Source organism: Streptomyces bluensis (genome assembly GCF_014650715.1).
Lineage (GTDB): Bacteria > Actinomycetota > Actinomycetes > Streptomycetales > Streptomycetaceae > Streptomyces > Streptomyces bluensis.
Window position 1 is genome coordinate 230,687 of record NZ_BMVM01000003.1, and the last position, 54,552, is coordinate 285,238.

59 protein-coding genes (2 of these 59 only partly in view) are annotated in these 54,552 nt (G+C 70.2%); 35 read left to right on the forward strand and 24 right to left on the reverse strand.

The annotated features are described in order from the left end of the window. Positions 1–718, forward strand: partial view of a tetratricopeptide repeat protein gene (locus IE262_RS10995; RefSeq protein ID WP_189873181.1) — the end only. 2,489 nt of this gene lie to the left of the window's left edge; only the last 718 of its 3,207 coding nucleotides appear in the window; its start codon lies beyond the left edge, outside the window; it ends in the stop codon at positions 716–718. A gap of 61 nt (positions 719–779) precedes the next feature. On the opposite strand, the gene IE262_RS11000 is transcribed toward IE262_RS10995, so the two are convergent. Further along, a complete protein-coding gene (locus IE262_RS11000; protein ID WP_189873183.1) occupies positions 780–1,052 on the reverse strand; it encodes a hypothetical protein in 273 nt (90 codons plus the stop codon). 1 nt (position 1,053) lies between these two features. Next, on the reverse strand, positions 1,054–1,914 hold the full coding sequence (gene mca, locus IE262_RS11005; RefSeq protein ID WP_166681544.1) for a mycothiol conjugate amidase Mca: 861 nt from the start codon (positions 1,912–1,914) through the stop codon (positions 1,054–1,056). A 201-nt stretch (positions 1,915–2,115) separates the two neighbouring features. Here mca and IE262_RS11010 point away from each other — a divergent pair, with 201 nt between their 5' ends. Both IE262_RS11010 and greA read left to right on the forward strand, forming a co-directional pair. Beyond that, the gene (locus IE262_RS11010) at positions 2,116–2,514 is read left to right on the forward strand and encodes a DUF4307 domain-containing protein (RefSeq protein WP_189873185.1); all 399 of its coding nucleotides are present in this window, start codon (positions 2,116–2,118) and stop codon (positions 2,512–2,514) included. 165 nt (positions 2,515–2,679) lie between these two features. Beyond that, entirely contained in the window at positions 2,680–3,177 is a 498-nt protein-coding gene (gene greA, locus IE262_RS11015; protein ID WP_134029171.1) for a transcription elongation factor GreA, read from the forward strand. Positions 3,178–3,285: 108 nt separating this feature from the next. Here the strand turns inward: greA and ilvA are convergent, their stop codons facing one another. Continuing rightward, the gene (ilvA, locus tag IE262_RS11020; RefSeq protein WP_189873187.1) at positions 3,286–4,515 is read right to left on the reverse strand and encodes a threonine ammonia-lyase; all 1,230 of its coding nucleotides are present in this window, start codon (positions 4,513–4,515) and stop codon (positions 3,286–3,288) included. A gap of 164 nt (positions 4,516–4,679) precedes the next feature. Here ilvA and IE262_RS11025 point away from each other — a divergent pair, with 164 nt between their 5' ends. The 3 genes from IE262_RS11025 (at position 4,680) to IE262_RS11035 (ending at position 6,043) form a co-directional block, all read left to right on the forward strand. Then, entirely contained in the window at positions 4,680–5,186 is a 507-nt protein-coding gene (locus IE262_RS11025) for a MarR family winged helix-turn-helix transcriptional regulator (protein ID WP_189873570.1), read from the forward strand. A 99-nt stretch (positions 5,187–5,285) separates the two neighbouring features. Next, complete coding sequence (locus IE262_RS11030) at positions 5,286–5,798, forward strand: sigma factor-like helix-turn-helix DNA-binding protein (protein ID WP_134029167.1); 513 nt, start codon at positions 5,286–5,288, stop codon at positions 5,796–5,798. Continuing rightward, the gene (locus IE262_RS11035) at positions 5,795–6,043 is read left to right on the forward strand and encodes a hypothetical protein (protein ID WP_189873189.1); all 249 of its coding nucleotides are present in this window, start codon (positions 5,795–5,797) and stop codon (positions 6,041–6,043) included. The genes IE262_RS11030 and IE262_RS11035 overlap by 4 nt, the downstream gene beginning before the upstream one ends. Before the next feature lie 21 nt (positions 6,044–6,064). Here the strand turns inward: IE262_RS11035 and IE262_RS11040 are convergent, their stop codons facing one another. Further along, positions 6,065–7,219 carry a cystathionine gamma-synthase gene (locus IE262_RS11040; RefSeq protein WP_189873191.1) on the reverse strand — a complete coding sequence of 385 codons (1,155 nt, stop codon included), beginning with the start codon at positions 7,217–7,219 and terminating at the stop codon, positions 6,065–6,067. A gap of 193 nt (positions 7,220–7,412) precedes the next feature. Between IE262_RS11040 and IE262_RS11045 the strand changes: the two genes are divergently transcribed. The 4 genes from IE262_RS11045 (at position 7,413) to IE262_RS11060 (ending at position 11,302) form a co-directional block, all read left to right on the forward strand. Further along, the gene (locus IE262_RS11045) at positions 7,413–8,531 is read left to right on the forward strand and encodes a hypothetical protein (protein WP_189873193.1); all 1,119 of its coding nucleotides are present in this window, start codon (positions 7,413–7,415) and stop codon (positions 8,529–8,531) included. A gap of 189 nt (positions 8,532–8,720) precedes the next feature. After that, on the forward strand, positions 8,721–9,437 hold the full coding sequence (gene msrA / locus IE262_RS11050; RefSeq protein WP_189873195.1) for a peptide-methionine (S)-S-oxide reductase MsrA: 717 nt from the start codon (positions 8,721–8,723) through the stop codon (positions 9,435–9,437). Positions 9,438–9,522: 85 nt separating this feature from the next. Then, positions 9,523–10,626 carry a hypothetical protein gene (locus IE262_RS11055; RefSeq protein ID WP_189873197.1) on the forward strand — a complete coding sequence of 368 codons (1,104 nt, stop codon included), beginning with the start codon at positions 9,523–9,525 and terminating at the stop codon, positions 10,624–10,626. 82 nt (positions 10,627–10,708) lie between these two features. Beyond that, entirely contained in the window at positions 10,709–11,302 is a 594-nt protein-coding gene (locus tag IE262_RS11060) for a DUF4291 domain-containing protein (RefSeq protein ID WP_189873199.1), read from the forward strand. A gap of 70 nt (positions 11,303–11,372) precedes the next feature. Here the strand turns inward: IE262_RS11060 and IE262_RS11065 are convergent, their stop codons facing one another. Both IE262_RS11065 and IE262_RS11070 read right to left on the reverse strand, forming a co-directional pair. Further along, complete coding sequence (locus IE262_RS11065) at positions 11,373–12,359, reverse strand: phosphotransferase family protein (RefSeq protein ID WP_189873201.1); 987 nt, start codon at positions 12,357–12,359, stop codon at positions 11,373–11,375. A gap of 57 nt (positions 12,360–12,416) precedes the next feature. After that, positions 12,417–13,022 carry a TetR/AcrR family transcriptional regulator gene (locus IE262_RS11070; RefSeq protein ID WP_189873203.1) on the reverse strand — a complete coding sequence of 202 codons (606 nt, stop codon included), beginning with the start codon at positions 13,020–13,022 and terminating at the stop codon, positions 12,417–12,419. A 117-nt stretch (positions 13,023–13,139) separates the two neighbouring features. Here IE262_RS11070 and IE262_RS11075 point away from each other — a divergent pair, with 117 nt between their 5' ends. Both IE262_RS11075 and IE262_RS11080 read left to right on the forward strand, forming a co-directional pair. Beyond that, positions 13,140–14,057, forward strand: a complete 918-nt coding sequence (locus IE262_RS11075) for an alpha/beta fold hydrolase (RefSeq protein ID WP_229877207.1) — start codon at positions 13,140–13,142, stop codon at positions 14,055–14,057. A gap of 139 nt (positions 14,058–14,196) precedes the next feature. Next, positions 14,197–15,387 carry an alginate lyase family protein gene (locus tag IE262_RS11080; RefSeq protein WP_189873207.1) on the forward strand — a complete coding sequence of 397 codons (1,191 nt, stop codon included), beginning with the start codon at positions 14,197–14,199 and terminating at the stop codon, positions 15,385–15,387. 154 nt (positions 15,388–15,541) lie between these two features. Here IE262_RS11080 and IE262_RS11085 read toward each other — a convergent pair whose 3' ends face one another. Next, the gene (locus IE262_RS11085; protein WP_189873209.1) at positions 15,542–17,155 is read right to left on the reverse strand and encodes an MFS transporter; all 1,614 of its coding nucleotides are present in this window, start codon (positions 17,153–17,155) and stop codon (positions 15,542–15,544) included. 137 nt (positions 17,156–17,292) lie between these two features. Then, the gene (locus IE262_RS11090; protein ID WP_189873211.1) at positions 17,293–18,300 is read right to left on the reverse strand and encodes an NAD(P)/FAD-dependent oxidoreductase; all 1,008 of its coding nucleotides are present in this window, start codon (positions 18,298–18,300) and stop codon (positions 17,293–17,295) included. A gap of 82 nt (positions 18,301–18,382) precedes the next feature. Between IE262_RS11090 and IE262_RS11095 the strand changes: the two genes are divergently transcribed. From IE262_RS11095 to IE262_RS11135, 9 genes are all read left to right on the forward strand, one after another. Further along, positions 18,383–19,003 (forward strand): XRE family transcriptional regulator, encoded by a 621-nt coding sequence (locus tag IE262_RS11095; RefSeq protein WP_189873213.1) that lies wholly within the window; start codon positions 18,383–18,385, stop codon positions 19,001–19,003. Positions 19,004–19,134: 131 nt separating this feature from the next. Beyond that, positions 19,135–20,028 (forward strand): class I SAM-dependent methyltransferase, encoded by an 894-nt coding sequence (locus IE262_RS11100; protein WP_189873215.1) that lies wholly within the window; start codon positions 19,135–19,137, stop codon positions 20,026–20,028. A 180-nt stretch (positions 20,029–20,208) separates the two neighbouring features. Beyond that, positions 20,209–21,012, forward strand: a complete 804-nt coding sequence (locus IE262_RS11105) for a DUF1684 domain-containing protein (protein ID WP_189873217.1) — start codon at positions 20,209–20,211, stop codon at positions 21,010–21,012. 44 nt (positions 21,013–21,056) lie between these two features. Further along, on the forward strand, positions 21,057–21,449 hold the full coding sequence (locus tag IE262_RS11110) for a nuclear transport factor 2 family protein (protein WP_189873220.1): 393 nt from the start codon (positions 21,057–21,059) through the stop codon (positions 21,447–21,449). Between the two features lie 265 nt (positions 21,450–21,714). Next, positions 21,715–22,335 carry a peptide-methionine (S)-S-oxide reductase MsrA gene (gene msrA / locus IE262_RS11115; protein WP_229877208.1) on the forward strand — a complete coding sequence of 207 codons (621 nt, stop codon included), beginning with the start codon at positions 21,715–21,717 and terminating at the stop codon, positions 22,333–22,335. Between the two features lie 168 nt (positions 22,336–22,503). Beyond that, positions 22,504–22,857 carry a DUF6247 family protein gene (locus IE262_RS11120; protein WP_189873572.1) on the forward strand — a complete coding sequence of 118 codons (354 nt, stop codon included), beginning with the start codon at positions 22,504–22,506 and terminating at the stop codon, positions 22,855–22,857. Continuing rightward, positions 22,854–23,126: a hypothetical protein gene (locus IE262_RS11125; protein WP_189873224.1), complete on the forward strand. Its 273-nt coding sequence runs from the start codon at positions 22,854–22,856 to the stop codon at positions 23,124–23,126. The genes IE262_RS11120 and IE262_RS11125 overlap by 4 nt, the downstream gene beginning before the upstream one ends. Positions 23,127–23,221: 95 nt before the next feature. Continuing rightward, complete coding sequence (locus IE262_RS11130; protein WP_134029150.1) at positions 23,222–23,719, forward strand: DUF2975 domain-containing protein; 498 nt, start codon at positions 23,222–23,224, stop codon at positions 23,717–23,719. Further along, positions 23,719–23,946, forward strand: a complete 228-nt coding sequence (locus tag IE262_RS11135; protein ID WP_134029148.1) for a helix-turn-helix domain-containing protein — start codon at positions 23,719–23,721, stop codon at positions 23,944–23,946. Before IE262_RS11130 ends, IE262_RS11135 begins: the two co-directional genes overlap by 1 nt. A gap of 30 nt (positions 23,947–23,976) precedes the next feature. Here the strand turns inward: IE262_RS11135 and IE262_RS11140 are convergent, their stop codons facing one another. The 3 genes from IE262_RS11140 to IE262_RS11150 all read right to left on the reverse strand — a co-directional run bounded on the left by IE262_RS11140 (position 23,977) and on the right by IE262_RS11150 (position 26,336). After that, a complete protein-coding gene (locus IE262_RS11140) occupies positions 23,977–24,360 on the reverse strand; it encodes a VOC family protein (RefSeq protein WP_134029146.1) in 384 nt (127 codons plus the stop codon). 175 nt (positions 24,361–24,535) lie between these two features. Continuing rightward, positions 24,536–25,138, reverse strand: a complete 603-nt coding sequence (locus IE262_RS11145) for an RDD family protein (protein WP_229877209.1) — start codon at positions 25,136–25,138, stop codon at positions 24,536–24,538. Positions 25,139–25,292: 154 nt separating this feature from the next. After that, on the reverse strand, positions 25,293–26,336 hold the full coding sequence (locus tag IE262_RS11150) for an NAD(P)-dependent alcohol dehydrogenase (RefSeq protein WP_189873226.1): 1,044 nt from the start codon (positions 26,334–26,336) through the stop codon (positions 25,293–25,295). Between the two features lie 188 nt (positions 26,337–26,524). Here IE262_RS11150 and IE262_RS11155 point away from each other — a divergent pair, with 188 nt between their 5' ends. After that, entirely contained in the window at positions 26,525–27,487 is a 963-nt protein-coding gene (locus tag IE262_RS11155) for a helix-turn-helix domain-containing protein (protein ID WP_189873228.1), read from the forward strand. Positions 27,488–27,565: 78 nt separating this feature from the next. Here the strand turns inward: IE262_RS11155 and IE262_RS11160 are convergent, their stop codons facing one another. Both IE262_RS11160 and IE262_RS11165 read right to left on the reverse strand, forming a co-directional pair. Continuing rightward, positions 27,566–27,781: a DUF397 domain-containing protein gene (locus IE262_RS11160; protein ID WP_189873230.1), complete on the reverse strand. Its 216-nt coding sequence runs from the start codon at positions 27,779–27,781 to the stop codon at positions 27,566–27,568. Then, positions 27,753–28,613, reverse strand: a complete 861-nt coding sequence (locus IE262_RS11165; RefSeq protein WP_189873232.1) for a helix-turn-helix domain-containing protein — start codon at positions 28,611–28,613, stop codon at positions 27,753–27,755. Before IE262_RS11165 ends, IE262_RS11160 begins: the two co-directional genes overlap by 29 nt. Positions 28,614–28,789: 176 nt before the next feature. Here IE262_RS11165 and IE262_RS11170 point away from each other — a divergent pair, with 176 nt between their 5' ends. Then, entirely contained in the window at positions 28,790–29,191 is a 402-nt protein-coding gene (locus tag IE262_RS11170) for an ATP-binding protein (RefSeq protein WP_189873233.1), read from the forward strand. Positions 29,192–29,275: 84 nt separating this feature from the next. Here IE262_RS11170 and IE262_RS11175 read toward each other — a convergent pair whose 3' ends face one another. The 3 genes from IE262_RS11175 to IE262_RS11185 all read right to left on the reverse strand — a co-directional run bounded on the left by IE262_RS11175 (position 29,276) and on the right by IE262_RS11185 (position 34,756). Further along, the gene (locus IE262_RS11175) at positions 29,276–32,566 is read right to left on the reverse strand and encodes a S8 family peptidase (protein WP_373305037.1); all 3,291 of its coding nucleotides are present in this window, start codon (positions 32,564–32,566) and stop codon (positions 29,276–29,278) included. Between the two features lie 308 nt (positions 32,567–32,874). Further along, positions 32,875–34,143, reverse strand: coding sequence for a L,D-transpeptidase (locus tag IE262_RS11180; protein ID WP_189873237.1), 1,269 nt, complete (start codon positions 34,141–34,143; stop codon positions 32,875–32,877). A 268-nt stretch (positions 34,144–34,411) separates the two neighbouring features. Beyond that, positions 34,412–34,756, reverse strand: coding sequence for a hypothetical protein (locus IE262_RS11185; RefSeq protein ID WP_189873239.1), 345 nt, complete (start codon positions 34,754–34,756; stop codon positions 34,412–34,414). A gap of 109 nt (positions 34,757–34,865) precedes the next feature. On the opposite strand from IE262_RS11185, the gene IE262_RS11190 reads away from it, so the two are divergent. Further along, a complete protein-coding gene (locus IE262_RS11190) occupies positions 34,866–35,273 on the forward strand; it encodes a hypothetical protein (RefSeq protein WP_189873241.1) in 408 nt (135 codons plus the stop codon). Between the two features lie 97 nt (positions 35,274–35,370). Here IE262_RS11190 and hutH read toward each other — a convergent pair whose 3' ends face one another. The 3 genes from hutH to IE262_RS11205 form a co-directional block, all read right to left on the reverse strand. Further along, a complete protein-coding gene (gene hutH / locus IE262_RS11195; RefSeq protein ID WP_373305024.1) occupies positions 35,371–36,924 on the reverse strand; it encodes a histidine ammonia-lyase in 1,554 nt (517 codons plus the stop codon). 96 nt (positions 36,925–37,020) lie between these two features. Continuing rightward, the gene (locus IE262_RS11200) at positions 37,021–38,169 is read right to left on the reverse strand and encodes a GGDEF domain-containing protein (RefSeq protein ID WP_189873243.1); all 1,149 of its coding nucleotides are present in this window, start codon (positions 38,167–38,169) and stop codon (positions 37,021–37,023) included. A gap of 98 nt (positions 38,170–38,267) precedes the next feature. Continuing rightward, on the reverse strand, positions 38,268–39,098 hold the full coding sequence (locus tag IE262_RS11205) for an enoyl-CoA hydratase/isomerase family protein (RefSeq protein WP_189873245.1): 831 nt from the start codon (positions 39,096–39,098) through the stop codon (positions 38,268–38,270). A gap of 239 nt (positions 39,099–39,337) precedes the next feature. Here IE262_RS11205 and IE262_RS11210 point away from each other — a divergent pair, with 239 nt between their 5' ends. After that, positions 39,338–39,910, forward strand: a complete 573-nt coding sequence (locus IE262_RS11210) for a hypothetical protein (protein WP_189873247.1) — start codon at positions 39,338–39,340, stop codon at positions 39,908–39,910. 64 nt (positions 39,911–39,974) lie between these two features. On the opposite strand, the gene IE262_RS11215 is transcribed toward IE262_RS11210, so the two are convergent. Both IE262_RS11215 and IE262_RS11220 read right to left on the reverse strand, forming a co-directional pair. Beyond that, positions 39,975–41,177, reverse strand: a complete 1,203-nt coding sequence (locus IE262_RS11215) for an adenylate/guanylate cyclase domain-containing protein (protein ID WP_134029109.1) — start codon at positions 41,175–41,177, stop codon at positions 39,975–39,977. A 348-nt stretch (positions 41,178–41,525) separates the two neighbouring features. Beyond that, positions 41,526–42,431: a biotin--[acetyl-CoA-carboxylase] ligase gene (locus IE262_RS11220; protein WP_134029107.1), complete on the reverse strand. Its 906-nt coding sequence runs from the start codon at positions 42,429–42,431 to the stop codon at positions 41,526–41,528. 174 nt (positions 42,432–42,605) lie between these two features. Between IE262_RS11220 and IE262_RS11225 the strand changes: the two genes are divergently transcribed. The 4 genes from IE262_RS11225 (at position 42,606) to IE262_RS11235 (ending at position 45,380) form a co-directional block, all read left to right on the forward strand. Then, on the forward strand, positions 42,606–44,222 hold the full coding sequence (locus IE262_RS11225) for an acyl-CoA carboxylase subunit beta (RefSeq protein WP_134029105.1): 1,617 nt from the start codon (positions 42,606–42,608) through the stop codon (positions 44,220–44,222). Between the two features lie 49 nt (positions 44,223–44,271). Further along, entirely contained in the window at positions 44,272–44,487 is a 216-nt protein-coding gene (locus IE262_RS11230) for an acyl-CoA carboxylase subunit epsilon (RefSeq protein ID WP_134029103.1), read from the forward strand. A gap of 96 nt (positions 44,488–44,583) precedes the next feature. Further along, positions 44,584–44,712 carry a morphogenic membrane protein MmpB gene (mmpB, locus tag IE262_RS40175; protein ID WP_131570656.1) on the forward strand — a complete coding sequence of 43 codons (129 nt, stop codon included), beginning with the start codon at positions 44,584–44,586 and terminating at the stop codon, positions 44,710–44,712. Between the two features lie 47 nt (positions 44,713–44,759). After that, positions 44,760–45,380, forward strand: coding sequence for a Maf family protein (locus IE262_RS11235; RefSeq protein ID WP_134029101.1), 621 nt, complete (start codon positions 44,760–44,762; stop codon positions 45,378–45,380). Here the strand turns inward: IE262_RS11235 and IE262_RS11240 are convergent. Next, the gene (locus IE262_RS11240; RefSeq protein ID WP_229877235.1) at positions 45,349–45,768 is read right to left on the reverse strand and encodes a hypothetical protein; all 420 of its coding nucleotides are present in this window, start codon (positions 45,766–45,768) and stop codon (positions 45,349–45,351) included. The genes IE262_RS11235 and IE262_RS11240 overlap by 32 nt on opposite strands. 406 nt (positions 45,769–46,174) lie before the next feature. On the opposite strand from IE262_RS11240, the gene IE262_RS11245 reads away from it, so the two are divergent. Together IE262_RS11245 and IE262_RS11250 are read left to right on the forward strand one after the other, a co-directional pair. Beyond that, positions 46,175–47,950 carry an acetyl/propionyl/methylcrotonyl-CoA carboxylase subunit alpha gene (locus IE262_RS11245; RefSeq protein ID WP_189873251.1) on the forward strand — a complete coding sequence of 592 codons (1,776 nt, stop codon included), beginning with the start codon at positions 46,175–46,177 and terminating at the stop codon, positions 47,948–47,950. A gap of 317 nt (positions 47,951–48,267) precedes the next feature. Continuing rightward, the gene (locus IE262_RS11250) at positions 48,268–48,825 is read left to right on the forward strand and encodes a TetR/AcrR family transcriptional regulator (protein ID WP_189873576.1); all 558 of its coding nucleotides are present in this window, start codon (positions 48,268–48,270) and stop codon (positions 48,823–48,825) included. Between the two features lie 35 nt (positions 48,826–48,860). Here the strand turns inward: IE262_RS11250 and IE262_RS11255 are convergent, their stop codons facing one another. Together IE262_RS11255 and IE262_RS11260 are read right to left on the reverse strand one after the other, a co-directional pair. Next, entirely contained in the window at positions 48,861–49,826 is a 966-nt protein-coding gene (locus tag IE262_RS11255; RefSeq protein ID WP_189873253.1) for a DeoR/GlpR family DNA-binding transcription regulator, read from the reverse strand. Positions 49,827–49,995: 169 nt separating this feature from the next. Continuing rightward, entirely contained in the window at positions 49,996–51,444 is a 1,449-nt protein-coding gene (locus tag IE262_RS11260; protein ID WP_189873255.1) for an NAD(P)H-quinone dehydrogenase, read from the reverse strand. A gap of 94 nt (positions 51,445–51,538) precedes the next feature. On the opposite strand from IE262_RS11260, the gene IE262_RS11265 reads away from it, so the two are divergent. The 4 genes from IE262_RS11265 to IE262_RS11280 all read left to right on the forward strand — a co-directional run. Continuing rightward, a complete protein-coding gene (locus IE262_RS11265) occupies positions 51,539–51,976 on the forward strand; it encodes a gamma-glutamylcyclotransferase family protein (RefSeq protein ID WP_134039653.1) in 438 nt (145 codons plus the stop codon). A gap of 261 nt (positions 51,977–52,237) precedes the next feature. Next, positions 52,238–52,519 (forward strand): type II toxin-antitoxin system RelE family toxin, encoded by a 282-nt coding sequence (locus tag IE262_RS11270; RefSeq protein WP_134039652.1) that lies wholly within the window; start codon positions 52,238–52,240, stop codon positions 52,517–52,519. A gap of 133 nt (positions 52,520–52,652) precedes the next feature. Then, the gene (locus IE262_RS11275) at positions 52,653–53,477 is read left to right on the forward strand and encodes a purine-nucleoside phosphorylase (protein WP_134039651.1); all 825 of its coding nucleotides are present in this window, start codon (positions 52,653–52,655) and stop codon (positions 53,475–53,477) included. Between the two features lie 377 nt (positions 53,478–53,854). Beyond that, positions 53,855–54,552: the 5' portion of a phospho-sugar mutase gene (locus IE262_RS11280; protein WP_134039677.1), read on the forward strand. Its footprint extends 982 nt past the window's final position; 698 of the gene's 1,680 nt are visible here — the first part of the coding sequence; its start codon is at positions 53,855–53,857; its stop codon lies beyond the right edge, outside the window.

The window sequence follows — 54,552 nt, forward strand, 5'->3', positions numbered from 1 at the left end:
CGACGGCCTGCGTCAGGCGGCGGCCCGCCATCAGGACAACGAGGACGCCCGGGGTGTGGCCTGGTCGATGTACTACCTGGGCCAGGCCCTGGAGGAGACGGGCAACCTGAATCAGGCGGTACGGGAGCTGGAGCGGTCGCGGACGATGTTCTCGCGCATGCGGGACGTGTACGGGCTCGCCTGCGCCCGCCATCACTCGGCCCGTGTGACCCGCGACCAGCGGGCCGTACAGACGGGCTCGCTGCGCAATTCGGGTTTCGCCCGTCAGCTCCTGGTCGACGCCCGCGCCGACTTCCAGCGCATCGGCGTGGCCCACGGCGAGGCGTGGACCTGCCTGGAGCTGGCGGTGGTCGACGCCGGCAACGCCCGCACACAGCAGGCCCTGTCCCTGTGCGACGACGCGGTGTCGCTCTTCGCCTCGTACGGTGATCTCCGGGGCGAGGACTGGGCCAGGTTCCTGAGGTGCACGCTGCTGCCGTACGCGGCGCCGGGCGGCGTCGAGATCGGCACCGCGGTCGCCCAGGAGGAACTGAACCAGCTGTCCCGCGCCACGCACCCGCTGCGTGACAGCAAGCTCGACGGGTACGTGGACGCGTACCAGCTGCTTCTGGAGCGCGGGGTCGACCTGGACGCCGGGTGGCGGGCCTGGACCCTGGGGATGGTGCCGGACCGGCACGCCCGCGAGGTCATGGGGGTGCCGGTCGCGGCCCGGACGTGACGGCTGCCTCCGGGCCCTGGCCCGGCCTGTGACCGGCCGGGCCAGGGCCCGGAGGCCGAGCTCAGCCCTGCTGCGCCTTGGGCGTGCCCGAGGCCTGGCCCGCGCCCTTGCCCGCGGCCTCGGCGGCCGCCTTGCCGGAGGCGCCGGACCGGTCGTCCGGCGCCTCCTCGAAGTCGACCTTCCTCATGTGCTTGCTCATGGACTTCATCAGGCCCCACACCGCCAGGGCCATCACCGCGAACACGATGAAGCCGAGGACGCCGGGGGTGACCTTGTCCTCGTCCAGCTCCTTGGCGAGGGGGACGAGGTGTGTCAGTGCCAGGCTTGCGCTCATGTCAGGCATTGTCGCGGATGCCCGCGAAGAGGTCGTCCTCGGGGAGGGAGGTATCCACGAGTGACTTCGCCAGCTCGTACTCCTCCGTCGGCCAGACCTCCTTCTGGAGCTCCATGGGCACCCGGAACCAGCCGCCGTCGGGGTCGATCTGGGTGGCGTGTGCGATCAGCGCCTTGTCGCGGATCTCGAAGAAGTCGGCGCAGGGGACGTGGGTGGTGAGCGTGCGCTCGGTGCGCTCGATCTCGTTCCACCGCTTGAGCCAGTCCCCGTAGGGCGACTCCAGGCCGCGCTCCAGCAGCGCCTGGTGCAGCGCCTCGGTGCGCGGGCGGTTGAAGCCCTGGTTGTAGTAGAGCTTCTGCGGCTGGTAGGCGGGGCCGAACTCGCCCTCCGGGTACTTCTCGGTGTCGGCCGCCCCCTCGAACGCCACCATGGAGATCTTGTGGGTCATGATGTGGTCGGGGTGCGGGTACCCGCCGTTCTCGTCGTACGTCGTGATCACCTGCGGGCGGAACGAGCGGATCTGCCTCACCAGCTCGCCGGCCGCCTTGTCGACGTCCTCCAGGGCGAAGCAGCCCTCGGGCAGCGGCGGCAGCGGGTCGCCCTCGGGCAGCCCCGAGTCGACGAAGCCGAGCCACTCCTGCTTGACGCCGAGGATCTCGCGCGCCTCGTCCATCTCCTTCTTGCGTACCTCGTGGATGTGTTCCTCGATGTAGGTGTCGCCCTGGAGCTTCGGGTTGAGGATGGAGCCGCGCTCCCCGCCCGTGCAGGTCACCACCAGCACGTCCACCCCCTCGGACACGTACTTCGCCATGGTGGCCGCACCCTTGCTCGACTCGTCGTCGGGGTGCGCGTGCACGGCCATCAGTCGCAGCTGGTCAGTCAAGACTCATTCCCTCGTAAGTCGGCGCCCGCTCTGAACTCGGTGACTGTGTGACTCGCCCCGGCGTGACCCCGGGTGTCGGGCGACTTCTATAGTGACCGAATCGGGGGACGAAAAATTCCGGGGCCGGTCCCCGGGTCCCTTCCAGGACCTCGGTCCGGGCCCCTTTCCGAGAGGACGATCATGAGCACGGCGAGCACGCAGCTGCCCGAGGGCCGGTACGGCCGCTCCGCGGACGAGCGCGCCGACCGCAAGCTCAAGATCATCGGGGCGGTGCTGGGCGCCGGTCTGCTCGTCCTCATGGGCTGGTTCGCGTACCACTATGTCGTCGGCAACAAGATCAGCGCCGAGCTGATCGCCTTCAGGACCTCGGCCGACGAGGTCCAGGTGCACCTGGAGGTGCGCAAGGACGCGGGCGCGAGCGGCTACTGCACCGTGCGCTCCCAGGCCGAGGACGGCGCCGAGGTCGGCCGGGCGGACTTCCGCTTCGACGGGGACGCCACCCGTATCGACAAGGTCGTCACGCTCCGTACCACGACGCGTGGCACCACGGCCGAACTGCTCGGCTGCCACGCCGACTGAGCCGCCGACGTCTACGGCGCTGACCTGCGGTGACGTAAATCTGGTGGCTTATGTCCTCCCCCTTTCGTCGTTGAATTGTTAGGCTCGTGGTTTCGCCCACTCTTGAAGGAACATTCTTCTGGGTAGGGCGATGCTTTGTATTCCCAGCACCTACGAGGAGCACCTGTGACCCAGACCAGCGAGAACGTCACCTGGCTGACCCAGGAGGCGTACAACAAGCTCAAGGACGAGCTTGAGTACCTTACTGGTCCTGCGCGCACGGAGATCGCCGCCAAGATCGCGGCCGCGCGCGAGGAGGGGGACCTGCGCGAAAACGGCGGGTACCACGCGGCCAAGGAAGAGCAGGGCAAGCAGGAGCTCCGTGTGCGCCAGCTCACCCAGCTTCTGGAGACCGCCAAGGTCGGCGAGGCCCCGGCGGCGGACGGTGCGGTGGCACCGGGCATGGTCGTGACCATCGCCTTCGACGGTGACGAGGACGACACGCTGACGTTCCTGCTCGCCTCCCGCGAGTACGCGAGCTCCGACATCGAGACCTACTCGCCGCAGTCCCCGCTGGGCTCGGGCGTGATCGGCAAGAAGGTCGGCGACGACGCCGAGTACGAGCTGCCGAACGGCAAGCTGGCCTCGGTGAAGATCCTCAAGGCCGAGCCCTACCAGGGCTGACCGCACGGACCGGTTTCCGGCGAGCCCCCGATGCCCACGGCTTGAGCGCGGCACCGGGGGCTTCGTCATGCCCGGCGCGGACCGCCGTCAGTCCCTGGCGGACCGCCGTCAGTCCATGACCGTGTAGCCCGCCTCGCGCAGTGCCCGGCCGACCTCGGCGCAGTGCTCCGGGCCCTTCGTCTCCAGGTGCAGCTCGACCTCCGCCTCCGTGAGCCCGAGCCGTGGATCGGTCCGTACGTGACCCACGTCGAGGACGTTGGCGTCGACGTGGGACAACACCCCCAGGAGCGTCGCGAGGGCGCCGGGCCGGTCCGTCAGGCGCAGCCGGACGGCCAGATAGCGGCCCTGCGCGGCCATGCCGTGGCGCAGCACGCGCTCCATCAGCACCGGGTCGACGTTGCCGCCGGACAGCACCGCGACCACCGGCCCCTCGAACGCCCCCGGCTCGCTCAGCAGCGCCGCGACGGGGCTGGCCCCCGCCGGCTCGACGACCAGCTTGGCCCGCTCCAGGCAGAGCAGCAGCGCGGTCGACAGCGCGTCCTCGGAGACCGTACGGACCTCGTCCACCAGCTCGCGGATGATGCCGAACGGCACGTCACCCGGCAGCCCGACCTTGATCCCGTCCGCCATGGTCGCCGGGTTCTCGATCGCCACCGGGCGCCCGGCCGCCAGCGAGGGCGGGTACGCGGCCGCTGCCTCCGCCTGCACGCCCACGATCCGTACGTCCGGGCGCAGTGCCTTCACGGCGGCCGCGATGCCCGCGGCCAGCCCGCCCCCGCCGATCCCCACGACGATCGTGCGCACTTCCGGGCACTGCTCCAGGATCTCCAGGCCCACCGTGCCCTGGCCCGCGATGATGTCGGCGTGGTCGAAGGGGTGGATGAACACCGCGCCCGTCCGCGCCGCGTACTCCTGGGCGGCGGCCAGCGTCTCGTCGACGACCATGCCGTGCAGCCGCACGTCGGCGCCGTACTCGCGCGTCGCGCTGATCTTCGGCAGGGGCGCGCCCTTCGGCATGAAGACGGTGGCGTGGACTCCGAGAAGCGCGGAAGCCAGGGCGACGCCCTGCGCGTGGTTGCCCGCGCTCGCCGCGACGACACCGGCCGCGCGCTCCTCGGGCAGCAGCCCGGCGATGCGCACGTACGCGCCGCGCAGCTTGAACGAACCGGTCCGCTGGAGGTTCTCGCACTTGAAGTGCACCGGCGCGCCGACCAGCTGCGACAGATGCCTGCTGCCCTCCATCGCGGTGACCCGCGCGACGCCCGTGAGCATCTTCTGGGCCCCCCGCACGTCGTCGAGGGTCACTCGCGCCAGGGAGTCGGCCGTGCTGTAGCTCATGCCCACCAGTCTCGCAGTTCACAGCCGCACGACGCGGGAGTGACCAAGGGGCGAAACTGGTTTGCACAGGCCCCGTACGACGTGCCTGTCCGCCGCGTACTCTTTCCCCAACCCAGCCACCCTCGCAATGAAGTGAGCCCCCGGCCATGCCCACAACACCTGACATGTCGATGAACATGACGACCGTCGGTGACACCGGTCTTCTCGACGCGATGCAGCATGAGGTCGCGGTGTTCGCGCGCCGTGCCGAACAGACCCGGCTCGGCGGTGTCGGACAGGTGCGCAACTCCATGGACCGCGCCGCGTACCTGCTGCTCAACCGCCTCGACAAGGAGGGCCCGATGGGCGTCAAGGCGCTCGCCGCGAGCATGGGGATCGACTCGTCGACGGTGACCCGTCAGGTGGCGCCGCTCGTCGACACCGGACTCGTCAAGCGCACCTCGCACCCGGAGGACGGGCGCGCGGTGGTGCTCCAGCTCTCCCCGCGCGGGCTGTCCCGCCTGGAGGAAGTCCGGTCGTCGAGGCGCCGGCTGATGGCGGAGCTGACCCATGACTGGGCGCCGGAGGAGCGCGAGGCGTTCTGCGACCTCCTCACCCGCTTCAACACGGCCCTCTCCGCCCGCATGGCCGTCACGGGCGTCGGGGTGGGGGATTCGTCGCCCGCTTCCTGAGCGACGCCCGTCGCGTTCATGCTCTTGACCGCGGGGCTGCCCCCGGCTGATATGAGACGGGGCCGGTTTTCCGGCAGGGTGCCCTCAGCGGGAGGCGCGGTGCGAGATCGGCAGGCGTCCCAAGGCGCCCGCCGTGCCCGGGAGTTTGAGGCGTTCGTCGCGGGCGCGGCTGGGCGGCTCCTCCATGCGGCGACGCTGCTCACGGCGGAACCGCCGACCGGCAACCCCCGCGCGCGGCGCCTGCTGACCCTGGCCCTCGCCCACACGTACGCGTCCTGGGACCGGCTGCGCGGCGAGGACCCGTACGACCGGACCCGCCAGCAGCTGGCCGTGCGCTTCGCGCGCGGTGCGTGGCACCGGTACGGCCGGTTGCGCCAGTACGGCCGGTCCCGTGCCGTCCCGGTGGGGGTTCTGGCAGGGCTGAGCGCTCAGGAACGGCTGATCGTCGTCCTCAGGCTGTACGAGGGAGTCGCCGAGGAGCAGACGGCGGCGCTGCTGGGGCTGCCCGTCGAACGCGTGCGCACGATCTGCGCCCGTGCCATGGCGACGCTGCTCCATCCGCCGCGCAGGCCCGCGCCGACGGCGGTGGAGGCGGAGGTGGCGCCGTCATGAGCCTGCGCGAGCGGGAGGCGGCCGTGCGGCGGATGCTGGAGCGGACGCCGCCGCCGGTGCCGCCCGAGCTGTACGGGGACGCGCTGCGGCGCGGTGCGCGCATGCTGCGCCGCAGGACCGCGGCCCGCCGCCTCATGTGGTTGGTGCTGCTGGCCGCGGTGGTCGCGTTCGTCGTGTGGGCCTCGATGACGCGCCCCTGGGTGGAGCCGCCGTCGGACACGACTCCACCGCTGACCGGCTGGTGACCGCAGACCGGCGGGTGATGGCTAGCCGAGGGCCTGCTGCAGGTCCTCCAGGAGGTCGTCGACGTTCTCGATACCCACGGAGAGGCGTACGAGATCGGCGGGCACCTCAAGCGCCGAGCCGGCCGCGGACGCGTGCGTCATGCGCCCCGGGTGCTCGATCAGGGACTCGACGCCGCCCAGGGACTCGCCGAGCGTGAACACCTTGGCGCGGTCGCAGACCGCGACGGCGGCCTCCTCGCCGCCCGCCACCTGGAACGACACCATGCCGCCGAACGCCTTCATCTGCTTGGCGGCGACCTCGTGCCCCGGGTGCTCCGGGAGGCCCGGGTACAGCACGCGCGTCACGCTCGGGTGCCGGCTGAGCATGTCGGCGACCCTGGTGGCGTTGTCGCTGTGCCGGTCCATGCGCACGGCGAGCGTCTTCGTCCCGCGCAGCACCAGCCAGGAGTCGAAGGGCCCGGCGACCGCGCCCATCGCGTTCTGGTGGTACGCCAGCTCCTCGCCCAGCCCCTGGTCGCTGACGACGAGCGCGCCGCCGACCACGTCGGAATGGCCGCCCATGTACTTGGTCAGCGAGTGCACGACGACGTCCGCGCCGAGCGCGAGCGGCTGCTGGAGGTAGGGGGTGGCGAAGGTGTTGTCGACGACCAGCTTGGCACCGGCCTCCCGGGCGACCTGGGCGACGGCTGCGATGTCGGTGATGCCGAGGAGCGGGTTGGAGGGGGTCTCCACCCAGACGACCTTGGTCTTCGGGGTGAGGGCGGCCCGTACGGCGGCGGGATCGCTGGTGTCGGCGACCGACCATTCCACCCCCCACCGCGAGACGACCTTCGCGAACAGGCGGAACGTGCCGCCGTACGCGTCGTTCGGGATGACCACGTGGTCGCCGGGGCTGAGGAGCGTACGCAACAGGCAGTCCTCGGCGGCCAGCCCGGACGCGAACGCGAGACCGCGGCGGCCGCCCTCCAGGGCGGCGAGGTTCTCCTCCAGCGCGGTCCGGGTGGGGTTCGCGCTTCGGCTGTACTCGTAGCCGCCGCGCAGGCCGCCCACGCCGTCCTGCTTGTAGGTCGAGACCTGGTAGATCGGCGGGACGACCGCGCCGGTGAGGGGATCCGCGGTGTTGCCCGCGTGGATCGCGAGAGTCTCGAAGTGCTGACTGATGTGCCTGTCGCTCATGGGCACCGAGCGTAGTGTGCCCGGCGGGTGGACGCGGCGGACGACGCCCGGCGCCGGGTCCGGGTCCGGGTCCGGGTCCGGGTCCGGGTCACAGGAACCAGGGGACCAGGGGACCACGGGAACGAACCACGGGAACGAAGTCGTGACCCGGCCTGGTTGGCCAATTGTCAGAGCCGTCTGGTTCGCTTGAGCCATGGAGATTCTCTGGGTCCTGATCGCCCTGGTCATGATGAGCTTCGTCATCGGTCCGATGGTGATGCGCAGGCGTGCCGGAATCCAGCAGGTGGCGCCCGGCGACCCGGACGCCGCGGACCCGGCGAACTACGGCTTCGTCCAGCAGGAGGAGCTGGACATCCGCATGCCCGGCCCCGACCAGGACCTGCTGGACGTCCTGGACGTGGTGCAGGGCACGCAGAACTACCGTGCCGCGTCGCAGCTGCTCGCGGGCACCGAGGCGGAGGGCGAGCGGCGGTGGCAGCGGGTGCAGGCCTTCGCGGGCGCCGCCGCGCTGGAGCTGCAGCAGCGTCCGGGCGGGGTGAGTGATGCCCCGGGCGGGCAGTGGCTGCGTGTGTGGCGGGCCGAGGCGCCGAAGGACGCGGGCGGGGCGGCGGTGCACGCGGAGTTCCTGGTGCAGCAGGCCTGGCGGACGTCGACACCGGGCACGGACGACTTCCGGATCATCATGGAGGAGGCGAAGGCGGCCTGCGGCGATGCCGCGCTGCTGGCTCCGGGTGACCCGATCCCGTACATCATCGAGCTGTCTGTGGCACGCGGACTCGCCTATTCCCAGCCGGAGTTCGAGAAGCTCTGGCTGAAGATCCTGGACCGTGCGCCGACGCACATGGGCGCGCATCTGGCGGCGTTGCACTACTGGTGCGAGAAGTGGCACGGCTCGCGGGAGCTGGCGTACGCGTTCGCGGAGTCGGCCGCGGCCCGGGCGCCCCAGGGCTCGCTCCTCGCGGCCATGCCCCTGTTCGCGGTCTTCGAGCACCTGCCCGAGGTGAACCTGGTCAGCGGCTTCTACCAGAGCGAGGTCGTGACGAAGGCGATCCACGGCGCCCTGTTCGCGGTCCACGCGGCCCGCCCGGACGACCCGATGCTGGCCCATGTCCGCCACCTCCTGGTGTGGTTCCTGGTCCGCAGCGAGCGCTGGGCCGAGGCGATGAGCCAGCTCGTCCACGTCGACGGCCATGTGGGCGCCCTGCCGTGGACCCTCACGGCGGACCCGGCCGCGGACTACGCGATATTCCGGGCACTGGCGGTGGCGGGCTACGAGGCGAACGGCGGCAGCCCGGCGACGCTGCGGGCCTGACAGCGGGCCGGTGGCCGCCGGGCGACCCGCCGGAGGCCACCGGGCACCCCCGGCACCTGGCCGGGCAGCGCCTCCCGGAATGCCCGACCGCGCTCCTACGTTGATCCAGGTGACCCCGGAGCCGTATGCGCCGCCACGCCACGCAGCGCGCCCCGGAAACCGCCTCGGAACCCACCCCGCGGAGACCACATGTTCTCGTACAGCCGTACACCCCAGCTGCCGACCCCCGAGCAGGCTCTCCCCGGCCGCCCGGAGCCGGCCTTCACGGTGCCCGAGCGCCACACCGTCCTCGGCAACCCGCTGCTGGGTCCCTACCCCGAGGGCCTGGAGATCGCCGACTTCGCCCTGGGCTGCTTCTGGGGTGCCGAGCGGAAGTTCTGGCAGCTCCCGGCCGGCGTGTGGACGACACTGGTCGGCTACCAGGGCGGCCACACCGAGAACCCCACGTACGAGGAGGTCTGCTCGGGCCTGACGGGCCACACGGAGGTCGTGCGCGTGGTCTACGACCCGTCCGTCATCTCGTACAGCCGCCTCCTCCAGGTCTTCTGGGAGTCCCACGACCCCACCCAGGGCTTCCGCCAGGGCAACGACGTCGGCACGCAGTACCGCTCCGCCGTCCACACCCACACCCCCGCCCAGGCCGCGACCGCCGAGGCCTCCCGCGAGGCCTACCAGAAGGTCCTCACCGCCTCCGGCTACGGCACGATCACCACGGAGATCCTCCCGGCCGAGGGCCGCGACTTCTTCCCCGCGGAGGGCTACCACCAGCAGTACCTGGACAAGAATCCGGCGGGGTACTGCGGGCTGGGCGGCACGGGCGTCAAGCTGGACGCCCCCTTCGAGACGAACTGGGGGGCGTCCTGCCCGACGGGTGTCGCTCCCGCACCGGAAGCCACGGAGCGGTAGCCCGCACCGTTCGCGCCGGCCCTCAACAGGTAACGGATGAGGCACGACGACTCGCCACAGCAGCAAGATCCTTAATGTCTCTGGCATGGACGGAATCGATGTTGCGAACGGAGTGGTGGGCGCCCTGCTCGGCATGGTCTGCGCCGTGCTGTTCCAACAGCCGTTGCAGGACGCCTGGTACCGGCTGCGCAAGCGCTCCACGACCGCGATTCGCATCATGCGACGGCAGGAGGAATCGGGGCCCGCCTGGCAGACGTTCTCGCTCGGGCCGCTGCGGACTTCCGCGTTGATCGTCGAAGGCGACGGGTCGTCTCCGGTGTCTGCGGACGCCATCACCGTCCAGGTGCTCGACGAAGAGGTGGTTCTGCCACGGGACATGGCCGACTGGCGGGACGAAATCGCCGAAGAGGCCGAGCGATTGCAGGCGGAGGGACGCACGCCCCTGTGGAACGGTCCGCGCTACGCCGTCGAGTCCTTCGACATCTCCCGTAGCCCTCTCGACGAGAAGCCCGAGATCCACCTGAGGCTGCGCCCTACCGACTACTACACGTTCCTTGCCGCTCAGCAACTGGACCGCAGGCTCTCCGACGGCACCACGCCCCGGTCCCGCTATCTGAATCCCGATGACCCACTGGCGGCTCCGTCCTTTCTCCAGTGCAGTTTCGCCGTCAACGTCGCCGTGGTGACCGCCGACGACATGCTCGTCGTGAGCCAACGGAGCAACCGGGTACGCATGGCACCAGGCGTCTGGAACTCCTCCGTCAACGAGGGTCTTTCGAGGCACATCGATTCCTCGGGGAGGAGCGCACCGGACCTGCACGCGGTGGCCCGACGCGGGATGCGGGAGGAACTGTCCCTGGAGCCCCACGAATACTCTCTCGATCTCCTGGCGTTCGTCCTGGACATAGACAAGCGCCACTGGAGTGGTCACTTCTACGCCAGGCTGAAGGACGTCTCAAGCGCGGGTCTTCAAGAGCGCATGAGCCGGGGTGTCGCCGATCGCTGGGAACACCACACCCTCGACTACGTTCCCTTCCGGCCGACAACGGTGGTCAAGTACATGGTGCGGACCAACCGCATCCACCGCTGGGCACCATTGGCGCCGTCCCTCTTCCATCTCTCCCTCGTGCACGTATACGGCCGTACGCTTGTCGAGCGCGTGGAGGCACAGGTCCTGCGCCGCCTGTGAGAGCTGCGATGCATGAGCCGCACCGGGCTAGCAGTCGAAAATCGATGGTCCATGGGAGTCGTTCGGCCCCACCCTGTACGCCATGGAAGAACCACAACGCAGGATCCGCGCGCTCCACACGGAGTCCACGATCACCGTCTACCAGGCGTACGCGCCGGAGATCGGCATACCTGCGGTTGGCAGGGGCCGTTTCCCCGCCGCGTGGAAGCGGGACCGCATGACATGGATCAAGCCGTCGTTCCTGTGGATGATGTACCGCTGTGGCTGGGGCGCGAAGGCGGGGCAGGAGACCGTCCTCGCTGTGGAGATCCGTCGCGACGGCTTCGAGTGGGCGCTGCGCCACGCGTGTCTGTCGAGCTACGCCCGAGCGATACATCCCGACCGAGCCGCCTGGCAGCGGCAGTTGAAGCGTGCGCCCACTCGCGTCCAGTGGGACCCCGAACGGGACCTGCACCTGGAGCCCCTGCCGTACCGGTCCCTGCAACTCGGTCTCTCCGGTGAGGCCGCACGACGCTACGCGGACGAGTGGACGGTCGCCATCCGCGACGTGACCCCACTCGCCCACGAGATCCACGCCCTCGTCAGCGGTGGCGACTTGGACTCCGCCGCCCGGCTCCTGCCCCGGGAACGCCCCTATCCCGTTGGAGACGAACTCCTTGCCCACCTGCGGGGATGACGGGCACGTTCGTCAGCGAACGGCCGTAGAAGATCAGTGGCCCTTTCAAGGGCGGGGCCGTTGCCCTCTGCTACAGCACGAGTGCCAGGGCTTCCTTCAGGTTGTGCTCGGCGATCTCGTGCATGAAAGCCCGGTCGGGGTAGTCACCGTCAAGCAGGCGCAACGGGCCGACGACCAGGGACAGGCGCATCGCGAGCCGGTAGAGGGCCAGCCGCTGCGGGTCGAGGCCGGGCCGGGACAGGACGGGGTAGCGCTTTCCGAAGCGGAGCTGCAGGAAGACATGCTCCCACTCGATGTCGAAGTGCATGAGGCCCTCGATGTCGATCAGCACCGGATGGCCGTCGCCGTCGACCAGGACGTGGTCGGGGCCCAGTTCCCCGTGGATCAATCCGTACTCGGCACGCGGGGTGACCAGTGCGGCCAAGCCGTGGAGACGGTCGCGCAAGTGACCGTCTGCTGCGGCGATCCTGCGGTCTCTGCCCGCGGCCTCTTCGAGATCGCGCAACGCCCGGTCGAGAACCAGTTGCTCGCAGGAGACTCCGCTGGCTGTGCCGCCCTGCTCCAGGAGATCGACCCGGCCGTAGTTCGGGGCGAGGTGTCGGTGCATGACGTCCACCGTCGCGGCCAGGTCGTCCACGGCCGCATTCGCGCGGGCGGGATCGCTCTCAAAAAGTGCTTCGAGAGTGCCCGCGGAGATGTCCTCGACCACGGCCACGTCCGCCGGGTAGCGGCGCCGGCTGGTGTCCGCCAGGAGAACCCGCGGAACCCTTACACCCAGGCTGTCCAGAGTCCGCTGGGCGGTAAGGAACGATGCCAGACCTGAGGCGGGTGCGAACGGGTCCCTGGTATCGATTCCGTTGTGGCCCGGCCAGAAGTTCTCCTCTTCGGCCCAGCTGTAGACGATCACACTCGTCATCGGGGCTCCGTCGACTCGAACGCGGTACACCCCCTTCTTGCTGCCCCCGCGCAACCGGTCCACCGCGACCGCACGGCAGCCCGATCCCAGCACGTCACGCACCAGCCCCGACAGGTCATCGATCTCCGCAAGTTTCCGCATCGGCAGAAGCTATCGAACGGAGCGCTCGTGCACGGAGTGAAAAATGTGCGACACCTGTCAACCGACCCGGAAGATCCGGTTCAGGTGAAGATTCAGGATCGCGGTTGCGGACTCCGGGCTGCGCTGGCCGACGAGGATGCTGGTGCCGAGTCCGGCTGACATGGCGAGCAGGCTGACTGCTTCGTCTCTCGCATCGATTCCGGGCCCGGTGAGATCGGCCTCCTGTGCCTGCCGGAGGAGTCCGGTGAGGGTGTCCTCGGCGGCATCAGGGTTCGCGATGAAGGGCTGGGCGGCGAGGGCCTCGTCGGTCACGGACAGGACGGCGTACGAGGTGTAGAGGAAGTGGAACGTGCGGCTTTCGTCATCGGTCGGCAGTGCCGCCATCAAAAGCGCCTCGATCACGGCGCGTGGGCCCGGACTGCTCCCGGCGGCCCGAACCCGGGCGGCGACCCGCTCTCCGAACCTCTCCGTCAGATGCTGCAGCCCGAAGAGCAACAGCTTCTCCTTGGTCTCGAAGTAGTACTGGACCAGCCGTAGTGACACGCCGGCCTCCGCTGCCACATCGCGCATCCCCACGGCGTGCAGCCCGCGCCGCGCCGCGACCCTGACGAGCGCCTCGGCGATCTCGGTTCGTCGTTGTGCGTGGTCCACGCGCTTCGGCATCGGTTGCGCCTCTCGTCCGTCCGCGCCGGTTGCTCGGCCGTTTTCATGATACGACCGTACCATTTTTATGGTACGGTCGTATCACAATCGCGTTGTTGCCTCTGGAGGTGGCCTTCCGTGCCCGAGACCACGACCCGCGAACGCGTCCGGCCCGACGTGGGGCGGTATGTGAGCGACGCCCTTCGTGAGCGTTACTTCTCCGCGTGCGACGCCGTCTACGCCATGGGTGCGTCGACTGTCGCGGAGGAGGACGTGGAGACCAGCTTCGGGACGACGCACGTCTACCGGTACGGCCCGGGCGACCCGGCCGACGCCTCCCGCACCCCGGTGGTCCTGGTGCATGGCGCCGGCAGCTGCTCCGCGATGTGGTACCCGAACACTCCGGCACTCAGCGCCGAGCGCCCCGTCTACGCGATCGACACACCAGGTGACCCCGGCCGCAGTGATCAGCGTGAACCCATTCACCAGCCCGACCGTGCCGCCCAGTGGCTGGACGAGACACTCGCCGGACTCGGCCTCGACCGCGTCCACCTGGTCGGTTCCTCCTACGGAGGATGGCTCGCCCTGAATCAGGCACACCGCAGGCCCGCACGCCTCGCCTCGGTGACCCTGCTCGACCCCGGCGGCCTTGAGAAGGTCGGCCTGCGTTTCTTCGCCTGGATATTCGTCAGCCTCTTCGCGACCTTCGCGCCCAAGGCGCTACGCCCTCGACTGGCGGCCTGGCTGGAGCAGCCCGTCCTCGTCGTGCCACAGCTGCGCGCGATGATCAGAGCGGGCGTCCGCGCCTACCGCATTCGCCGTCCGGCTCCACTGCCTCTGTCGGAGGAGGAACTGTCCACCATCCGCACCCCGCTCTATCTGGTGCTCGGCAAGCGAAGCCTTCTCGTGCATCCGATGCGGCAAGTGGAGCGCGTCCCGCGGCTGATACGGGGCGCCCGGGCCGAGATTGTCTCGAACACCGGTCACGGACCGCAGATCGACCACGCGGACGAGGTCAACCGCCGGATGCTGGGTTTCATGGACTCGATCGACTGACGGACGCGCACCCGGGCGGGCCCCAGCCGCCGCCTGTGGGGATGACGCGTGCATTGACATGTTCACGGTACATCCTTATGGTCCGGACCAACCTTTCCGCATTCGGAACTGCGTTCCCATTCGTGAATGAGGTCATCGGATGGCACGAACCAGAACCGCACTGCTCACTGTTCTGGCCCTGCTGGCCGGCCTGCTGAGTCTTCAGTTCTCCGGACCGGCCCCACGGGCCACGGCCGCACCGGCGGCCTTCACTCACCCCGGTGTGCTGGTCAGCCGGGCCCAACTCGACTTCGCCCGCTCGAAGGTGCAGGCCGGTCAACAGCCGTGGAAGGCCGCGTACGACGGCATGATGGCGAGTTCGTACGCCTCGTTGTCGCGTACGGCCAAGCCGCGGGCCGTAGTGGAGTGCGGCTCGTCGTCCAACCCCAACTACGGCTGCACCGACGAGCGTCAGGACGCCATAGCGGCCTACACCACCGCGCTCGCCTGGTACTTCACCCGGGACAGCAGGTACGCCAAGAAGTCGATCGAGATCATGGACGCCTGGTCCGGGACCATCACGGATCACACCAACAGCAACGCCCCCCTGCAGACCGGCTGGTCCGGGGCGACCTGGCCGCGCGCCGCCGAGATCATCAAGTACACCTACGACGGCGGCTGGCCGGGCGCCGGGCGCTTCGCGACCATGCTTCGCACCGTGTACCTCCCCGAGGTCGTCAACGGCGCGGCGACCAAGAACGGCAACTGGGAACTGGTCATGACCGAGGCGGCCATCGGCATCTCGGTCTTCATCGAGGACCGCACCAGCTACGACAAGGCGGTCAGCACCTTCCTCGCCCGCGTCCCCGCGTACGTCTACCTGACCAGTGACGGCGACCTGCCCAAGCCGCCCGCGGGCAGCAGCATCGACACCAGCGCCGAGATCATCAAGTACTGGCAGGGCCAGAGCACCTTCACCGACGGCCTCGCCCAGGAGACCTGCCGCGACTTCGGGCACACCGGATGGGGCATCGCCTCCATCGCGGACATCGCGGAAACCAGCCGCATCCAGGGCCAGGACCTCTATCCGAAGGTCCAGGACCGGCTGCGCCAGGCACTGGGCTTCCACACCTCCTACGAGAACGGCGCCGCCGTGCCGTCCTGGCTGTGCGGCGGCTCGGTCAACACGGGCCTCGCCCGGGTCACCGAGGTCGGCTTCAACGCGCTCCACAACCGCCTCGGTATCAGCATGTCCAACACCCAGAAGTACACGGAGGCACACCGGCCCTCCGGCACGGACAACTACTTCAACGCCTGGACGACCCTCACACACGCCGACAACCCCAACTGACCGTCACCCGAGGAGGCACCCCCGGGGCGGCCCTCACTCGCCTACGAGTGCCCGAGCGGCACGCCGTGCTCGGGACGGCGTTGCGGGGGCCGTAAATGAGTGCTTCTCCTGCATGTGATGGGGTGATGGGTGGCTCGGGGCAGGTCCCGCGAGGTCAGCGGGCGGCGACGTGGTCCGCGGCTCCGGTCTCCCGGGCTGCCTCGTCGTCGGGCTGGAGGGGTGCGGTGTTCTCCGGGCCGCGCAGGGCGACGTGGACGAGCAGTGCGGCCATGACGGCGGCGCCGATCCACATGGCCTGCCGCCAGCCGTCGACGAAGGACTGCTGTGCGGCGTGGATCAGGGCCTGGGCGTGGCTGCCGGTCTCGGGTGCGACCTCGATGGCGTTGGCGATGCCTTCGCGTGCGGTGTCCGCGGCGCCCGTGGGGATGCCGTCGAGCTTGCTGTCGATGGCGCTGCGGTAGCCGTTGGCCAGGAGCGCGCCGAGCATGGCGACGCCGAGGGCGGTGCCGAACTCGCGGGTGACGTCGTTGAGCGCGGAGGCGACACCCTGTTTGGCGCGGGGCAGGGAGCTGGTGATGGCCTCGGTGGAGGGTGTCATCGACAGACCCATGCCGATGCCCATGGCGAGCATGCCGGCGAGGATGGACAGGTAGCCGTCGTCGACGGACACGAACAGGGCCATCAGGGCCAGGCCGAGCGTGGCCAGGGTGACGCCCACGGTCATGGTGGAGCGGGCGCCGATCTTGGCGGCCATCTTGGGGGCCAGGCCGGAGGTCATCATCATGACGACGGCCATGGGCATCATCGCCACGGTGGACAGCAGACCGGACCAGCCGAGTACGGCCTGGAAGAACGGGAAGAGGACAACGGCGATACCGGCCTGGACGCCGAAGACGACGAGCAGGGTGATGGAGCCGTCGGCCAGGCCGCGCTCGCGGAAGACGCGTACGTCCAGCAGCGAGGCATCGCGGCGGTGCAGTTCCCAGGCCACGAAGGTGATGGCGGCGATGACGCCGACGGCCAGGCTGAACAGGGTGATCGGGGCGCTCCAGCCGCGTTCGGGGCCTTCTTGCAGGACGAAGATGAGACCGGTCACGGCGACGGTGGAGACCAGCGCGCCGATGGTGTCGAAGGAATGGGTGGAGCGTTCGCGGGAGTTGGGCACGGACTTCAGCGTCATCACCAGCGCGATGACCACCAGGACCACGGGCAGCACGAACAGCCACCGCCAGTCGGCGACATCGACCAGCAGGGCGGAGAGGAACATGCCCAGGATGCCGCCGCCTCCGGCGACGCCGGTCCACACACCGATGGCCTTGCCTCGTTCCTCCTCGGGGAAGGTGGAGGTGATGACGGCCAGCGTGATCGGCATGATCATCGCGGCGCTGATTCCGGCGGCCACGCGGGCGGCGATCATGACCCCCGCCGACGGGGCGAGGCCCGCGACGACGCTGGCGGCACCGAAGACGATCAGTCCGGTGACCAGCATGGGCTTGCGGCCCAGACGGTCACCGATCGCGCCGAGCGGCAGCAGCAGCGCAGCCAGGGCCAACGTGTAGATATTGATGATCCACAGGACAGTGGTCTGCGAGGCTCCGAACTCGACGGCCATGTGGGTCTGGGCGACGTTCAGCCCGGACACCGAGGCGATGACAGCCATCAGCGCGATCGAGACGGTGGCCAGGATCGCGCGCAGCTGACGCGCATCCGGTGTACCCCCGCCGCCGGTCGGCGCGGTTGCCGCCTGAGGAGGCTGATTGGTACTCATGGTTTCCTTCCCACAAGGGCATGCGGAATCAGCGCCGGGACAGGACCGGTCGCCAGGTTGGTGAGATGGGGACCTGCTCACCACGCGGACCGCTGGACGGCGGCCCGCGCGGTGGTTCAGCAGCGGCGCTCAGGGCGTCAGCCGGTGGTCTTCTGTGCGGCGGCGAGTGCCGCGTCGGTGTCCGCGGTGGCCAGCAGGGCGTTGATATGGGAACCGGCCAGGGCTCCGGCTGCGGCGGAGGCGCCGACCTGGGCAGTGAGGTCGGTGGCGTTGCCGGCCACCCACACGCCCGGGATCTCGGTGGTGCCGGCCACGGCGGAGGCGAAGCGGCGGCCCATGTTGTGGGGCAGGTCCTCCATGGGCAGCTTCAGGCCGTCCAGGCCCTCGGTGCGGGCCTGCATCTGCGTGGCGACAGCCAGGACCCGCCGCTCCACGAAGGTGTAGTCGGTCAGGCGGACGCCTGAGAGGGTGCCGTCGTCGTCGTTGACGACTTCCTTGACGTCGGTCTCGATGATGCGGATGTTGCGGGCGGCGAAGCGGGCGCGGGTGTCCGTGTCCAGTTCGGTGCCGCGGGTGAAGTAGACGAGGTCGTCCGTCAGCTGGCGGAACAGCCAGGCGTGATGGACGGAGGCCGGGCCGGTGGCGAGGATGCCGATGGGCTCATCGCGCACCTCATAGCCGTGGCAGTAGGGGCAGTGCACCACGTTGCGGCCCCAGTGCCGGGCCAGGCCGGGCACCTCGGGCAGCACGTCGCGCAGGCCGGTGGCCACCAGTACCCGGCGCGCCGTCAGCGTGCGCCCGTCGGCCAGGGTGATGGCGAACCGCAGGTCACCGTCCGTTGAGGGGGCGGCGGGTTCGGCCGTGGCCACTTCCTCGAAGACGATCTGGCCGCCGTACTCGCGTACCTGCCGGCGTCCGCGCTTGAGGATCTCGGGGGGCGGGGTACCGTCGAGGACGATGAAGCCGTGCATGGCCGATGCGGGGGCGTTGCGCGGGGTGCCGCTATCGATCACGACGACCGAGCGGCGGGAGCGGGCCAGCATCAGCGCGCCGTTCAGACCCGCGGCGCCGCCGCCGATCACCACCACGTCCACGGTCTCGGTGGGCAGTGCGTCGCTGTCGTAGTGGGGAGTCTGCGCAGACATGTCGCGCCCTTTCGGTGTACCTGGCCCCCGTGCCGGGCCATCTGTATTCGACGCTAAGCCTGCGTTGCATCAACGGCATACCATGTTGCCTATAACGCAAGAAGATGGGCAGCTGGACAGCCTCGTACGCAAACGGATCCGCGCGCTGCGCGTCGCGCAGGGCTGGTCACTGGAGGAACTGGCCACCCGCGCCAACCTCAGCCAGTCCTCACTGAGCCGCATCGAGAACGGTCAACGCCGCCTCGCCCTGGACCAGCTCGTCACCCTCGCCCGCGCACTGGACACCACATTGGACCAGCTCGTGGAGAACGCCGCCGACGATGTCGTCATCAGCCCGATGATCGACGGTGCCCACGGACTGATGCGCTGGCCCGTCAAGGGCGACCCGGGTATGAGCGTGATGCGTCAGCGGATGACGGACCCGCCGCCCGACAACCCGGCCCGCATGCGCGCCCACCCCGGCCGCGAATGGCTCGTCGTACTGTCCGGCACCGCCATCCTCATGCTCGGCCACCGGCGCTTTCGCATCGAGACCAACCAGGCCGCCGAGTTCCCCACCATGATGCCGCACGCCATCGGCGCCGAGGGCGGACCGTGCGAGATCATGGGCATCTTCGACCGCGACGCCCGCCGCGGCCACCAGAAAGACGCCGGCGACGGCACCGAAGCCGACTGCGGAGCCGTCCGGGGCCCCTGCGAGTAGCGAGCCACCATCGTGCGGAAGGCCCCGACGAGGTGGGCGATCTTGCGTTCTGGGCAGCGCACCAAGCCACCTTCTTGCGTATTACGCAAGCAGTTGAGCGGAAAGCGCATGACGGACTTACGGTTGTTGCCATGTCCCAAACGCACCAGCACACCCCCCACCATGGCGAAGGCGGTCACCACCCCGACCACGGCCCAGGCGGCCGCCAAGAGCACAGCGATGGCGGGCAGGCGGAGATCCTCGATCTGGATGCCGAGGTGCTCGCCGAGCACATAGCGTCCATCACCGCCTGGCTGCCGCTGAAGAGCGCGCCGCGCCAGATCGTGGACCTGGGCTGCGGCACCGGCGCGGGCACCTTCGCGCTCCTCGAACGCTTCCCTGACGCGCACGTCACCGCCGTCGACACCTCGGCCGGGCACCTCCAGCTCCTGCGTGAGAAGGCACGCGCCCGCGGCGTCGAGGGGCGCGTACGGACCGTGCAGGCCGACCTCGACAGCGACCACTGGCCCGACCTCGGCACACCGGATCTGGTGTGGGCCTCTGCCTCGATGCACCACATGGCCGACCCCGACCGCGCCCTCACGAGCGTTCACGACCTGCTCGCCCCCGGTGGCCTGTTCGCCGTCGTCGAGCTCGCGGGCTTCCCCCGCTTCCTGCCTGCCGGCGCCCCCGAGAGCCGGCCCGGGCTCGAAGAGCGCGCCCATGCCGCGACCGACAGCTTCCACGCCGAGCACGTTCCGCACCGCGGCGCCGACTGGGGGCCGATGCTGACAGCCGCCGGCTTCACCGTCGAGGCTGAGCGCACCATCAGCGTCAACATCGAAGGTGAGCGCAGCGCAGCCATCGGCCGCTACGCCTATGGCAGCCTTCAGCGCATCCGAGGCGTAGCCGCCCCCGCCCTCAGCCCCGATGACCTCGCCGCTCTCGACGAGCTCCTGGACACCAACAGCCCGAATAGCCTTCTGCGCCGCGAGGATCTCGCCGTACGTACCGAGCGCACCGTCTGGGCCGCACGCCGCGCCTGACGCCCCGGTGCGACACAGGGTTGCCTGCCGGGCGGCCCCAGCGCCGAATTGCCTGCCTCAAAAGCAACCACCGCCCGCGCAGCGCCGTGCGCGTCGCTGGGCTGAGCAATCACGCCCGCGCACGCCTCGCGCAGCGCTGTCGCCGCGACCCACGTGCGGCGGAGAGGAAAGGGAGCATTCATGACTGCACCGCAGATCCCCACCGACTACGAAGCCTGGCGACAAGGCCGGTGGGAAGAGATAGCCGGAGCGAACGGCAAGGCCAAGGTCGTCGCCAATGCCAAGATCACGGAACCGGGCCCGCACACGCTTCCGGGCATCCCCGGCGAATGGGGCACCACTGAAGTGGGAGACCTGACCGTGACGGCCAAGGTCGCCGACGGCGTGCGGGTGGCCGGCAGCCTGGTCGACGGAACGAGCCCCGTACCCTCCGGCAGCCGCCTGGAATTCCCGGACAACCGGGTCGGCTTCGCCGGCGGCGCGGACGGCTCCTACGGCCTGGTCGTCATGGACCAAGGCCGCGTCGAGCGCGCCGGACTCACCGGCATCGACGCCTTCCCCTACAACCCCGCCTGGGTCTTCGAAGGCCAGTACCGAGCAGCTCCCGAAGGGCGCCGCATCGAGGTGCCGCGGCTGACCACCCCGCGCAGCACCGAAGCCATCCAGGCCCCCGTCGACCTGGCCGTGACCATCGACGGCACCGAGTACGTCCTGGCCGTCCTCCAGGACTTCCCCGGCCAGCGCCTGGTGATCTTCACCGACGAGACCAACGGCGAATCGACGCCGACGATCGGCCGTTGGCTGGTACTGCCGCTGTTGGAGCCCGGCAGCACCCTGACGGTCGACTTCAACAAGGCCGCGCTCTCGCACCACCACCTCAACCCGGACGTGTTCATCTGTCCGCTCTCACCGCCCGGCAACCACCTGCCGATGCGCGTCGAGGTCGGCGAGCGCGCCCTGATCCACGCCACCGCCCGGAACTGATACGCCCTGCGAAACCCATCAACGTCTAACGAAGGAAGACCCATATGAGCCAGGACCTGAAGAACAAGGCCGTCACCTACCTCCGCGCACTGGAAAACCGCGATTGGAAGACCGCCCGCGCCCTGTGCGCCGAGACGGCCACCGTCTGGCACAACGACGGCAAGGGCGAGGAGTCCATCGAGGAGAACATCGCCGGGATGGAAGGGCAGATCGAATCCATCGAATCGATGCGCTACGACATCCTGCGCCAGCTCTCCCAGCCGGGCGAAGTCCTCCAACAGCACGTGGTCCACGTCGCCACCACAAACGGCATGCGCGGTGAGGTCCACGCCGCCGTCTACTTCGGCTTCGACGATGCCGGACAGATCAAGCGCATCGAGGAGTACGCCAACTTCATCCCCGCCGACGGCCAGGACCACGACGTCCACCGCGGCTAGGTCCGCCCGCGTCACCTGGCCCGTGGTACAGGCGCACGCTGTGACTACTTCAACGCCTGGACGACCCTCACACACGCGGACACCCCCAACTGACCGTCACCTACCGCCGAAGTCGGCCGACCATTGCCCTGTGCCGGGCCGCGCCGACCCCGGAGAATGGGAAGCCGACGTTTCGCTTGCGCGTCGGCACCCAAGGAGGTGCGGGGCGCGTCGGTGCCGGAAGTGAGGGGAAGCCGTGCTGTTCGGTCGGAGTCGGGAACTGCGCATGCCCACACCGGAGGAGGCGCCTCCGGGGCGGCCCTCGCTCGCGTACGAGGTGCCCGAGCGGCACGCCGTGCTCGGGACGGCGTTGCGGGGGCCGTACCCCGAGGGCTTCGAGGTCGCGGACTTCGCGCTCGGGTGCTTCTGGGGTGCCGAGCGGAGGTACTGGCAGCTTCCGGGTGGGGTGTGGACGACGCTGGTCGGCTTCCAGGGCGGATACACGCCCCACCCCGTGGACGACGAGGTGCGTACGGGGCTGACAGGGCACGCGGAAACGGTGCGCGTCGTGTTCGATCCCGCCAGGGTGTCGTATCGCGAACTGCTCACCCTCTTCTGGGAGTCCCACGACCCCACCCAGGGCTTCCGCCAGGGCAACGACGTCGGCACCCACGTCCGGTCGATCCTGTTCGCCCACTCCCCCGCCCAGCGCGCCGCTGCCGAGGAGACCCGCGCGGCCTACCAGCGGGCCCTGTCCGCCGCCGGATACGGCGAGATCACCACGGAGATCCTTCCGGCCGAGGAGCACCCCTTCTATCCGGCGAGCGCGCTCCACCAGCAGTACCTGGCCAGGAACCCGGCCGGGTACTGCGGGCTCGGCGGGACGGGGGTCACGCTGGTGCGGTAAACGCTTGGGTCCCGAGTCGGCAGCAGCACAACCTGACCCATGAGGCCGCCCCAGGCCCACCTGGACGGGTAGCCGTATCGCTTCTGCCTCACTCGTTCGAGCGGTGGAGCGTCACTCATGCCCGATACGCTGACGTATGGGATCAGAATCGCGCTCATGGGAGTAGCCATGACCACCTCCGCCGCTGGGCAACCGCTCATCCCCCAGCCCCCCGCCACGGTTGCCGCACTACGGCAGGCGATCAGCCAGATCGCTCCTGCCGCGCTGCCGGCCTTCACCCGGGAGTTGGACCAAGCGGCCGACCAGTCCCGGCAGGGCTCCGACCTGGCACCGCTCCACCGATTCATCGCCCAGTGGGCCATCTATGTCCACATCCAGCGCCAGCCCGGCCTGGCAGCAGACCTCCGCCGCTGGGAAGACACCGCCGAGTCGGGCGATGCCGCCCAGGCACGACAGGCTGCCTCTGAGATCGGACGACTCCTGGACGAAGCGCACGCAGCCGTCGGACTCCCGGCCCGGTGAGCGCGGACTGGCGCTGGGAGTACGACCCTGACCACGACCACGTGACAGGCGGCATCCCCGTTCACGTGGTGACCGAAGTGGAACGTCTGGCCGGCCAACTTGTCGACCTTGCCAGTATGGGCATCGACGTCAGCGACTTCGGCAACGGTCCCCGACCGGGCGGGCTACGCCGCATGGACGCCGTCGGCGGCTGGTTCTACTTCCTGGTGGCACCGCGCGAACCGCTGATCATCGTTGTCCGCATCGTGCCCCCGTTCGATGCCCTCTAGTCATCAGCCCTGTGCCGCGCGGTCTCACGCGAGGAACATCGATCAACTGAACGGGATCGATTGATTTTCGATCGATAGCTATCGATAATCGATGCATGCATCGCTTCTTCATAGCCGCGCTCCGCGCCGGCATCGTCGCTGCGTTCGCCCTTGCTCTCTTCGGTCAGATCGTGGTCATCCCCACGATGGCAGCCGATGAGGTCGACCGCTTCCCTCCCTACGCCCCGTTCGCCGCGCCCTACGTGACCGTGGCGATCATCGGCGTCGCCTGCATCCAGGTCGCGCTCGTCGCGGTGTGGATGCTGCTCACCATGGTCCAGCGCGACGCGATCTTCACCGTGCGGGCCTTCCGATGGGTCGACATCATCATCGGGTCCTCCTTCATGGCGACGCTGCTGGCGGTGGGGGTCGCCGGGCATCTGGCGCTGGCCGATATCCCCTCCCCCGACGACAACATGGGCGTCATCGGCGCGCTGGCCGGGGCCGTCGCGAGCGTCGGTGTGGGGGTGTCGTTCGTGATGCTCGTCGTCATCATGCGAAGCCTTCTGCGCAAGGCGACGGATCTGGAGACCGAGATCGCCGAGGTGGTCTGATGGCGATCATCGTCGACCTCGACCTCCAGCTCGCCAAACGCGGCCTGTCGGTGGGCGAGTTCGCCGATGCCGTCGGCATCACCCCCGCCAACATCGCCGTACTGAAGAACGGTCGCGCCAAGGCCGTACGGTTCACGACACTCGACGCGATCTGCCGCACGCTCGGCTGCCAGCCCGGCGACGTACTGCGCTGGGTGCCCGACGACGGCGCGGACGACGACAGCTAGAGAGTGCGGAGGACGAGAGCGGACGAGCCGTCAGCTTCCGCTGCCGTACGGCCGCGTCAGGATCTCCAGCCGGTGGCCGTTCGGGTCGTCGAAGTAGGCGCCCCGGCCGTCGTCCCTCGTGTTGATCTCCATTGAGCGGCGGTGGTACGGGTCCGCCCAGTAGGTGAGGCCGGCCGCCCGGATGCGGGCGAAGATCTCGTCGAAGTCCGCCTCCGAGACGAGGAAGGCGTAGTGCTGGGGCGTGATCGGTTCGGATGTCTCCGCGTAGTCGAGGGTCACGCCGTTGGTGATCTCGACCGGGACGAACGGACCGAACTCCGGACTCACCTCCAGCCCCAGAATGTCGGCCAGGAACTGGGCCGACGCCTTCTTGTCATGAGCGGCGACGATCGTGTGGTTCAGCTCGACGGACATGGCGAAGCCTCCTCGGCACGAGAGGGATGCGCGCGACATCGCGGCGCTCCTCGTACGACGTCACAAGGACACTTCCCACGCTAGGCACCGGCTCCCGGCCGCACCATCCGTCCTCCGGCCCCTTCCGCTCCGTCCTGCGAACGGGGACTCGGGGCGCAGGCACTGCCCGCAGGCCCTACACCGGCTGAGCGAGGTCCCTGCGGCGCACGTACCGCAGGCCGCATATCCCCTCGTACAGCTCGCCGTCCTCGTTGTCGCGGACCGTGCCGCGGGACACGTGTCCCGTGAGGATCGATATCCAGGAGCGGAGCCAGTAGTACGGCTGGAGCGGCAGCCAGCACAGGCCCGAGAGCCAGCGCCAGGTGAGACGGAACGGGCCGGGGCGGCGGCCGTCCGCCGCCCGCACCACGCGGATGCCGGTGAGCAGCTTGCCCACACTGGCCCTCGTCATCAGGGTCAGCAGCACCTGGTTGACGAAGGAGGCGCCCGCGACGACCGCTACGAGGAAACCGAGCTCGGCCCCCGCGGACAGCCCCGGCAGCCACTCGCCCTCGCCGAGCACCGCCGTCACGGCGGACCACACGGACCAGGCGAAGATCGTGTCCAGGGCCACCGCGCACATCCGCCGAAAGTCGCCGGCCTCCCGGGGCACGACGGACCGTCTCACCTGCTGCGGTGCGTCGGCCTGCGGGTGCCCCTGCGCGTACGGCTCCGCGTATGGCTCTGCGTACGGGCCTCGCAGGGCACGCGTGCCCTGATTCCCCCGTGGATCCTGCATGTCAGCTCCCCCGTGTCCCCCGTTGATCGAGCTTGTTCGTCAAGCCCGTTGATCAAGCACATCGCCATCATGCACCAGCCCACTGACAACGAAGGGCCGGAGCCGTGTCACCGGCCCCGGCCCTCACGAAAGCGCCAGAAACGCCACGCGAAGGTCAGATCGTCGCCGTGTCGATCACGAACCGGTACCGCACGTCACTCGACAGCACCCGCTCGTACGCGGTGTTGATCTCGGAGGCCTCGATCAGCTCGATCTCGGCGCCCAGGCCGTGCTCGGCGCAGAAGTCCAGCATCTCCTGGGTCTCGCGGATGCCGCCGATGCCGGAGCCCGCGAGGGTCTTGCGGCCGCCGATCACGGAGAACAGGTTGAGCGCGACGGGCTCCTCGGGCGCGCCCACGTTCACGAAGGCGCCGTCCGTCTTCAGCAGGGACAGGAAGGCGTCCAGGTCCAGCGGGGCGGACACGGTGGACAGGATCAGGTCGAAGGAGCCGCGCAGCTCCTCGAAGGTCTTCGGGTCGCTGGTCGCGTAGTAGTGGTCGGCGCCCAGCCGCAGTCCGTCGTCCTGCTTGCGCAGGGACTGGGAGAGGACCGTCACCTCGGCGCCCAGCGCGTGCGCGATCTTGACGCCCATGTGGCCGAGGCCGCCGAAGCCGAGGACGGCGACCTTCTTGCCGGGGCCCGCGTTCCAGTGCTTCAGCGGGGAGTACGTGGTGATGCCCGCGCACAGCAGGGGCGCGGCCACGTCCAGCGCGAGCCCGTCGGGGATGCGTACGACGAAGGACTCGTCAACGACGATCTTGTGGGAGTAGCCACCGTAGGTGGGCTCCCCGTCCTTGCCGATGCCGTTGTACGTCGGAATGTTGCCCTTGAGGCAGTACTGCTCCAGGCCGGCCTCGCAGTTCTCGCACTCACGGCAGGAGTCGACCATGCAGCCGACGCCCACGCGGTCGCCGACCTGGTACTTGGTCACGCCGGAGCCGACCTCGGAGACGATGCCGGCGATCTCGTGCCCGGGCACCATGGGGAATATGGCCTCGCCCCACCCCTCGCGGGCCTGGTGGATGTCCGAGTGGCAGATGCCGGCGAACTTGATGTCGATCAGTACGTCGAACTCACCGACCTCGCGGCGCTCGATCGTGGTGCGCTCCAGCGGAGCCTTGGCTGCGGGGGCGGCGTATGCGGCGACAGTGGTGGTCATGCCGGGGGTTCTCCTAGGAAACAGCGGAGGGTGATCCTGCTAGGGCTCCCGGCCTGCCTTCGGGCCGGGGGCGATTTCAGCCTGCCTCAGCCGCCAGGGTTCGCCCAGGTCACGGCTTTGCGTACGACCGCTGGTCCTACCACTGGCGGGGTCAGGCTCATGGTCGTACGACCGTGAATACTTGAGGCATGGACGAAAAGCCCGAAGCCAGGCCGGTCGGCGCCCAGGAGTCCCCTGGCGACGCCGGCGGCACCCTGGACCGGCGGGCCGAGCTCAGCGAGTTCCTGCGGACCCGGCGTGCCCGGCTGAAGCCGGAGGACGTGGGGCTGCCGGACTTCGGCCGGCACCGTCGCGTGCCTGGGCTGCGCCGTGAGGAGCTGGCGCAGCTGGCGGGCGTCTCGGTGGCGTACTACACGCGGCTGGAGCAGGGCAACGGGCGCAACGTGTCGGCGGAGGTGCTCGACGCCATCGCACGCGCCCTGCGGCTGAGCGACGCCGAGCACGCCCACCTGACGCATCTCGCGAAGCCGAAGGCGCACAAGAAGAAGGCGTCGGCGCCGTCGCAGCAGGTGCGCAGCTCGCTGCGGCAGCTGCTGGACACGCTGGACGGTATCCCCGCGTACATCACGGGGCGCCGCTCGGACATCCTCGTGTGGAACCGGATGGCGGCGGCCGTCTTCGGGGACTGGTCCGAGCTGCCCGCCCAGGAGCGGAACTGGGCGCGGCTGGTGTTCCTGCGGCCCGAGTACCGCGAGCTGTTCGTGGAGTGGGACGGCAAGGCGGCCGACATGGTGAGCTATCTGCGCATGGACGCGGGCTGCCATCCGGACGACCCGCGGCTGTCCGCGCTGGTCGGGGAACTCTCGGTGAAGAGCCAGGAGTTCCGGCGGCTGTGGGCCACGCACGATGTCAAGGAGAAGGGCCACGGGGTGAAGCGGCTGCGGCATCCGCTGGTCGGCGAGCTCACCCTGTTCTTCGAGACATTCCGGCTGCCCGACGACAGCGAACAGTCTCTGATCACGTACTACGCGGAGCCGGGCTCACCGTCGGCGGAGGCGCTGCGCTTGCTGGCGAGTTGGGGAACGGACGCGCGGGCCTCCGGCCGGGGCGCGTCCGCTCTTGGGCGCCCCGCTGTCGGCGGAGCGGAGTAGTCGCTGCCGGCGGGCCCGTTCGTAGTCGACGCACTGCGGTGCCGCCGCCAGCAGGGCGGCGGCCTTGGCGTAGGCGGTTCAGCCGACCAGCCCGTCCGCCTTGAGTGTCGCGACGAACGGGGCCCAGGCGCGGGCGGCGAGGAGGAGGGCGGGGCCGTCGGGGGCCTTGGAGTCACGTACGGGGATCAGGCCGGGGATGTTGTCGGCGACTTCGACACAGTGACCGCCGTCGCCGTTGCTGTAGCTGCTCTTGAGCCAGCGCACGTCACTCAAGTCGATCTGGAAACTTGCCATTTCGGTAGTCCTCTGCTGCTTGCTCAATGAGCTTCAGGGATGCGTCTGGAGGAAGAGCGGCAGCCCTGAGTCGACCGTACGCCTTCGCATACTGCCTCACGAGACCCGGATCATCGATCAACTGGCCGCTGTACATCCCCTCGGTGTACATCACCGGCGGGGCATCGGCAAAGGTCATGAACCTCGTCGTACCCATCATGAACGGATGCGCCCCTGCGTTCCGCGGAAGGATCTGCGGAAAGGAACGGCGTCGGCGCGCCACCTCCGCGATGTGGGCGAGCTGATCAGCCATGTCGTCGGGCGCAATGATCGGCTGGCGGAGAATTGACTCGTGCAGAACGAGCCAGTTCTCGGGTGCCTGCTGGTCTTCGAAGAGCCATGCTCGCTTCCGGCGGGCCGCGATCTTCGCGTCCACCGTTGCCTCTGAGTCAGTTGGGTGTGCTGCCAGCACAACGGCCTCGATGTACGGCTCCAGTTGTAGCGGCCCTGGGATCAAGGCCGGGTCCCACTCCTCGATGTCCAGCGCCCGCTCCTCCATCTCCACGACGTCGACGAAGTAGTCAGCATGGGCTCCCAGCCGCGCCCTCCGCACATCCTCACAGTTCCGCTCAAAGTAGCCGTCCGTCTTCAGGACCTCATCCACATGCCGCGCCAGATCCAGCGGCATCCGCCGCTCCCCGCGTTCGATGTCGCTCAAGTGCGACTTGCCGTAGAAGCTGCCCGCGACCAGTTGCTCCAGGGAGAGCCGTGCGGCCTCCCGTTGCCACCTCAACTCCTTGCCGTAGAAGGTCGGGACGCTCATCGAGCCGTCGATGTCCTTGCGTCGTGCCATTGCTCACCGCCGTGGGGGTCTGTGCGGCCGGACTGTTCCACTTCCACGGTTTCCGCAACGCTCCCCGCCTGGTCCGCAGTTGGGGGCGCGTACGCGAAACCTCTTTTACGGTACCGGGCTTGACGTCACAGTGTGAGTGATTCATCACAGAGTGCAACCAGCAAAGGCGTCACACCGTGACCTTCGAACTCAGTCTGCTCGCCGTCCCGAAGTCCGTCCCCGAACTGCGCCACCATCTCCGGCACCACAGCTTCGACGTGCGCCTCTGCGTCAGCGAGTTGGTGACGAACGTCATCGACCACGTAGGCGAGGGAACTCCGGTGACCGTCCGCGTCCTGCCCACGGACACCGGCGGCACCCGCGTCGAGGTCACGGACCCCGATCCGCGCGCACTTCCCGTACTCCTGCACGCGACCACCATGGACGAATCCGGCCGCGGTCTCGCTCTCCTCGGTGCGTGCGCGCGGCGGTGGGGGGTGGAGGCGGGGGCGGACCGCAAGACCGTGTGGTTCGAGTTGACGGCAACGGATCAGGAGTCGAGCTCAGGCGCGTGGCCCCACACCTGTGATCCGCGATGATCCGCGACAATGCGCGACGCCGAAGGGGCCGCCGGCCTGTAGCCGACGACCCCTTCGACAACCATTCAGTCATTCAGTGCGAGTTCATTTGCCGTAGTAGGCGTTGTAGACCGACACCGTCGCCTTGTTGCCCTTCTTGTCGGCGATCTTGGCGTGGAACGAGATGCCCTTGCCCTTCGCCGGGTTCTTGACGGTGATCTTGCCGTCCTTGACGGTGACCTTGGTCCACGTCTGGCCGTAGTCGTACGACACGTACACGTACAGCGACTTGAGGTTGCTGCCCGCGGCCGCGCCCTGGACGGTGACCGGGAAGGTGACCTTCTTGTTCTCCGGAGCGCGGCTGTAGAGGTCGACCGGTGCGCCGAAGCGGGCCGTCGAGACCGGCAGCTTCGTCCGGGAGCTGGTCTTCTTGGACTTGAACTCCCAGCTCGTGTCGACCCGCGTGGAGGCCGCGGCCACCTTCACGGACCGCTTGATGGACGTGGTCAGCTTGTACGTGGCCTCACCGGACGGGACCTTGAACTCGCCGCCGCCGTCCAGCGCGTCGTCGTTCTCGACGATCTTCGTGCCGTTGCGGTACAGCGTCGACTTCACCGAGGTGTAGAGCGACGCCCCGGCGTGTGTCTTGCCGTCGGCGAACATCGGCAGGTAGCCGTTGATGGTGTTGCCGTCGCGGGTGATGCCGTACGAGCCGCCGATGCGGGGGCCGAAGACGCCGGTGTTGAACGTCTTCTCGTAGGTCTGGCCCGCCTTGAACGTCTGCGCGGCACCGAGCGTGTAGCTCGCGTCGATGATGGGCCAGCCGTCCTCGCCGACCCCGCCGGTCTGCTCGAAGTCGAGGCCCCACTTCACGCCGCCCGTGGCGGACAGGTACAGCGTCCGGGTGCTGGGCAGCTTCTGCTCGATGCCGATGGCGGAGGCGCCGGAGCCGTCGGGCAGATAGCCCCACGCCGTGACGGAGCCCTTCTTGTCGCTGCTGGAGGCGCCCAGGTTGACCTTCACCGTGGACAGCTCGCTCTTCTTCCAGTGCTTGGTGTAGCCGGTGGCGAGCTGCTTGACCTTGGCTCCGGTGACAGTGTCGTACTCGGTGTTGGTGCCCTTGGTCCAGTGCCCGTCCCACTGCTGGTGCAGCGAACCGTCGGTGATCTGCGGACCGAGGTGGGCGCTGCGGAAGCCCTGGAAGGAGTCCAGCCACCAGCCGAACGAGTAGCCGCCGTTCGTCACGTCCACCGTGTACTCGCTCAACGCGAACTGGGACTCGGCGCCCGCGTCGGGCACCGTGACGTCGACCGGCTTGGCCTTGCGGGCGTCCAGCGTGATCGTGGTGTCCTTGGTGAGGGACAGCTTCGGCTGGGCCAGCCAGTCGGCGCCCTTGGTGAAGTCCTCCGGGTCCACGAAGACCCCGGAGTCGAGGATGTAACCACCCTTGGGCACACGGACCTTGACGGTGCCGGAGGCGTCGTACGGGGCGTACCACTTCTCCTGGGCGAGGCCGGAGACGCCTGCCAGGTTGATGTTGTAGTTCACGGCGGGCTTGCCGTCGCGGTCGATCGCCTTGAGCGTGACGGTGTACGACTCCACCTCGCGCTGCACGGCGGCGGCGGTGCGCACGGTCTGGCCGCCGCCCGTGGCCGTCACGTACGCCGAGTAGGCGCCGTCAACGGTGCCGCCCAGCTTGGTGTTGACCGTCAGGTCGACGGAGGCCGTGCCGCCCGCCGGGACCTTCACGGTCTTCGCGGCGAGGGTGAAGAAGCCCGCCGGGGCCGCCTGGCCCTTGGGGTTGGTGCCCGCCACGGTCAGGTCGAGGGTGACGTCGTCCTTGCCGGTGTTCTTGTACGTCACCGGCTTGGTGACGGGCGTGTCGTCGGTGTGCGGCCACTGCTGCGTACCGAACGTCACCGACACGGGGTCGGCGAACACGGTCTGCTTGAGGGCCTTGTCCACCTGGATCCGGCCCGAACCCTGCTGGAAGGCCGTGTACGCGCCGCCCTTGGCCGATCCCGTGAGGGCGCCCTTGAGGTCGGCGTACGTCCAGTCCGGGTGCTGCTGCTTCAGGATGGCCGCCGCGCCCGCCACGTGCGGCGTCGCCATGGACGTACCCGAGATCGTCAGGTAGCCGGGCGGGTTCTCCCCGACCTCCTGCTCGATGACGCTGCCCTTGGCCGAGGCGGCCGTGATGTCCACGCCCGGCGCGGTCACGTCCGGCTTGATCTGGCCGTCGAGGCCGGGACCGGTGCTGGAGAAGGACGCCAGCTTGTCGTTGTCGTCGACGGCGCCGACGGTGAGCGCGGAGGCCGCGGAGCCCGGGGAGCCGACGGTCTGCTCGCCGAACTCGCCCTCGTTGCCGGCGGCGATCGCGAAGAGGATGCCCTTCTCCTTGGAGACCTTGTCGACCTCGGCCTCCATCGGGTCCACCTCGGGGGTGTCGGTCCCGCCCAGGCTGAGGTTGATGACGTCGGCGCCCTGCGCGGCCGCCCACTCGATGCCGGCGATGATGCCGGAGTCGTCACCGGAGCCGGTGTCGTCGAGGACCTTGCCGTTGAGGATCTTCGCGCCCGGGGCCACGCCCTTGAACTTCCCGCCGGACTTCGCTCCCGTGCCCGCCGCGATCGAGGCGACGTGGGTGCCGTGGCCGAACTTGTCGCTCGCGTCGGCGGCGCTGGTGAAGTTCTTGGACTCGATCACCTGGTCCTTGAGGTCCGGGTGGGTGCTGTCCACACCGGTGTCCAGGACGGCGATCCTGGTGCCCTTGCCGTCGTAGCCGGCCGCCCACGCCTTGGGGGCGCCGATCTGGGCTACGGACTTGTCGAGGCTGGCCTTGCGGACGCCGTCGAGCCAGACGTTGGCGATGCCGGAGGCGGTGGTGCCGTCGGTGTCGGTCACCGCGTTCCACAGCTCGGCCGCGTCGTCCTTCGGCGTGAGGACCGCGTCGGCGTTCAGGGTCTTGAGGGTGCGGCGGACGGTGGTGTCACCGGCGTCGCGGACGTCGGCGCGGGCCCCCGTGGCGGCTCCCTTGTAACCGACGATGAGCTTCAGGCCCTTCTTCTGGGCCTTGCGGGTCGCGGACTTGTTCAACTCGGTGATGTCGAACAGCCGCTCGTCCAGCGTGCCGCCGGCTATCAGGCGGGCCGCGTCGGCCGGTATCACGAGAGTGTGGCCGTCGGCCTTGCGCACCTGGACGGGTATCCCGTCCCGGCCCTTCGCGCGCTCGAAGCCGACGGGGCGGCCCTTGGCGTCGACCACGACGCGGTCACCGGTGATCAGTGTGATGCGGTGCTTGGCCGAGAAGTCGGCCGCTTTCGAGCCGGTGGCGAGTTCCGGCGCCGCGGACGCCGGGCTGGTCATACCCGCCGCCAGGGCCACGGCCGCAGCCATGGCGATCGCAGCCGTGCTCGCTCTGTTCACTTGTCTACGCAAATCTCCCCCTGGAGCTGAGGTCCGGGCGAAGCAACCGTTCGCCCGACCAGGGGACAGCTCGCACACGTATGCGTGCACACCCCCCGGAATACGCAGTATGCCGGGAGATTGACGCATGCTCAACAGTGGGGCGTCTGTGAACAGTTGACTGGACCGTTCCGCTTACGGCCGGTCAGGGGAGCGGGGGTGTTACGACGAGGACGGCGGCGGCACGGACCCCCAGGGCCCGTGCCGCCGCCGTAAGGAGGTGGGTTCGGATGTTCGGCTCAGACCGCCGAACCCGCCTTCCACGAAGCCCAGTCCATGTTCCAGCCGTTCAGGCCGTTGTCGGGCTTGATCGTGGCGTCGCCCGTGTTCTCGACCACGACGACGTCACCGACCATCGAGTTCTTGAAGAACCAGGCACCCGGTGTGTTCGGGTCGTTGGCGCCCTTGGTGTCCGAGAGGCCGACACAGCCGTGGCTGGTGTTCACGCTGCCGAAGATCGACTTGGCGCCCCAGTAGTTGCCGTGGATGAAGGTGCCGGACGTCGACAGACGCATGGCGTGCGGCACGTCCTTGATGTCGTACTCGCCCTTGCCGTCGTCGTCCGTGAAACCGACCGTCGCACCGTTCATCCGGGTCTCCTTGAACTTCTCGGAGATCACCATCTGGCCCTCGTACGTCTTGTTCTCGGGCGAACCGGCGGAGATCGGGATGGTCTTGACGACCTTGCCGTCCTGCGTGACCTTCATCTGCTTGGTCTGGGCGTCGACGACCGAGACCTGGTTGCGGCCGATCTTGAAGGTGACCGTCTTCTGCTGCACGCCGTACACACCGTCGGCGCCCTCGATGCCGTCCAGCGCGAGCTTCAGCGTGACGGTCGAGTCCTCCTTCCAGTACTCCTCGGGCCGGAAGTCGAGCCGGTTCGGGCTGAACCAGTGGCCGACGACCTCCTGGCCGGAGCTGGAGGAGACGGTGATCCCCTTCTGCACGGCGGCCTTGTTCGTGATCGCCTTGTCGAAGTTGATCGAGACGGGCATGCCGACGCCGACCGTGGAGCCGTCCTCCGGCGTGAAGTAGCCGAGGAAGCTGTTGTCCGGGGAGACGGTGGTGAACGTGGCGTTCTCGTGGGCCGCGCGGCCCTCGGAGTCCTCGGCGGTGGCCGTGATCTTGTACTGGGTCGCCCGCTCCAGCTGACCGCTCGGCGCCCAGCTCTTCTTGTCCGCGGATATCTCCCCGGCGACGGCGGTGCCGTCCTCGGTCTTCATCTCGACGGACGTGAGCGTGCCCTTGGCCACGGTGACCTTGGCGGAGCTGTTGATGGACGCGTTGTCGGAGCCGTCCTTCGGCGTGATCTTGATCTCGGCGACGGAGGTCTTCTTGGCCGCCGCCTCGTCGGCCTTGGCCTGCGAGGTGTCACCGTTGCCGGAGTCGGACGCCTTGCTGTCGTCGCCTCCGCTGCACGCAGAGAGCACCAGCACCCCGCCGAGCAGTGCGGACGCGACCGCGAGGCCCTTGCGCCGCCTACTGTTGGTCATCACACGCTTCTCCATCGTTGCCGAATCCCCAAAGCCCAGAGAATTCCCCGTACGAACTCAAACGCCACGACCGGTTCTTCCCGTTCCACATCCCCGGGATGTGTGGGGCACACCACTTTCGGTCCACTCCGGCCGACTGTCTGGTGCTGGGATCCTGTTGCCGAACTCCCACCTTCCGGGCGGACGGCGGGAGTTCGACGACAGGTGGTCAGTGCGCGTCGTGAGACGACAGAACTCCGGTCAGCGGTTGCCGCCCGAGGCTGTGAATCTCACCTCGCGCCGGTCAGCCGACCCGGTCGCCCTCTTCGTCCTCGTCGACATCATCCTCGTCCAGGTCCCACTCAGGCGAGTCCGGGTCGTAGTCGATGTGCTCACTGCTCCAGGAGGCCTGGGCCAGATCGACCCCGGGCACCTCACTGACCAGGTCGAACGGGTCGACGAGGTAGGCGAGGGCCTCCGCTGTGTCCTGCGTCACCGCGCCCTCGGCGTGCGTCCGCTCGTCCGCCGCCAGGTCGGCGTCGGCCTCGACACGGTCCCGCGCGGCCTTGGTCAGCGCGTCGGCGCTCTCGACCTCGACCACCAATTCCACCCGAAGGCGGATGAACTGTGATGTCTCAGAAGTGCTCATACTCGGAGAGTAAGGCTCACGGCTCGCGTGACTTTCCCGTGACCCGCGACTTTCACTAACATCGCCCCACACGGCCAATTCGCCAGCTCCACAAGGGGATCGATATTTCGTGTCCGCCGCACGTCGATCGTCGTCCACCGCACGCCGCACGCTGCTGACCGCCACCGCCGCGGGAACCCTCCTCACGGCCCTGTGGTTCGTCCCGTCCGCGAACGCGACCCAGGACGGGACACAGGACGGAACAGGGCAGCTGAAGCGTGAGCTGACGACCATGAGCACGGACACGACGAGCGGGAGGACCGAGACGACCGAGACGACCACGGACGCGGTCACGACCTCCGGCACCGACGCGGTCACCACCTCCGACTCCTCCCGGTCCACGGGCCCGGGGACCCAACTCGCCGACACCGGCAGCGTGGACACCACGCCGTACCTCGTCGGCGGCACCGTGTTCCTCGGCCTGGGCGCGGGGTTCGTGGCGTACTCGCTCCGACGGGAACGTATGGCGCTCTCCTGAGGGCCCTCTCCTGAGGGCGCGCCCTCCTGACCCGAGGGTGAAGGGGCCGCGCACCCTCACGTGCCCGCGACCCCCGAGCCCACTGCTCCCCCACCCGTCAGGCCAGCGGCCCCGTCACCGGCTCCACCGCCGCGACCAGGCGCCCCTGGCGGACGAACGCGTCGGCCGCCGCCAAGTCGGGGGCGAGGAAGCGGTCCGGCCCCGGGCCCTCGACGCCCGCCTCGCGGACAGCCTCCAGCACCGCCCGGGAGGCCGGGGCGGGGGTCAGCCCCTCACGGAGTTCGATGGCGCGCGTGGCGGCGTACAGCTCGACGGCGAGCACGCGGGTCAGGTTGTCGACGGCCGTGCGCAGCTTGCGGGCCGCGGACCAGCCCATCGAGACATGGTCCTCCTGCATGGCCGAGGAGGGGATGGAATCGGCGGAAGCCGGGACGGCGAGACGTTTCATCTCGCTGACCAGGGCCGCCTGCGTGTACTGGGCGATCATCAGCCCGGAGTCCACGCCCGCGTCGTCCGCGAGGAACGGCGGGAGCCCGTGGCTGCGGTTCTTGTCGAGGAGGCGGTCCGTACGGCGCTCCGCGATCGAGGCGAGGTCGGCGGCCGCGATGGCGAGGAAGTCGAGGACGTAGGCCACGGGGGCGCCGTGGAAGTTGCCGTTGGACTCCACCCGCCCGTCGGGCAGCACCACCGGATTGTCCACCGCCGACGCCAGCTCCCGCTCGGCCACCGTGCGCGCGTGGGCCATCGTGTCGCGGCCGGCACCCGCGACCTGCGGCGCGCAGCGCACGGAGTAGGCGTCCTGGACGCGGGGCGCGCCCTCCTGGTGGTGGCCGGTCAGGCCCGAACCCTTGAGGACGGCGAGCATGTTGGCGGCCGAGGCGGCCTGGCCGGGGTGCGGGCGGATGGCGTGCAGTTCGGGCGCGAGGACCTTGTCCGTGCCGAGCAGGGCCTCCAGGGTCAGGGCCGCCGTGACGTCCGCGGACTTGTAGAGCAGCTCCAGGTCGGCGAGGGCCATCACCAGCATGCCGAGCATGCCGTCCGTGCCGTTGAGGAGGGCGAGTCCCTCCTTCTCGCGGAGCTCGACCGGGGCGATGCCGTGGGCGGCGAGCAGCTCACCGGCCGGCCGTACGGCACCGTCGGGGCCCTCGGCGTCCCCCTCGCCCAGCAGCGTGAGGGCGCAGTGGGACAGCGGGGCGAGGTCGCCGGAGCAGCCCAGCGAGCCGTACTCGTGGACGACCGGGGTGATGCCCGCGTTCAGTACGTCCGCCATGGTCTGCGCGACCTCGGGCCTGACGCCCGTGTGCCCGGAGCAGACCGTCTTCAGGCGCAGGAACATCAGTGCCCGGACCACCTCGCGCTCCACGCGCGGGCCCATGCCGGCGGCGTGCGAGCGGACGATGTTGCGCTGGAGCCGGCCGCGCAGCTCCTGGCTGATGTGCCGGGTGGCGAGGGCGCCGAAGCCGGTCGAGACGCCGTAGACGGGGTCCGGCTTGGCCGCGAGCGCGTCCACGATGCCGCGGGCCGCGGCGAGCGCCGTCACGGCCTCCTCGGAGAGCTCGACCCGGGCGCCGCCGCGCGCCACGGCGACGACGTCGGCCGCGGTGACACCGGACGTCCCGAGCACCACCGGGTCCACAGAATGCATATCCATATTCAGGATCGTAGGGACTGAATCGTCGAATGTCACGACCGAATGAGGGAGGAGCTCCTTACCTGCGCAGGGGCGCGACCCCTGCCCCTGGGGCGCTCAGCGTCCGCGGATGCGGCGCCGCTCCCCCGTGGGCACATCGGGCGCCGGAGGCCGGTCGGCGAGGCGGACCACCGGGTCGCCCGGACCCGCACGGCCCGCCACCACCGGCCCCAGGGAGCCCTCCGCCTTCGCCCGGTACTGCGCGGCGTCCGCCAGACGGAACAGCCTGCGCGGCGACCGTACGGGACCGATCGGGTCCTGCGTCGAGGCCACCCCGCACGCGACGCCCTCGCCGAGGTCCAGCTCCGCCGCCCGGTGGCAGAGTTCGGCGGCGACCTTGACCACGTCGTCCGCCGGGGGGCCCACCGCCAGCAGACAGAACTCGTCGCCGCCGAGCCGCGCCGCCAGGATGCCCGGCAGCATCGCCCCGCACAGCGACAGCACCGACCCGAACCGCTCCAGCAGACGGTCGCCGACCGCGTGCCCCTGTGTGTCGTTGACCCGCTTCAGCCCGTTCAGATCGCAGACCGCCAGGCTGACGACCGTCCCGTCGACCTTGTGCCGCTCCACCGCCTCACCGAGCCGGACGTCGACGGCACGGCGGTTGGCGAGCCCCGTCAGCGGGTCGGTGAACGCCAGCCGACGGGCCTCCTCCAGCCGCTCGGACTGCGCGATCCCGGCCGCGACGACGGCCGCGAGCACGGTCGCGAACTCCGCGTCCCGCGTACGGAACACCTCCGCGCCCGCCGGACGCGCCACATACAGCTCGCCCCACGCACGGCCGTGCAGCACGACCGGGGCGATCACGCAACTGCCCCGGCCGCGCCGGCGCAGCGCGGCGACGCGCTGGTGGCAGTACCCCTCGGCACCGGGCCCGGTGGGGCCCTCGACGGTCTCGACCCACGCGCTGGGCCCGACCCCGCCCGCCCAGCGCTCGTGCAGGAACTCGGTGATCTCCGGGAACTGATGCACGGGGTAGGACTCCCCGTCGGGGAACTCCTCCTCGTCCGGGGCCCTCTTCCCCACGTTCACGAGCACCTTCAGCCGGCCCAGGTCGCGTTCCCACACCGACAGCGCGGCGAAGCTCCCGGCGAGCGCACGGCACGCACCCGCGGCCGCGGCCCGCCAGGACTCACGCGGCGTCTGCGCGGCCGCCATCGCCTGCGCCAGCGCCACCACGGCCCGCAACCGCTTGTCCTCACCCATCACTCCAGGCTAGGGAGTTTTGCGGCGTTTTGGGGGATTGGGGATGGTGGGGGATTGGGGATGGGGGGCCGGTACGGCTGGACCCGGCACCGTGACGTCTACTCGCCCGGCCACTCCGGCGCCCGCTTCTCGTTGAAGGCCGCCACACCCTCCGCCCGGTCCCCCGAGAACGCGACCGACCGCCATGCCGCGTCCTCGACCTCCAGCCCCGCCCGCAGATCCAGTCCGTGTCCGAGGCGCAGCGCACGTTTGGCGGCGCGCAGGCCGACGGGCGAGTGGGCGGCCATCCGGGCGGCCAGCGCCAGCGCCTCCGTACGGTCCTGTCCCTCGTCCACCAGCTGGTCGACCAGCCCCGTCTCCCGCGCCTCGACCGCCTCCACGCGCCGTGCGGTGAAGATCAGCTCGGCGGCGCGTGCCGCCCCGACCCGGCGCGGCAGCAGCTGTGTGCCTCCCCCGCCCGGGATCACCCCCACGGACACCTCGGGCAGCCCCACCACGGCCGTACGGTCCGCCACGATCACGTCGCACGACAGCGCCAGCTCGAAGCCGCCGCCCAGCGCGAAGCCGTGCACGGCGGCGATGGTGGGCACGGGCAGCTCCAGTACGCCGGTGTACGCGGCGCGGGCGACGGGCCGCTGGCGCACCAGGTCGGCGTCGCTGAACGAGTTCCGCTCCTTCAGGTCGGCCCCCACACAGAAGGCCCGCTCATGGGTGGAGGTCAGCACGACCACGCGGACGCCCCGGTCGGCGGCCAGGGCCTCACAGGCCTCGGCGATCGAGCGGGCCATGCCGGTCGAGACCGCGTTCATGGCCTTGGGCCGGTCGAGGACGAGTTCCGCGACGTGACCGTGCCGCCGCACGACGACGTACTCCCCGAACCGCCGCTCGTGCCGTTGCTCGTCCCCGTGCTCGACCCCTTGCTCCACCATGACGCCTCCGGTTAACGCGGGTTAACTTCCGATGCCCCGATCATCGCAGCCGGGCCCGACAGGGGGAAGTGCCAGGCCTCACGGGGGGGGGAAGTGCCGGGCCCCACCGGGCGAAGTACAGGTGGGCGACCCCGTTCGAGTGACACCGCGCCCAACTCCCGCTCCGCGTCCGGAGGGGACGCATAGCGTGCGCACGCACAGCGCAACGGGGGCACAGCGCGCTTCGAGGAGGAACGGCCGTGACGCAGAGGACGAGCAGCACGAGGGGGCGGCACCGCAAGCCCCGTCCACGACGGATGCTGTTCGCGGTGGGCGGGCTCGCCCTGGCGGCGGGAGCGCTCAGTTTCGTGCGGCTGGTGCCCGAGCCGGTCGGCGGAGGCGGCGCCGGGGCCACGGAGGCGGAGCCGAGAGCCGCCGCCGACAGCGTCTCGGAGGGGGCGAACAACGCGGCGGCGACGATGAGGGCCGCACGGCCCCGGGCCGGGTCCGCGGGTCCCGGCACGGCTACCGCGCCGGACATCGGAAGCGGGCGGTCGCCCCGTACGGCAACGGGGGCGACCCCTCCCTCCGGGGCCATGTCACCGGCCCAGACCCCGCCCGCCCACTCGCCCGGCACCCCCGGGACGCCCGCCGACAAGGCACCGGCCCCGGCGGCCACCGCACCCGACGCACCCCGTCCCGCGCCGAGCACCACCGCTCCGGCTCCCGGGCCGGGCCGCCCGGACGAGCGGGATCAGCGCGATGACCGGCGCCTGTGCATCCCGCTCATCGGCCTGTGCTTCCCCGGAGACAGCGGCAACAGCAACCGCTAGCAGCAACGGCAACCGCCGACAGCAACGACGGCGGCCCGCCCGACTGAAGCGCCGGCGGGTCGGACTAGCGGGACGCGTCCGCCCGGCGCGAGAGCATCCACGGCTCGACGACACCCAGCCCACGCACCGGCCGCTGCCACATGGGCTGGAGCGCGAAGCGGTAGGACGGCGGCTCCTCGCCCTCCTTCTCGGCGGCGGCCGCGGCCTCGGCGGCCTCCGCCTCGGAGGCGGGGGCGTCGCCGCCACGGATGACCTCCTGGGCGAACGCGGAGTCCACCAGCACCGTGTCCTTGGGCGCTATCGACGTCAGCCGGGAGGCCAGGTTCACCGTCGTACCGAAGACGTCGCCCATGCGCGTCGTCACCGTGCCGAACGCGATGCCCACGCGCAGCTCCGGCATCGTCTCGTCGTTGGCCATCGTCTCGATGAGCCGGAGCGCTATCTCGGCGGCGATGCCCGCGTCGTCGGCCGCGTACAGCACCTCGTCGCCCAGGGTCTTGATGAGCCGGCCGCCGTGCGCGGCCACCAGGTCGGCCGCCGTGGTCTCGAAGGCCTCGACGAGCTCCCCCAGCTCCTCTTCCTCCATGCGGCGCGTCAGCCGGGTGAAGCCGACCAGGTCTGCGAAGCCGACCGCCAGCCGCCGGTCGACCATCTCCTCGTCGTCGGCGGTCTGCACGACCCGGCCGGTCGCGGCGGCGAGCTGGCGCCGCCAGACGTAGACGATGAACTCCTCCAGTTCCGGCAGGAGCAGTTCCACCAGGGGATAGGTGACCTCGGTCCGTGTCATGCCCGGTTCGGGGGGCTCGGTGAGTCCCTCCAGGAAGGAGTCGATCTGCCACTCGGCGAGCCGGGCCGTGGTCTGCCCCGTGGACCGGGCCACCTGGACCGCCATCGCCTCGCTGAGCAGCCCCGCCTCGACGAGACCGGCGAGCCGCCGCAGGGCGAGGACGTCGGCCTCCGTGAGGGCCTTGGCCTGGCCGATGTCCGCGAAGCCCATGGCGCGCCAGAAACGGGAGGCCAGTTCCATGGAGACGCCCGCGCTGCGGGCCGCCTGGAAGGGGGTGTACCGGCGCTCGGCACCGAGGATGAGCCCTTCGAGGCGCAGGGCCAGGGGGTTCTCGGCGGGGTCGTCGCCCTGCGCTTCCCCGCGTCCCCGCGGCTCGGCCCGGTCGCCCGGAGCGTCGCTGGCAGACCCGACGGTACGGTCCGGATCGGCGTCGGGACCGGGGTGTGCACCCGTGCCGGAGCCCGTGTCGTCGACGGTCACGCCTGCTGCCCTTCCGATCTGCCACGGTCAGGTATCGACCGGCCTCAACTCTACGGCAGGTGTGCGCTGGCTCACTCGCCTGCCGAGGTCCGCTAGCCCCTCCCGGCTGGGGGTCCGGGGGTTACCCCCCGGGTCAACACAGCACGGCAGGTGTGCGCTGGCTCACTCGCCTGCCGAGGTCCGTCGGCACCCTTCCGGCTGGGGGTCCTGCCGAGGGCCCGCAGCCCCTCCCAGCTGGGACCCGCGGGCGCCCGTGCCGGGGGGCCGGCCCCCAGACTCGTACGACTTGATCGTCCCCAGCGTTCACCGCTTCACCGGGAGGCTCCGGGTACCCAGCAGTCCCCCACGTCACTCAGGTCGCAGATGGACGATGTCGCCCGCCCCCACCGGCTCCTGCACGCCCTCCCCCGTGGCCAGAACCAGGCGGCCGTCGCCGTCCACCGCGACCGCCTCGCCCACGATCGAGCGGTCACCCGGCAGCTCCGCGCGGACCGTGCGGCCCAGCGTGGAGCAGCCCGCCGCGTACGTCTCCTGGAGGCCGCTGAGGGCGGGATCGCCACCGGCTTCGCACCACGTGCCGTACCACTGCTCCAGGGAGCGCAGGACGGCCCGCAGCAACGGGTCACGGTCCGTGTTCGCGGCGCCCGCCAGGGACAGGGAGCCCGCCGTGGGCACGGGCAGTTCGTCCTCGCGGAGCGTGACGTTGATGCCGATCCCGACGACCACGCCGTCCGGTCCGGCGCGCTCGGCGAGGATGCCGCCGGCCTTGCGTTCCTCGCCGCCCAGGGTCACCAGCAGGTCGTTGGGCCACTTGAGGGCCGTGTCCACGCCGGCCGCGCGGGCCAGCCCCGTCGCCACCGCGACGCCCGTCAGCAACGGCAGCCAGCCCCAGCGGTGCACGGGCACCCCGGCCGGCTTCAGCAGCACCGAGAAGAACAGTCCGGAGCGCGCCGGAGCGCTCCAGGTGCGGTCCAGCCGCCCGCGCCCCGCGTTCTGCTCCTCGGCGACGAGGACCGCGCCCTCGGCCGCCTTGCCCGCCTCGGCGAGGGCCACGAGATCGGAGTTCGTCGACCCGGTGCGCTGCACCACCTCCACCTCGGACCACAGTGAGCTCTCCCGCACCAGCGCACGGCGGAGGGCGGTGGCGTTGAGGGGCGGCCGGCCGAGGTCGGACCAGCGGCCGCCGCCCGGACCGTCGCCCCTGCCGCCCCTGCCGCCGTTGTCGTGCGCGTCTGATGCATCTCGCGGGCTCATGAAACACACCCTAGGTGTGGTCAACGCCGCACTGCTGATCCGCGGGCACACCACTACGCTACGGATGAGTAGCCCTACCCACTTGTGAGCACGTCCCTGAGCAGGTACCTGAGCGGATACCTGAGTACGTCACCCTCTCGTCCCCCCATTGAGCAGGCAGGGAGCCGCATCCCGATGTCCGAGCCGGAAGAGCTGGAAGAGCGCCAGACGGTCGAAGAGATCGACATCCACACCACCGCGGGCAAGCTGGCGGATCTGGGGCGCCGCATCCATGAAGCGACGCACGCCGGCTCCGAGCGCGCCGTGGAGAAACAGCACGCGAAGGGCAAGCTGACGGCCCGTGAGCGGATCATCCTCCTCATGGACGAGGGCTCCTTCGTGGAGTTCGACGAGTTCGCCCGGCACCGCTCGACCGACTTCGGCCTGGAGAAGAACCGCCCGTACGGTGACGGCGTCGTCACCGGTCACGGCACGGTGGACGGCCGTCCGGTCGCCGTGTTCTCGCAGGACTTCACCGTGTTCGGCGGGGCGCTGGGCGAGGTCTTCGGCCAGAAGATCATGAAGGTGATGGACTTCGCGCTGAAGACGGGCTGCCCGGTCATCGGCATCAACGACTCCGGCGGCGCCCGCATCCAGGAGGGCGTCAGCGCACTCGGCATGTACGGCGAGATCTTCCGCCGCAACACCCACGCCTCCGGTGTGATCCCGCAGATCAGCCTGGTCGTCGGCCCGTGTGCGGGTGGCGCGGTCTACTCGCCCGCGATCACCGACTTCACGGTCATGGTGGACCAGACCTCGCACATGTTCATCACCGGCCCGGACGTCATCAAGACGGTCACCGGGGAGGACGTCGGCTTCGAGGAGCTGGGCGGCGCCCGCACCCACAACGCCACCTCCGGTGTGGCCCACCACATGGCGGGCGACGAGAAGGACGCCATCGAGTACGTCAAGCAGCTGCTGTCGTACCTGCCGTCCAACAACCTCAGCGAGCCCCCGGCCTTCCCGGAGGAGGCGGACCTCTCCCTCACCGACGAGGACCGCGAGCTGGACACGGTCGTCCCGGACAGCGCGAACCAGCCGTACGACATGCACACGGTGATCGAGCACGTCCTGGACGACGCCGAGTTCTTCGCGACGCAGCCGCTGTTCGCGCCGAACATCATCACCGGCTTCGGCCGGGTCGAGGGCCACCCGGTGGGCATCGTCGCCAACCAGCCGATGCAGTTCGCGGGCTGTCTCGACATCGACGCGTCCGAGAAGGCCGCGCGCTTCGTCCGCACCTGCGACGCCTTCAACGTCCCGGTGATCACCTTCGTGGACGTCCCCGGCTTCCTCCCGGGCGTCGACCAGGAGCACACGGGCATCATCCGCCGCGGCGCCAAGCTGATCTACGCCTACGCGGAAGCGACCGTCCCCCTGATCACGGTCATCACCCGCAAGGCCTTCGGCGGCGCGTACGACGTCATGGGCTCCAAGCACCTCGGCGCGGACCTCAACCTCGCCTGGCCGACCGCCCAGATCGCCGTCATGGGCGCCCAGGGCGCGGTGAACATCCTGCACCGGCGTGCCATCGCGGCCGCCCCGGAGGCGGAGCGCGAGGAGGTGCGCGCCCGCCTGATCCAGGAGTACGAGGACACGCTCCTCAACCCCTACACGGCGGCCGAGCGCGGCTACGTCGACGCGGTGATCATGCCGTCCGACACCCGCTCCCACATCGTGCGCGGTCTGCGTTCCCTGCGGACGAAGCGGGAAAGCCTCCCTCCGAAGAAGCACGGCAACATCCCCCTGTAGACCAGGCCCCCTGTAAACCAGGACCCCTGCCCGAACCCTTGGAGCCGCCATGACGATCAAGGTCGTACGGGGCAATCCGACCCCAGAGGAGTTGGCCGCCGCACTGGCGGTGGTCCGGGCGCGCGCCGCGGCGGCGGCCGCCGAGCCGTCCGGCGCGCCCCGCCCCCGCGACTCCTGGTCCGACCCGTCCCGCATCGCCACCCGCCGCCTGCCCCAGCCGGGACCGACGGCGTGGGGCCGCACGTACTGGCCGGGCCAGGGCTAGACACTGGTCGGCCGGTCGGCGCGGTCGGCGCGGACCGCGCAAGTTGAGTACGCGTACTCAGGCGCCGGGCCGGTCGGCGGGCGCAGCATCGTTGTCATGCTGTGGTCCGATCCCGAGAACGAACCGCCCAAGGAACTGCGCGACACTCAGGACATGTTGCGGCGGCTGGGCGTTCTCGTGGCGTTGGCCATGGTGCTCGCGATGCTCGTGCTCGGTATGCGGTGAGCCGGTGCCCCGGGCCGTGACCGCGGCGGCGCCGATACCCTGACCGCATGACTGATCAGCCGCGCCGCCGACTCGTCCTCGCCTCCCAGTCCCCCGCCCGGCTGGGCCTGCTCCGCCAGGCGGGGTTCGACCCCGAGGTGATCGTCAGCGGGGTCGACGAGGACGCCGTGACCGCCCCCACCCCCGCTGAGCTGGCGCTGGCCCTGGCCGAGGCGAAGGCCTCCGTCGTGGCGGCGAAGCCCGAGGTCAAGGGCGCCCTGGTGATCGGCTGCGACTCGGTGCTCGACCTGGACGGCGAGGCGCTCGGCAAGCCCGCCGACGCCGAGGAGGCCACCGCGCGCTGGAAGTCGATGCGCGGCCGGGCGGGCACGCTCCAGACCGGACACTGCGTCTGGGACACGGTGGGCGAGCGGTACGCCTCCGGCACCGCGTCCACCGTGGTCCGCTTCGGCGACCCGACCGACGAGGAGATCGCCGCGTACGTCGCCTCCGGTGAACCCCTCTACGTGGCCGGGGCGTTCACGCTCGACGGGCGCTCGGCGCCGTTCATCGACGGTATCGACGGGGACCACGGCAACGTCATCGGGATCAGCCTCCCGCTGGTACGGCGCCTGCTGGCCCAACTGGGCGTGGGCATCACGGAGTTGTGGACGCCGAAGCAGACGTGACCGGGTCGTCCGGGCCCGCCCGGCGTTCGTCCGTCATCAGCGTGAGCAGGATCAGTCCGAGCACGACCATCATGAACGTGAACGCGCCCCAGCCCACCAGGCCGACCGCGAACGCGCCGAGCAGCCCGTGCACCACGGCCGCGCTGATCAGCAGGACGCGCCGGACGCCGGTGGCGGGCCGGCCGCGCAGGGCGACGAGCAGCGCGGCGAGGCCGCACAGGGCGAAGTAGAGGCCGAAGACCAGGCCGCCGGCCTTCGACGAGGTGGACATCGCGTCCGGGTCGAGCCCGGCGAGGGACATGTCCTGGCGGTCCACCACGGTGCCGAGGAACCAGTTGAGCCAGGCGACACCCCCGGCCTCCACGAAGAGCACGAGCGCCGTGACCATCGCCACCGGTCTCCGTATCACCGGTCCCACCCCGTCTTCGCTGCCGTCGTCCGTCACCCGGGGCCGTGACGTCCGCCACCGCCGGCGCCACCGGGACATCGCGAACGCTACTAACGGGTAAACCAGGGGACAAGGGTTTCCGCGAGGGCAAAGAATCATTGGGCCATTAGTAGGGACTCCACAAAGAAACCCATCCGGGCGCAGCACGGCCTCATAGAGACCTTGACCACGTCGGACGGCTAGGGTTTTCCGGTGGAGTCCTGCGGAGTGCGGTGCCACAAGGGATTTCGCAGGTCGGGCGAGCGTCCACTCACGCTCCGTGTGGGCAAGCTCACCATTGAGGACGGGTCGAAACGCCGTGTCGGCAGTCCCTAAACTTCGCTTGTTTCAAGGAGAGGGAGCCATCGTGCGCAAGGTGTTGATCGCCAACCGTGGCGAAATCGCTGTCCGCGTCGCCCGGGCGTGCCGGGATGCGGGGATCGCGAGCGTGGCCGTGTACGCCGACCCGGACCGGGACGCCCTGCACGTCCGCGCGGCGGACGAGGCGTTCGCCCTGGGCGGTGACACCCCCGCCACCAGCTACCTGGACATCGCCAAGGTGCTCCAGGCGGCCAAGGACTCCGGCGCGGACGCCATCCACCCCGGTTACGGCTTCCTCTCCGAGAACGCCGACTTCGCCCAGGCGGTGCTGGACGCGGACCTGATCTGGATCGGCCCGCCGCCGCAGGCGATCCGTGACCTCGGTGACAAGGTCGCCGCCCGGCACATCGCCCAGCGCGCCGGCGCCCCCCTCGTCGCGGGCACCCCCGACCCGGTCTCGGGTGCGGAGGAGGTCGTGGCCTTCGCCGAGGAGCACGGCCTGCCGATCGCGATCAAGGCGGCGTTCGGCGGTGGCGGCCGTGGTCTGAAGGTGGCCCGCACCCTGGAAGAGGTGCCCGAGCTGTACGAGTCGGCCGTCCGTGAGGCGGTGGCGGCCTTCGGCCGCGGCGAGTGCTTCGTGGAGCGCTACCTGGACCGTCCGCGCCACGTGGAGACCCAGTGCCTGGCCGACACCCACGGCAACGTGGTCGTGGTCTCCACCCGTGACTGCTCCCTCCAGCGCCGCCACCAGAAGCTGGTGGAGGAGGCCCCGGCCCCTTTCCTGTCCGAGGCCCAGAACGCGGAGCTGTACCGCGCCTCGAAGGCCATCCTGAAGGAGGCCGGCTACGTCGGCGCGGGCACGTGTGAGTTCCTCGTGGGCCAGGACGGCACGATCTCCTTCCTGGAGGTCAACACCCGCCTTCAGGTCGAGCACCCGGTCACCGAGGAGGTCACCGGCATCGACCTGGTCCGCGAGATGTTCCGCATCGCCGACGGCGAGGAGCTCGGCTACGACGACCCGCCGATGCGCGGTCATTCCTTCGAGTTCCGTATCAACGGCGAGGACCCGGGCCGTAACTTCCTCCCGGCGCCCGGCACGGTCACGACGTTCGCGCCGCCCGGCGGCCCCGGCGTGCGCCTGGACGCGGGCGTGGAGTCCGGCAGCGTCATCGGCCCGGCCTGGGACTCCCTGCTCGCCAAGCTGATCATCACCGGTGCCACCCGCGAGCAGGCTCTCCAGCGGGCCGCGCGGGCGCTGAACGAGTTCCGGGTCGAGGGTATGGCCACGGCCATCCCGTTCCACCGGGCTGTCGTCACCGACCCGGCGTTCGCGCCCGAACTGGGCGGCTCCACCGACCCGTTCACGGTCCACACCCGCTGGATCGAGACCGAGTTCGTCAACGAGATCGCCCCCTTCGCCGCCCCCGCCGAGGCCGCGGAGGCCGAGGACGAGACGGGCCGGGAGACCGTGGTGGTCGAGGTCGGCGGCAAGCGCCTGGAGGTCTCCCTGCCCGCCTCCCTCGGCATGACCCTGGCCCGTACGGGTCTCGCGGCGGGCGCCAAGCCCAAGCGTCGCGCGGCCAAGAAGTCCGGTCCCGTCGCCTCCGGTGACACCCTCGCCTCCCCCATGCAGGGCACCATCGTCAAGATCGCCGTGGAGGAGGGGCAGGAGGTCAAGGAGGGCGACCTGGTCGTCGTCCTGGAGGCCATGAAGATGGAGCAGCCCCTCAACGCGCACAAGGCGGGCACGATCAAGGGTCTGTCCGCGGAGATCGGGGCGTCCATCACCTCCGGTGCGGCGATCTGCGAGATCAAGGACTGATCGTCTGACGGCTGCCGCCGGGGGTGGGTGCGTTTCGTCTGCCGGTTGCCTCCGGCGGTTGGGTGGGGTGCGTCTCGTCTGCCGGGTTCGCTGCGTGAGCGGCTGCGGGTTGGTTGTGGCTGGTCGCGCAGTTCCCCGCGCCCCTTACAAGCCTGGGGCGCACCCGGCACCACAATGCACCCAGCCACCGCATGCACCGCCCCGAGCGCTCCCCGCGCGGTGGCATGCTGAAGGTCCGCGGGGTGGAGGGGAAGGAGGTGGGCGCCATGGTGAGCACGGCCTCGGGAGAGACCTCGCACAGGACGCCCCCGCGCCCGATGCGGGCGGACGCGCGCCGCAACTACGAGCGCCTCCTCGCCGAGGCGCGCGCCGCCTTCGCCGCGCACGGCACGGACGCGCCCCTGGAGGAGGTGGCGAAGCGCGCCGGCGTCGGTATCGGCACGCTCTACCGCCACTTCCCGAACCGGTACGCCCTGATGAGCGCGGTCTTCGAGGACGCTGTGGGGCAACTCCTCGCGCGCTCCCGCGAGTTGCTCGACGATCCGCAGCCGTGCGGTGCCCTCGTGACCTGGCTGCGCGACATCATCAGGCACGCGGGCGAGTACCGCGGGCTGTCGCGGGCCCTCATGACCGTCTCGTACTCCGCCTCGTACGACGACGGTTCGGAGCTCGGCCGGTGCAGCGGCCCGATCCGTGAGGCGGGCAGCGCCCTGCTCACCCGTGCGCAGGAGGCGGGCGCCGTACGTCCCGGGGTCTCGATCGGCGATCTGCTCCAGCTGACGAACGCGATCGCCCTCGCAGCCGAGGAGACGCCCGCTGATCCCGACCTGGCCGACCGCCTCCTCACCCTCACCGTCCGGGGCCTGAAGCCGTAACGGAACGGGGCCGGCGCGCCCCAGGGTGCCGGTCGTCAGCGGCGGCGGAGGTCCGCCACCCTCGCCCGGTCCGCGCCGGGCGGCTGTTCGCCCGGGACCGCGGCCGGGCGGAGCAGCGGGCCCGCGCCGGGGCCCTGACGGCGCGGGCCGGGGAGCGATACGTCCCGGCGCCGCCCGGGCGGCGCCGGTGCGGGATCACCTCCCGCGTTTCCCGAGGGTCCGGCTCCGGCGACCGCGATCTGGACCCCTTGGTCCGCGAGTGCCTGGAGTTCGGTGGCCGCGCGGTCGTCGTGGGCGGGCGGCTCGTCGGTGACCAGCCGGGTGATCACGTCGGTCGGCACGGTCTGGAACATCGTGTCCGTACCGAGCTTGGTGTGGTCGGCGAGGACGACGACCTCGGCGGCCGCCTGGACGAGCGCGCGGTCGACGGACGCCGACAGCATGTTGGACGTGGAGAGCCCGCGCTCGGCGGTCAGCCCGCTCCCGGAGAGGAAGGCCCGCGAGACCCGCAGCCCCTGGAGGGACTGTTCCGCTCCCGAGCCGACCAGGGCGTAGTTGGAACCGCGCAGCGTGCCGCCGGTCATCACGACCTCGACACGGTTGGCGTGGGCCAGCGCCTGCGCCACCAGCAGGGAGTTGGTGACGACGGTCAGCCCGGGGACCCGCGCGAGCCGGCGTGCCAGCTCCTGCGTGGTGGTCCCCGCCCCGACCACGATGGCCTCGCCCTCTTGGACGAAGCTCGCGGCGAGGTCGGCGATGGCCGTCTTCTCGGCGGTCGCGAGATGAGACTTCTGCGGAAAGCCGGACTCCCGCGTGAACCCGCCCGGCAGTACCGCACCGCCGTGCCGGCGGTCGAGGAGTCCTTCTGCCTCCAGTGCGCGCACGTCCCGCCGTACGGTCACTTCGGAGGTCTGGACGACGCGGGCGAGCTCACGGAGCGACACGGCCCCGTTCGCTCGCACCATTTCGAGGATCAATTGACGACGTTCTGCAGCGAACACGAAACTGACAGTAACGCGGGCGACCGTCTGCTTTCAGCAGTTTGCGCCGAATAACAGAAGTTGTTCGCATGACAGGACGCGAGGTGGTATACGGACCTGACCCGAACCACCCACGCCGCACGAGAGGCCCACAACTCCCCACGACCAGCGGGAAGTCGGCGTCCGGCGCTCAGTCCTCGCCGCCGGTCTTCCGGGTGTGCAGCTGCCGTGCCACCTCGGCGATCGAGCCCGACAGGGAGGGGTACACGGTGAAGGCGTTCGCGATCTGTTCGACGGTCAGGTTGTTGTCGACCGCGATCGAGATGGGATGGATCAGTTCCGAGGCGCGCGGCGCGACGACGACACCACCGACGACGATCCCGGTGCCGGGCCGGCAGAAGATCTTCACGAAGCCGTCCCGGATGCCCTGCATCTTGGCGCGCGGGTTGCGCAACAGCGGCAGCTTCACCCCCCGGGCGTCGATGAGCCCGGTGTCCACATCGGCCTGTGTGCAGCCGACGGTCGCGATCTCGGGGTCGGTGAAGACGTTGGACGAGACGGTCTTCAGGTTCAGCGGGGCCACCGCGTCGCCCAGGAAGTGGTACATGGCGATACGGCCCTGCATGGCGGCCACCGAGGCCAGGGCGAACACTCCGGTCACGTCACCGGCGGCGTACACGCCGGGAGCGGTGGTCCTGGACACCTTGTCGGTCCAGATGTGCCCGGACTCGCGCAGCTTGACGCCGGCCTCCTCCAGCCCCATGCCCGCGCTGTTGGGGACGGCACCGACGGCCATCAGACAGTGCGTGCCGCTGATGACGCGCCCGTCGGAGAGCAGGACCTCGACCCTGTCCCCCACGCGCTTGGCGGACTGGGCGCGGGAGCGGGCCATGACGTTCATGCCGCGCCGCCGGAAGACGTCCTCCAGCACGGCCGCGGCATCCGGGTCCTCACCCGGCAGCACACGGTCCCGGCTGGACACGAGGGTGACGCGCGACCCGAGCGCCTGGTAGGCCCCGGCGAACTCGGCACCGGTGACACCGGACCCGACCACGATCAGCTCTTCGGGCAGCTCATCGAGGTCGTACACCTGCGTCCAGTTGAGGATGCGCTCCCCGTCCGGCTGGGCGTCGGGCAGCTCGCGCGGGTGCCCGCCGGTGGCGATGAGCACGGCGTCGGCGACGAGCGTCTCCTCGCTGCCGTCGGCGGTCCGCACCACGACCCTGCGGGACCCGTCGAGGGCCTGCTGCCCCTCCAGCCGGCCGCGCCCGCGCATGACCCGCGCGCCGGTGCGCGTCACGGACGCCGTGATGTCGTGCGACTGGGCGAGCGCGAGCCGCTTCACACGCCGGTTGACCTTGCCGAGATCGACCCCGACCACACGCGCGGGCGTGTCGATGTGAGGGGTGTCGTCGGCGACGATGATCCCCAGCTCCTCATAGGAGGAGTCGAAGGTGGTCATCACCTCGGCGGTGGCGATGAGCGTCTTCGACGGCACGCAGTCGGTGAGCACCGACGCGCCGCCCAGACCGTCGCAGTCGACGACGGTCACCTCCGCACCGAGCTGAGCGGCCACCAGGGCCGCTTCGTATCCGCCGGGTCCGCCACCGATGATCACGATCCGAGTCACGTACCCCATTGTCCCGCACGCCCCGAAGTGGCACTGAATCGGGGGCCCGGTGACACCCGTGTGACTGGAGGGGCGCACGCCGCGGCTGCCGTACCCTCGGTCCATGTCGCTCTACGCCGCGTACGCCGCCAATCTCGACGCGCGGCTGATGTCCCGCCGCGCCCCGCACTCGCCGCTGCGTGCCACCGGCTGGCTGAACGGATGGCGGCTGACCTTCGGCGGTGAGCACATGGGCTGGGAGGGCGCCCTCCCGACGATCGTCGAGGCCCCGGACTCCCAGGTCTTCGTCACGCTGTACGACATCGCCGCCATGGACGAGGCCGCCATGGACGGCTGGGAGGGCGTGGGCCTGGACGTCTACCGCCGCATGCGCGTCCACGTCCAGACCCTGGAGGGCCAGGAGCAGGCCTGGACGTACGTCCTCAACGGCTACGAGGGCGGCCTGCCCTCGGCCCGCTACCTCGGCGAGATCGCCGACGCCGCCGAGTCGGCCGGGGCTCCCCACGATTACGTGATGGAGCTGCGGAAGAGGCCTTGCTGATGCGCCCGACCTCTAGGGCCTGTCTGACAATTCCCGTCTGCCTCGCGGCGCCATGCACGCTCCCCCACTGCCTCAAGGGCGTGGGAGGTACCCCCACTCACCGCACCGGGCGCAGACCCGAGTACATCCGGTACGAGGGTCTACGCCCGGCACGCCGAGAGCACGCACCTGGCGCCGCGAGGCCGCCCTCCGGGCGACGACGGGAATTGTCAGACAGGCCCTAGACTTGGCCGGGATCGACGCACGAGCGGGGAGGCCGCGATGACCCCCATGACGTACGACGTCTACTACACGGTGCAGGCCGCCGCCGCCCGGGACCGGCTCGACGACCGTCAGCGCGTCGCGTTCGACAAGGGCATCGCCATGCTGGCCCGCGATCCCTTCCTCTCCGTGTCCCGCCCCATAGGTTCCACCGGAGACGACCGCACGATCCGGCTCACGCAGAACATCCTGGTGGAGTACACGGTGAGCCGCGGCCGACTGCTGATCTTCATCGTCGAGGTCTTCAACGACAAGGACGTCCTCATCACGGACGAGGACTGATCCGCTCCCCCTTTCCCCTCCCCTGCCCCTCGGCTTTCGCCCGGATTTCTCCGGGACACGACAAGGCAACGGTCACACTCCCGTGACCGCATCCATCTACGCGCGTAGGCTCAGACCAGCTACCCTCAGTCGCGTGAACGCATCTCTTCTTCCGGACGACATCCAGGGCGACCCGTACGAGGCCGCCGACGCCGCAGCGGCGCGCCTGCGCGAGCTCACGGGCGCAGAGACCCACGACGTCGCCCTCGTGATGGGCTCCGGCTGGGCCCCGGCCGTGGAGGCGCTCGGCACGCCCGAGGCCGAGTTCCAGGTCACCGACCTGCCCGGTTTCCCGCCTCCGGCGGCCGCGGGGCACGGCGGCAGGGTCCGCTCGTACCGCATCGGTGACAAGCGCGCGCTCGTCTTCCTGGGCCGGACCCACTACTACGAGGGCCACGGCGTCTCCGCCGTCGTGCACGGCGTCCGTACCGCCGTGGCCGCGGGCTCCAAGACCGTCGTCCTCACCAACGGCTGCGGCGGCCTGCGCGAGACCATGCGCCCCGGCCAGCCGGTCCTGATCAGCGACCACATCAACCTCACGGCGATGTCGCCGATCGTCGGCGCCAACTTCGTCGACCTCACGGACCTGTACTCGCCCCGCCTCCGCGCCCTGTGCAAGGAGATAGACGCCAGCCTGGAGGAGGGCGTCTACGCGCAGTTCACCGGCCCGCACTACGAGACCCCGGCCGAGATCCGCATGGCCCGCGTGATCGGCGCGGACCTCGTGGGCATGTCGACGGTCCTGGAGGCCATCGCGGCACGCGAGGCGGGCGCCGAGGTCCTGGGCATCTCCCTGGTCACCAACCTGGCCGCCGGTATGACGGGCGAGCCCCTCAACCACGAGGAGGTCCTCCAGGCCGGCCGCGACTCCGCCGCCCACATGGGAGCGCTCCTGACCCAGGTCCTGTCCCGCCTGTAGCCTCCGGCGGTTGGGTGGGGCGTCTCGTCTGCCGGGTTCTCTGCATGGACGGCTGCGGGTTCGTGGGGGCTGGGCGCGCAGTTCCCCGCGCCCCTTACAAACCTGGGGCGCGTCCGGCAGGACAACGACGCACCCGGTAGCCGCGTACGCACGGCAGGGGGTGTGCCGGGAGGTGTCCGCCCGCAGCGGCCGGCGTCCGCCGCCGAGTACCTGACTCCCCACAGACCCGCCGGACCGAGGACGGAGACCTCGCGGCGCGCCCCCGACCCACGACGAAACCGCAGGCGCCCAAGCCACAACGGCGGGAAAGGCCGCCCCCAGGCACCCTGGAAACACCCCCGCACCGCACGAACAACAGAGAGAGGTTGGACCCCGACGTGCAGGACGAACTCATCGCACGGGCCCAGGCGTGGCTGACCGAGGACCCCGACGCGGACACCCGCGAGGAACTCGCCAAGCTCATCGACGCCAAGGACACCGCGGAGCTCGCCGCGCGCTTCAGCGGCACCCTCCAGTTCGGCACCGCGGGCCTGCGCGGGGAACTCGGCGCCGGCCCCATGCGCATGAACCGCTCCGTCGTCATCCGCGCCGCCGCCGGCCTCGCCGCGTACCTCAAGAAGAAGGGCCGCCCGGAGTCAGCCGGGCAGGCCCAGGGCGACGACGGAGCACCCGCCCTCGTCGTCATCGGCTACGACGCCCGCCACAAGTCCGCCGACTTCGCCCGCGACACCGCCGCGGTGATGACCGGCGCCGGCCTCCGCGCCGCGCTCCTCCCCCGCCCCCTCCCCACCCCGGTCCTCGCCTTCGCCATCCGGCACCTCGGCGCCGCCGCCGGGGTGGAGGTCACCGCCAGCCACAACCCGCCCCGCGACAACGGCTACAAGGTCTACCTCGGCGACGGCTCCCAGATCGTGCCCCCGGCCGACGCCGAGATCGCGGCCGAGATCGCCGCCGTCACCACCCTCACCACGGTCCCGCGCCCGGACACCGGCTGGGAGACCCTCGACGACACGGTCCTCGACGCCTACCTGGCCCGTACGGACGCCGTCCTCGCCCCCGGCTCCCCCCGCACCGC

What these genes read in the sequence shown, in the direction of transcription:
- IE262_RS11000 (WP_189873183.1), bottom strand. Translation starts at nt 1,052, where the DNA reads ATGAGCGCAAGCCTGGCACTGACACACCTCGTCCCCCTCGCCAAGGAG.
- mca (WP_166681544.1), bottom strand. Translation starts at nt 1,914, where the DNA reads ATGGCCGTGCACGCGCACCCCGACGACGAGTCGAGCAAGGGTGCGGCC.
- IE262_RS11010 (WP_189873185.1), top strand. Translation starts at nt 2,116, where the DNA reads ATGAGCACGGCGAGCACGCAGCTGCCCGAGGGCCGGTACGGCCGCTCC.
- ilvA (WP_189873187.1), bottom strand. Translation starts at nt 4,515, where the DNA reads ATGAGCTACAGCACGGCCGACTCCCTGGCGCGAGTGACCCTCGACGAC.
- IE262_RS11025 (WP_189873570.1), top strand. Translation starts at nt 4,680, where the DNA reads ATGTCGATGAACATGACGACCGTCGGTGACACCGGTCTTCTCGACGCG.
- IE262_RS11035 (WP_189873189.1), top strand. Translation starts at nt 5,795, where the DNA reads ATGAGCCTGCGCGAGCGGGAGGCGGCCGTGCGGCGGATGCTGGAGCGG.
- IE262_RS11040 (WP_189873191.1), bottom strand. Translation starts at nt 7,219, where the DNA reads ATGAGCGACAGGCACATCAGTCAGCACTTCGAGACTCTCGCGATCCAC.
- IE262_RS11045 (WP_189873193.1), top strand. Translation starts at nt 7,413, where the DNA reads ATGGAGATTCTCTGGGTCCTGATCGCCCTGGTCATGATGAGCTTCGTC.
- msrA (WP_189873195.1), top strand. Translation starts at nt 8,721, where the DNA reads ATGTTCTCGTACAGCCGTACACCCCAGCTGCCGACCCCCGAGCAGGCT.
- IE262_RS11055 (WP_189873197.1), top strand. Translation starts at nt 9,523, where the DNA reads ATGGACGGAATCGATGTTGCGAACGGAGTGGTGGGCGCCCTGCTCGGC.
- IE262_RS11060 (WP_189873199.1), top strand. Translation starts at nt 10,709, where the DNA reads ATGGAAGAACCACAACGCAGGATCCGCGCGCTCCACACGGAGTCCACG.
- IE262_RS11065 (WP_189873201.1), bottom strand. Translation starts at nt 12,359, where the DNA reads ATGCGGAAACTTGCGGAGATCGATGACCTGTCGGGGCTGGTGCGTGAC.
- IE262_RS11070 (WP_189873203.1), bottom strand. Translation starts at nt 13,022, where the DNA reads ATGCCGAAGCGCGTGGACCACGCACAACGACGAACCGAGATCGCCGAG.
- IE262_RS11080 (WP_189873207.1), top strand. Translation starts at nt 14,197, where the DNA reads ATGGCACGAACCAGAACCGCACTGCTCACTGTTCTGGCCCTGCTGGCC.
- IE262_RS11085 (WP_189873209.1), bottom strand. Translation starts at nt 17,155, where the DNA reads ATGAGTACCAATCAGCCTCCTCAGGCGGCAACCGCGCCGACCGGCGGC.
- IE262_RS11090 (WP_189873211.1), bottom strand. Translation starts at nt 18,300, where the DNA reads ATGTCTGCGCAGACTCCCCACTACGACAGCGACGCACTGCCCACCGAG.
- IE262_RS11095 (WP_189873213.1), top strand. Translation starts at nt 18,383, where the DNA reads ATGTTGCCTATAACGCAAGAAGATGGGCAGCTGGACAGCCTCGTACGC.
- IE262_RS11100 (WP_189873215.1), top strand. Translation starts at nt 19,135, where the DNA reads ATGTCCCAAACGCACCAGCACACCCCCCACCATGGCGAAGGCGGTCAC.
- IE262_RS11105 (WP_189873217.1), top strand. Translation starts at nt 20,209, where the DNA reads ATGACTGCACCGCAGATCCCCACCGACTACGAAGCCTGGCGACAAGGC.
- IE262_RS11110 (WP_189873220.1), top strand. Translation starts at nt 21,057, where the DNA reads ATGAGCCAGGACCTGAAGAACAAGGCCGTCACCTACCTCCGCGCACTG.
- msrA (WP_229877208.1), top strand. Translation starts at nt 21,715, where the DNA reads ATGCCCACACCGGAGGAGGCGCCTCCGGGGCGGCCCTCGCTCGCGTAC.
- IE262_RS11120 (WP_189873572.1), top strand. Translation starts at nt 22,504, where the DNA reads ATGACCACCTCCGCCGCTGGGCAACCGCTCATCCCCCAGCCCCCCGCC.
- IE262_RS11130 (WP_134029150.1), top strand. Translation starts at nt 23,222, where the DNA reads ATGCATCGCTTCTTCATAGCCGCGCTCCGCGCCGGCATCGTCGCTGCG.
- IE262_RS11135 (WP_134029148.1), top strand. Translation starts at nt 23,719, where the DNA reads ATGGCGATCATCGTCGACCTCGACCTCCAGCTCGCCAAACGCGGCCTG.
- IE262_RS11140 (WP_134029146.1), bottom strand. Translation starts at nt 24,360, where the DNA reads ATGTCCGTCGAGCTGAACCACACGATCGTCGCCGCTCATGACAAGAAG.
- IE262_RS11145 (WP_229877209.1), bottom strand. Translation starts at nt 25,138, where the DNA reads ATGCAGGATCCACGGGGGAATCAGGGCACGCGTGCCCTGCGAGGCCCG.
- IE262_RS11150 (WP_189873226.1), bottom strand. Translation starts at nt 26,336, where the DNA reads ATGACCACCACTGTCGCCGCATACGCCGCCCCCGCAGCCAAGGCTCCG.
- IE262_RS11155 (WP_189873228.1), top strand. Translation starts at nt 26,525, where the DNA reads ATGGACGAAAAGCCCGAAGCCAGGCCGGTCGGCGCCCAGGAGTCCCCT.
- IE262_RS11160 (WP_189873230.1), bottom strand. Translation starts at nt 27,781, where the DNA reads ATGGCAAGTTTCCAGATCGACTTGAGTGACGTGCGCTGGCTCAAGAGC.
- IE262_RS11165 (WP_189873232.1), bottom strand. Translation starts at nt 28,613, where the DNA reads ATGGCACGACGCAAGGACATCGACGGCTCGATGAGCGTCCCGACCTTC.
- IE262_RS11175 (WP_373305037.1), bottom strand. Translation starts at nt 32,566, where the DNA reads ATGGCTGCGGCCGTGGCCCTGGCGGCGGGTATGACCAGCCCGGCGTCC.
- IE262_RS11180 (WP_189873237.1), bottom strand. Translation starts at nt 34,143, where the DNA reads ATGGAGAAGCGTGTGATGACCAACAGTAGGCGGCGCAAGGGCCTCGCG.
- IE262_RS11185 (WP_189873239.1), bottom strand. Translation starts at nt 34,756, where the DNA reads ATGAGCACTTCTGAGACATCACAGTTCATCCGCCTTCGGGTGGAATTG.
- hutH (WP_373305024.1), bottom strand. Translation starts at nt 36,924, where the DNA reads ATGGATATGCATTCTGTGGACCCGGTGGTGCTCGGGACGTCCGGTGTC.
- IE262_RS11200 (WP_189873243.1), bottom strand. Translation starts at nt 38,169, where the DNA reads ATGGGTGAGGACAAGCGGTTGCGGGCCGTGGTGGCGCTGGCGCAGGCG.
- IE262_RS11205 (WP_189873245.1), bottom strand. Translation starts at nt 39,098, where the DNA reads ATGGTGGAGCAAGGGGTCGAGCACGGGGACGAGCAACGGCACGAGCGG.
- IE262_RS11220 (WP_134029107.1), bottom strand. Translation starts at nt 42,431, where the DNA reads ATGAGCCCGCGAGATGCATCAGACGCGCACGACAACGGCGGCAGGGGC.
- IE262_RS11225 (WP_134029105.1), top strand. Translation starts at nt 42,606, where the DNA reads ATGTCCGAGCCGGAAGAGCTGGAAGAGCGCCAGACGGTCGAAGAGATC.
- IE262_RS11230 (WP_134029103.1), top strand. Translation starts at nt 44,272, where the DNA reads ATGACGATCAAGGTCGTACGGGGCAATCCGACCCCAGAGGAGTTGGCC.
- mmpB (WP_131570656.1), top strand. Translation starts at nt 44,584, where the DNA reads ATGCTGTGGTCCGATCCCGAGAACGAACCGCCCAAGGAACTGCGCGAC.
- IE262_RS11235 (WP_134029101.1), top strand. Translation starts at nt 44,760, where the DNA reads ATGACTGATCAGCCGCGCCGCCGACTCGTCCTCGCCTCCCAGTCCCCC.
- IE262_RS11240 (WP_229877235.1), bottom strand. Translation starts at nt 45,768, where the DNA reads ATGGTCACGGCGCTCGTGCTCTTCGTGGAGGCCGGGGGTGTCGCCTGG.
- IE262_RS11250 (WP_189873576.1), top strand. Translation starts at nt 48,268, where the DNA reads ATGCGGGCGGACGCGCGCCGCAACTACGAGCGCCTCCTCGCCGAGGCG.
- IE262_RS11260 (WP_189873255.1), bottom strand. Translation starts at nt 51,444, where the DNA reads ATGGGGTACGTGACTCGGATCGTGATCATCGGTGGCGGACCCGGCGGA.
- IE262_RS11265 (WP_134039653.1), top strand. Translation starts at nt 51,539, where the DNA reads ATGTCGCTCTACGCCGCGTACGCCGCCAATCTCGACGCGCGGCTGATG.
- IE262_RS11270 (WP_134039652.1), top strand. Translation starts at nt 52,238, where the DNA reads ATGACCCCCATGACGTACGACGTCTACTACACGGTGCAGGCCGCCGCC.